We start from the raw sequence: 55,718 nt of genomic DNA, 5'->3' as shown, positions 1-55,718 counted from the left end.
GGCGCTTTACGGCATCGACTTCCAGATCGGCCAGGGCGAGGCCGTGGCGCTGATCGGCGCCAACGGCGCGGGGAAATCCACCTTCCTGCGCGCGGTGATGGGGCTGTTGCCGGTCGCGCCGGAAATGGTGCGCATGGGCGGCCAGCCCGTCGGCGGCACCCCCGCCGACCGCATGGTGCAAAAGGGCGTGGCCATCGTCCCGGAAGGGCGGCGGCTATTTTCCGGCATGTCGGTCCAGGACAACCTGCGCGTGGCGGTGGATCAGGCCGACCGGCTGGGCCGCAAGGGCGGCTGGTCGCTGGCCCGGCTGCACCAGCTGTTCCCGATCCTGAAGGAAAAGGCCCGCACCCCGGTGCAAAGCCTGTCGGGCGGGCAGCAGCAGATGGTGTCCATCGGGCGGGCGCTGCTGTGCCAGCCCCGGGTTCTTCTGTGCGACGAGATCAGCCTGGGCCTGGCGCCCCGGGTGATCCGCGAAATCTATGCGGCCCTGCCCGAGGTGCGGGCGCAGGGCACCTCGGTCGTGCTTGTGGAACAGGACGTGGGCCTGGCGCAGTCGGCATCCGACCGGCTTTACTGCATGCTGGAGGGGCGGGTGACGCTGACCGGCCCATCAGGCGCGGTCACGCGCGACGCCATCGCCAAGGCCTATTTCGGAGGATCCCATGCAGTGGTTTGACGCGCTGATCCAGGGCATTCTGCTGGGCGGCATGTATGCGCAATACGCCCTGGGCATGGCGCTGATGTTCGGTGTGATGAAGATCGTGAATGTCAGCCATGGCGATCTGGTGATCCTGCTGTCGCTGGTGGGGATCTCGCTGGCCTCGACCCTTGGCCTGGGGCCGTTCACGGTCATGGCGGCGCTGGTGCCGCTGGCGGCGGTCCTGGGCTGGCTGCTGCAAAAGGCCGTCCTGAACCGGGTCGTGGGCGAGGATCCGCTGCCGTCGCTGATCGCCACCTTCGGCCTGTCGCTGGCCTTGCAGAACCTGATGCTGCAGATCTGGTCGGCCAACAGCCGGTCGCTGCCCGGCGGCGGGATCGAAAGCCGGTCGATCCAGATCGGCGGCATCCATATCGGCCTTTTGCCGGTGATCGTGCTGGTCTTCGCGGTCGCGCTGACCTGGGGGCTGGACCTGATGCTGAAGCGCACGCGGTTCGGGCGGGCCTTGCGGGCGGCGGCCTCGGATGTCGAGGCGGCGTCGATGACCGGCATCAACCCGCGCGCGGTCTATGCTGCGGCCACGGCGATCGCGGTCGGCATCCTGGGCTTTGCGGCCGTGTTCCAGTCGCTGCGCTCCACCGTGGCCCCGGCCGATGGCGGCGCGCAACTGATCTATGCTTTCGAGGCCGTCATCATCGGCGGCATGGGATCGGTCTGGGGGGCCTTCCTGGGCGCGATGGTGCTGGGCGTGGCGCAAGCCATCGGCTTCCGCATCGACCCCGGCTTCGGCGTGCTGGCCGGGCATATCGTCTTTCTGCTCGTGCTGGCGACGCGCCCGCAGGGCCTGTTCGGAAGGGCCTGACATGACGATGGTTTCCATGATGCCCCCGCAGGTACGGATCCGGCGGCAGACCGCCTCGGGGCGGATCGCGCTGGCGTTGTTCGTGCTGGCGCTGATCGGGCTGGCGGCGATGCCCTGGTGGGCCAGGACCGGCACCATCCGCATGGTGCTGGAACTGTGCTGCTATATCGCCGTCGCGCAGATGTGGAACATGCTGGCGGGCTATGCGGGCCTTGTGTCGGTGGGCCAGCAGGCCTTCATGGGGGCGGCGGGCTATGCGCTGTTCGTGCTGGCCCAGACCTTCGGGGTGAACCCGTTCCTGGCGGTGTTCCTGTCGCTGCTGGTGCCGCTGGTGCTGGCCGTGCCCTGCTATCTGCTGCTGCACCGGCTGGACGGGCCGTATTTCGCCATCGGCACCTGGGTCGTGGCCGAGGTGTTCCGCCTGGTCGCCTCGAACCTGCCGCTGGTGAACGCGGGGGCGGGCATGTCGCTGTCGGTGATGAAGGACTATTCCGCCTTTCAGCGCAACATCGCCATGTCGCTGTTCTGCGCGCTGCTGGTCCTGGTCAGCATCGGCGGCAGCTACTGGTTCCTGCGGTCCCGCTTCGGGCTGGCGCTGATCGCCATGCGCGACAATCCGGTTGCGGCGGCCAGCCAGGGCGTGAACGTGCGGCGCCTGCGCTTCATGATCTATGTCGCGGCGGCGGTGGGATGCGGGCTGGTGGGCGCGGTCTATTTTATGGCGCAGCTGCGCATCAACCCGCCCTCGGCCTTTGATCCGATGTGGTCGAACATCGCCATCTTCATCGTCATGGTGGGCGGCATCGCCTCGATCGAGGGGGTGCTGATCGGCACGCTGATCTATTTCATCGCGGACAGGTATTTCGGCGAATACGGCGCCAGCTATTTCGTCGTCCTGGGGGTGATGACGGTTCTGGTGGCGCTTTACGCCCGCACGGGGATCTGGGGCATGATCTCGAAACGCTGGGACGCGCCCTGGTTCCCGATCCGCCGCCATCTGGTTCTGGAAAGGGACAAGCCATGAAGGCCGTCATCTTCGACGCGGTGGGCCAGCCGCTGCGCACCGATAACCGCCCCGATCCCACGCCCGCCCCCGACGAGGTCGTGCTGCGCGTGGCCGGTTGCGGCATCTGCGGCAGCGACCTGCACATCACCGAGGATCCCGCGCCCTTCGGCATCGGACCGGGCTTCGTGCTGGGCCACGAAATCGCGGGCGAGGTGGTGGCTGCGGGCGCCGCCGTGCAGGATCTGCGCCCCGGCGACCGGGTGGCGGTGGTGCCGATGCGCGGCTGCGGCCATTGCCCGCGCTGTCTGGGCGGCGATCCGGCGCGCTGTCCCGACATGGTGCTGATCGGCGGCGGCTATGCCGAGCATGTCACCGTCGCCGCGCGCCAGTGCCAGCGCCTGCCCGACGGCGTGGCGCTGTCTGATGCCGCGCTGGCCGAGCCGCTGGCGGTGGCGCTGCATTGCATCACCCGGTCCGGCATGAAGCCCGGGGACCGCGTGGCGGTGCTGGGCGCCGGTCCCATCGGGCTGCTGGTCGCCTTCTGGGCGCGGCGGATGGGGGCCAGCCATGTGGCGATGGCCGACCTGCACGACCATCAGCGGGACCGGGCGCTGGCCCTGGGGGCCACGGGCTTCGCGCTGTCCGGTCCCGGCCTGGCCGAGAACCTGGCCGATCTGTGCGGCGGCGCCCCCGACATCGTGTTTGAATGCGTGGGCAAGCCGGGCCTGCTGCAAGCGGCAACCCAGGCCGTGCGGCTGCAAGGCAAGGTGATCGGCGTGGGCCTGTGCATCGGCGGCGACGAATGGGATCCCTTTGTCGCGCTGTCCAAGGAAATCGACCTGATCTTCAGCGTCTTCTTCCATCAGCGGAACGAATTCGGCGTGGCGCTGGACGCGCTGGCCGCCGGTCCCTTCGCGCCGCAGGCCATCATCACCGACCGCATCGGCCTGCCGCAGGTGCCGCAGGTCTTTGAATCCCTGCGCCGCCGCACCACGCAATGCAAGGTGCTGATCCAGCCCGAACTGTCCTGAGGAGACGCAAGACATGGCCGCAAGTTTTGAAACGCTGGAATACGACATCGGCGGCGTGCGGACGGTGGTGAAGGCCATCGGTTCCGGCAAGCCGGTCCTGTTCCTGCACGGCGCTGCCACGCTGGAGGGGTTCGATTCCGCCGCAGGGCTTGCCGACCGCTTCCGCGTGCTGCTGCCCAGCCATCCGGGCATGGGCTTTTCCGGCCCCGCGCCGCATGTGGCCGACATCTCGGACATGCTGCTGCATTACCTGAACCTGCTGGATGCGCTGGATCTTGGGGAAAGGCCGCATCTGATGGGCTTTTCCATGGGCGGCTGGATGGCCACCGAACTGGCCGCCATCGCCCGCGAACGCTTCGACAAGGTGGTGCTGATCGCGCCCGCCGGGCTGAACGATCCGGCCCATCCGGCCACGCCGTTGAACACCATCGCGCCGCAGGATTTCCCCGGCTACCTGACCCATGACCCGGCGGTCGCGGCGCGCTTTTTCCCCGACGGCAGCGATGCCGCCTTTGCCGAACGCTTCGGTGCCGACCGCGCGCGGGAAGGCGATCTGGTCGGGCGGCTCTGCGCGCCCTTCGGCATGGGCCATCCGAACCTTCGCCGCTTCATGGCGCGGATCACCAACCCGACCCTGCTGGTCTGGGGCGAACGGGACCGGCTGCTGCCCGCCTCGCAGGCCCCGATCTGGCTGGAGAACCTGCCCCATGCGCAGTTCCTGTCCGTTCCCGAAACCGGCCACCTCGTGGCGCAGGAACGTCCCGAAACCCTGAAAACCATCGGCGATTTCCTCGCCGCCTGAACCTTGTCCTTGAGGAGGAGCAAGATGAACAAGCCCATGAACCACAGCTATTGGGGCAAGTCCGTCGATTACCGCGAGATGCTGGATCAGATCGCCGCCATCGGCCCGCAGCTTGAAGCCAACGCCCCGGCGGACGAGGAAGCGGGCGAATTGACGCCCCAAACCTTCGCCCTGCTGAAGCCGCTGCGTTTCTCGCATCTTCTGGCGACCGAGGAACTGGGCGGCGCGCAGATGCGCCCGACCGAGGTGCTGCAACTTTTGGAAGCCGTCAGCTATCATTCCGGCTCGGCCGGCTGGGTGTCGATGGTGCATTGCTGCATCGGCGCGATGTCGGCGGCCTTCCTGCCCGACAGCGCGGTGGAACGCCTGTTCGCGCCCGGCACCGACAACCGCTTTTCCGGGCAGGGCGCGCCCTTGGGGATGCTGAAAAAGGTCGAGGGCGGCTATACCCTGACCGGCAAGTGGAGCTATGGCTCGGGCTTTTCGCACGCCACCTGGTCCCATTCGGCCTGCTTCGTGGACGACGGCACCGGCAAGCCCGCCAAGGACGAGGCCGGCAATGTCATCGTCATGTGCGCCCATGCCCCCATCCCGGAACACAACCAGCTTGGCAACTGGGACGTGCTGGGGCTGAAGGGCACCGGCTCCATCGACTATTCCGCCGAGGATGTGTTCATCGCCGAGGATCTGGTGTTTCCCATCCTGACCGCGCCCCCGCAGCGCCTGAAAGAGCTGTTCAGCCTGGGGATTGTCGGCCTTGCCGCCATCGGCCATACCGGCTGGGCCATGGGCGCCGGGCGGCGGATGCTGGACGAGATCGCGACCTTTGCGCGATCCAAATCCGGCCGCGCCGGGCTTTTGGGGGAAAGCGAGAAGTTCTGGCACGACTATGGCCGCGCCGAGGCCAGCTATCGCGCCGCCCGCGCCCTGGTGATGGAGGTCTGGGGCGAGATCGAGCGTCTGGCCGAAAGCGGCCAGATGATGTCCACCCGCCAGATCAGCCTTGTCCATCTGGCCAAGGCCCAGATCCACGAGGTGGGCGTCGATGTGTGCAACTTCGCCTATCGCGCCTCGGGCGGGGCTGGCTTGCGCGCGGGCGTGATCCAGCGCACCTTCCGCGACATGATGGTGGCGGCGAACCATTTCACCATCGCGCCCTCCATCGTCACCGCGGCGGGCCGTGAACTGGGCGGGCTGTGGTCCGACCGGGTCTGGCAGTTCTATGATCTGATCGAGAAGAAGTAAGCATCCGCCGGGACGGGGACACCCTGTCCCGGCAGCATTCGGAGCGCGCATATGACCGACCAGCCCCTTTCGCAGGCCTTCCGCGAGGCCTTCCGCTGCCATCCCGCCGGGGTGGCGGTGATCACCGCCGATCCGGGGGACCGGCCGGTGGCGATGACGGTATCCTCGCTGATCTCGGTCAGCGCGGAACCGCCCACGGTGGGTTTTTCGCTGTCGTCGCGGTCAAGCTCGACGGCGGCGGTGCTGGCGGCGGGCGGGATCGTGGTCCATCTGCTGCGCTATGACGACCTGGCGCTGGCGCAGCTTGGCGCGACTCCGGGGGCGGACCGCTTTGGCCCCGGTATCGCCTGGCACCGCCTGCCCACGGGCGAGCCGCGCTATGAAGGCGTGGCGACCTGGTTCCGCGCGCGGATCGTCGGATCGCTGCCGGTGGAAGGCGCGACCCTGGTGGTGGCGGAACTGCTGGAAGGCGAGGCGGGCCATGCCCCCGACGCGCCGGAACTGGAATCGCTGATCTATCTGGACCGGCGCTGGCATCGGCTGCGCGAGGCGGCGGACGGCCGCGCCAGCCTGACCCTGATGGTCGAGGACAGCCGCGACGTGTTCCGCTGACAATCCGGCGCCTTCATAACGCAAGGCGATATTGCCGCCGGATCATCCGATCCAATCCGCGCCAGCCCGTCTCTAGGGTGGCATCAGGCAGACCGGCCAGAAAGGGAGAGGGCCATGGCGATCCTGTCGCTGCGGGACGTGTCGAAACGCTTTGGCGCGCTGACCGTGGCCGAGGCTGTCAGCTTCGATCTGGCCCCCGGCGAGGCCCTGGGCATCATCGGCCCGAACGGCGCCGGGAAATCGACGCTGTTCAACCTGATCACCGGCAACCTGCGCCCCGACCGGGGCGCCATCTGCCTGGACGGGCGCGACATCACCGCCGAAACGCCGATGCAGCGTTGCGCCAGCGGCATCGGCCGATCCTTCCAGATCCCGCAGCCCTTCGATCACCTGTCGGTTTATGAAAACCTGCTGGTGGCCGCGCGGTTCGGCGGCGGGATCAGCGCGGCCGAGGCGCCCGGCCACTGCATGGACATCCTGCGCCGCACCGGGCTGGCGGCCCTTGCCGACCGCAGGGCAGGGGGCTTGCCGCTTCTGAACCGCAAGCGGCTGGAACTGGCCCGCGCGATGGCGACGCGGCCGCGCGTGATCCTGCTGGACGAGATCGCGGGCGGGCTGACCGATGCCGAATGCGGCGAGCTGGTCGCCACCATCCGCGCCATCCATGCCGAAGGCACCGCGATCCTGTGGATCGAGCATGTGCTGCACGCGCTGACGGCCGTCGTGACGCGGCTGATGGTGCTGAACTTCGGCCGGGTGCTGATGATCGGCGCGCCCGATCAGGTCATGGCCGCCCCCGAGGTGCGCGAGATCTATCTGGGGATCGAGGCATGAGCGCGCTTTTGCAACTGACCGCGCTGACGGCCCATTACGGCGATTTCCAGGCCCTGTTCGGGGTGGATTTGACGCTGGATGCAGGCCAGACGCTTGCCATCATCGGCGCGAACGGGGCGGGCAAGACCACGCTGATGCGGGCGATCACCGGCATCGCGCGGGTCACGGGCGGGTCGGTGGTGCTGGACGGCCAGCGGCTGGACCGCATGGCCGCGTCCGACATCCTGCGCGCGGGCGTGGCCATGGTGCCCGAAGGCCGGCGGCTGTTCCCCAGCCTGACGGTCGAGGAAAACCTGCGCATCGGCGCCTATGCCCGCCAAGGCGGCGGCTTCTGGACCCTGCCGCGGATTTACGACCTGTTCCCGGTGCTGCGCGACCGCAGGAACCATCCCGGCACCGCGCTGTCGGGCGGCCAGCAGCAGATGGTCGCCATCGGTCGGGCGCTGATGTCGAACCCGCGCGTGCTGCTGTGCGACGAGCTGTCCCTGGGCCTCGCCCCGGTGGTGATCCGCGAAATCTATGCCGCCTTTCCGGCCATCCGCGCCAGCGGCACCGCCATTGTCGTGGTCGAACAGGATATCGGCCAGGCCTTGAAGGTGGCCGATCAGGTGCATTGCATGATGGAGGGGCGGATCACCCTGTCGGGCGCCCCGGCAAGCCTGGGGCGCGCGGCGATCCATGATGCCTATTTCGGGGTAAGACAGGCATGATCTGGCTGGACACGCTGATCCAGGGGCTGATGCTGGGCGGGCTTTACGCCCTGTTCGCGGCGGGGCTGTCGCTGGTCTTCGGGATCATGCGGCTGGTCAACCTGGCCCATGGCGACCTGATCGTGCTGGGCGCCTATCTGATCCTGGGGATCGGGACGGCGACCGGGCTGAACCCCTTCCTGGCCGCGGCCCTTGCCCTGCCGCCGATGTTCGCCCTGGGCTGGCTGTTGCAGACGGCGCTTCTGAACCGTGTCCTGGGCGAGGATATCCTGCCGCCGCTTCTGGTGACATTCGGCCTGTCGGTGGTGATCCAGAACGCGCTGCTGATGGGGTTTTCCGCCGACAGCCGCAAGCTGCCCGTGGGCCCGGTCGAGGCGCAGTCGCTGCCCCTGGGGCCGGTCAACCTGGGGGTGATGCCGCTTGTGACCTTCGTTTCTGCCGTGGCGGTGATCTTCGGGCTGAACCAGTTGTTCTACCGCACCGCGCTTGGCCGGGCGTTCCGGGCCACCTCGGACGATCCGGTGACGGCGCAACTGATGGGCATCAGGCCGGATCGCGTCTTTGCGGTGGCGACCAGCATCGCCCTGGTGGTGGCGACGATCGCCGCGCTTTACCTGGGCGCGCGGGCGAATTTCGATCCCGCGACCGGCCCGGCGCGGCTGCTTTACGCCTTCGAGGCGGTGATCATCGGCGGCCTGGGCAGCCTGTGGGGCACGCTGGCCGGGGGGCTGGTGATCGGCCTGGCGCAGGCCTTCGGCGCGGCGCTGAATCCCGAATGGCAGATCCTGGCCGGACACCTGGCCTTTGTCGCCGTGCTGCTTGTGCGTCCGCGCGGGCTGTTTCCGCGCGCCAATGACTGAAGGGCAGGCCATGCGAAAGGTGCTTCTTCCCCTGGTCCTGTTTCTGGCGGTCGTCCTGCTGGCAGCGCTGCCGGTGATCGGCAGCCGCGCGCTGGTGCAGGATCTGTTCATGGTCCTGTGCCTGCTGGTGCTGGCGCTGAACTGGAACATGCTGGCGGGCTTTGCGGGGCTGGTGTCCGTGGGGCAGCAGGCCTTTGTCGGCGTCGGGGCCTACGGCATGTTCGCCTGTGTCATCCTGTGGGGAATGGACCCGCTGGCCGGGCTGCTGGTCGGCGGACTGGTCGCCATGGCGCTGTCGGTGCCGGTGGCCTTTTTCACCTTTCGCCTGAACGGCGCCTATTTCGCCATCGGCACCTGGGCGGTGGCCGACATCGCCCGGCTGGGCATCAGTCAGTGGAAGGCCTTGGGCGGCGGCACCGGCACCGCGCTGCCGAAAGGCGCCGTGCAGGACATGCCCGGAATCCAGGCCATCCGCGCCCTGATCGGCGGATCGAAGGCGGCGGCGGTCGATGCGCTGACCTATTGGCTGGCGCTGGCGCTGGTGCTGGCGATGCTGGTGGCAAGCTGGCTGTTTCTGCGGTCGCGCATGGGATTGGGCTTGCAGGCGGTGCGCGACAATCCGGTCGCGGCGCGGTCGGTCGGCGTGGATCCCGTGCGGCTGAAGGCGCTGGTCTTTTTGCTGACGGCCTTCGGCACCGGGCTCTGCGGCGGGCTTCTGTTCATCCAGATCGGGCGGATTTCCCCGGATGCGGCGTTTTCCCTGCTGGACTGGACCGCCTTTGTCATCTTCATCACCGTGATCGGCGGCATCGGCACGCTGCCCGGCCCCGTCATCGGCGTGCTGGTCTTCTATGGCCTGCAACGCCTGCTGGCCGATTACGGCACCGTCTACCTGATCGTCCTGGGGCTGATCGGCATCGCGATCATGCTGTTCGCGCGTCGCGGCCTGTGGGGCGGCTTTACCCAACGCACCGGCCTGGATCCGCTGCCGCTGTCCCATGCGGCGCCCCGGCCCGTCACGCCCACCGATCCATAGGGAGGAAGACCCATGAGCTATTTCACCGAAGCCAATTCAACCGCCACCGTGAACGGGCGCATGGGCGCGCAGACCGATGCGCGGCTGGCGACCGTCATGGAAAGCCTGGTCCGGCACCTGCATGATTTCGTCAAGGATGTCGGCCTGACGCAAGAGGAATGGGAATACGGCATCGGCTTCCTGACCCGCACCGGCCAGATCTGTTCAGGCGAACGGCAGGAATTCATCCTGCTGTCCGACGTTCTGGGCGTGTCCATGCTGGTCGACGCGATCAACAACCGCCGCCCCGAAGGCGCGACCGAAAACACCGTCTTCGGCCCTTTCCATGTCGAGGGCGCACCGATCCGGGCCATGGGCGACACCATCAGCCTGGACGGCAAGGGCGAAAGCTGCCTGTTCGAGGGGCGGGTGCTGGATCTGGACGGCAACCCGGTCGAGGGCGCCACGGTGGATGTCTGGTCCGACAATGCCGACGGCTTCTATGACGTGCAGCAGCCGGGCATCCAGCCGAAATGGAACAACCGCGGCCGCTTCGTCACCGGACCGGACGGGCGATACAGCTTTGTCGGCATCAAGCCGGTCAGCTATCCGATCCCCGACGACGGGCCGGTGGGGCAGATGCTGGGCCATCTGGGCCGCCACCCTTACCGGCCCGCGCACATGCACTATCTGGTCACGGCGCCCGGCTTTCAGCGGCTGGTCACGCATACCTTCGTGGGCGGCGACGAATACCTGGCCTCGGACGCGGTGTTCGGCGTCAAGGACACCCTTGTCGCCCCCTACGAGCGCCTGGAAGGCGGCGACACGCTGTGGCGCTCGCCCTTCGATTTCGTCCTTGTTCCGGTCTGAGGCCGCCATGCCCAACGTGAAAATCTATATCGACGAAGCCTGTTACGCGTCGGTGCGCCCGGCGGTGTCCGATCTGCTGCCCAACCTGCGCGCGATGCTGTGCAGGCTGCTGGAGGTTCCGCCCGCCGCCTGTCAGGTCGCGGTGCTGCCGGTTCTGGCGCTGCCCGACCAACCCGGCATCAATGTGGAACTGCACCTGATGCCGCGTCCCCGCGACCGGCTGGAACAGGTCGCCGCCGGACTGCGCGACAGCCTGTCACGGGTCAGCGGGTTGACGGTGGCCGTCAGGATCGCGCAGCTTGATGCTGAAACCTATGTGGCGCTGAAATGATCAGCCGCGCCGACGGGTGATCTGCTGGTCATGGTCCATCCGCGCCTGAAGCCGCTGGCATTCGGTCAGCAGGAAACCCGTCAACTGCCGCACGGCGGGCGGCAACTGGCGGTCCGACACGCGCAGGATGCCCAGCTGGCGTTCGGCATGGTCGATCTTCAGCGGCAGGGCTTCCAGCGGGATGGTGCGGCGCGACAGGAACACCACCGAATAGGGCAGCACCGTCAGCGCGTCCGAGCCGGTCAGCACCGACTGGATCGAGGCCAGCGTCCCGCCCGAGAAGTTCACCCGGAAATCCTCTTGCCCGATGGATTTCAGCGACCGTTGCAGGTCGCGATACAGCGGGCTGTCCGCAGGCGGCGCGATCCAGGCATAGGGCGCGATATGGTTCAGCGTGATGCCGCGCGTGCGCGTCAGCGGATGGCCCGCGCGGCAGGCGATGACGTTGTTGCCCCCCAGAAGCGGCGTGAATTCCAGATCCGGGGGCACCTGTCCCGGGTGCAGCGGCAGGATCGCCACGTCCAGGCCGCCATTCCTCAGCCCGGCTTCAAGCTGGTTCAGATAGCCATAGGACTGGTCGATCTGCACATCGGCATGGCGCGACTGGAATTCCGCGATCATCGAGGCCACCACCCCATCCATGAAGATCGGCGAGCCGCCGACCCGCAGCCGCCCGGCCAGCCCCTGGCGATAGCGTTGCACCAGCAGGCTTGCCTCCTTGTTGGCGCGGTGGATGCGGCTGCCAAGGCGCGCCAGGCTGGCGCCCAGTTCGGTCGGGCGCAGCGGGCGGCGGCCCGGCTCGAACAAGGGCAGGCCGATGCGCGCCTCCAACAGCGCCATCGAGCGCGAGACCGAGGGCTGCGACTTGCCCAGGGCCTCGGCCCCTTCGGTCAAGCCGCCCTGTTCGACGATGGCCGCCAGGATTTCAAGATGTTCACTGTCCAGTTTCATAGCGCAAAGCGATATTACAACGCACACATCCGATCAATATTTCTGTTTCCACCCCCTAGATTTGTCCGAAGGAACAGGAGGAGCCATGTCCTTTTACCGCGATGAGTTCACCGCGCGCAGCGCCGCGGTGCGCGTGCATTTCGGCGCCGGCATCCGCAAGGCGGTGGCCGAGGAGATCGAGGCGCTTGGCGCCAGCCGGGCGCTGATCCTGACCACGCCGCAGCAGGCCGCCCTGGCCGACGACTTCGCGGCGCTGTGCGGCGGGGCGGCGGTGGGCCGCTTCACGGGCGCGGCGATGCACACCCCGGTCGATATTTCGGAACAGGCCACGGCCCTGGCGCGCGACCTGGGCGCGGATGTGCTGGTCGCGGTCGGGGGCGGATCGACCACGGGCCTCGGCAAGGCCATCGCGCTGCGCACCGACCTGCCGCAGATCGTGGTGCCGACCACCTATGCCGGATCCGAGGCGACGGAGATCCTGGGGCAGACCGAACACGGCGTCAAGACCACGCTGACCAGCCCCAGGGTCCAGCCCGAGGTGATCCTTTACGACGCCGAACTGGTGACCAGCCTGCCGGTCGGGATGACCGTGACCAGTGCCCTGAACGCCATGGCCCATGCGGCCGAGGGGCTTTACGCGCGCGACCGTTCCCCCCTGTCGTCCCTGATGGCGGTCGAGGGGCTGCGCGCCTTTCGCGACAGCCTGCCCGGTGTCATGGCCCGGCCCGGCGACGTGGCGGCGCGGGGGCAGACCCTTTACGGCGCCTGGCTGTGCGGCACGGTCCTGGGACAGGTCGGTATGGCGCTGCATCACAAGCTTTGCCACACGCTGGGCGGCAGCTTCGATCTGCCCCATGCCGAAACCCATGCGGTGATCCTGCCCCATGCGCTGGCCTTCAACGCCAAGGCGGTGCCCGACCTGCTGGCGCCGGTGACGGACCTTTTCGGCCATGGCGACCCTGGCCTGGGCCTGTGGCATTTCGCGCGTGACGCGGGTGCGCCCCTGGCGCTGCGCGACCTTGGCCTGAAGGAAGGCGATCTGGACCGGGCCGCGGATCTGGCTTCGGCCAATCCCTACTGGAACCCGCGCCCCGTGACGCGCGACGGCATCCGCGCCCTGCTGGGGGCCGCATGGGCGGGGGACCAGCCCGCCATCTGATCCTGAACGGGGACCGGGCAAGGAGGCCCACCCCGACTGCATATCCTTGGGAGGACATCCATGGCAGACATGAGCACCGATGTGCTGATCATCGGCACGGGCCCCGCAGGCTCGGCCACGGCGGCGCTGCTGTCGGGCTACGGCATCGCCAACATCGCGGTGAACCGCTATCGCTGGCTGGCCAACACGCCGCGCGCCCATATCACCAACCAGCGCACGATGGAGGTGTTGCGCGACCTGGGCCGCGAGGTCGAGAACGAGGCCTACATGTTCGCCACCCACCAGGATCTGATGGGCGAGAACATCTTCTGCGAAAGCCTTGCGGGCGAAGAAATCGGCCGGATGAAGGCCTGGGGCAACCACCCGCTGTCCAGGGCCGAACACCTGATGTCCTCGCCCACCAGGATGAACGACCTGCCGCAGACCTACATGGAGCCGCTGCTGTTCAAGACCGCCTGTTCACGGGGCACGCAGGCACGCATGTCCACGGAATACCTGCGGCACGAACAGGATGCGACCGGGGTGACGACGACCTGCCTGGACCGGCTGACCGGCAGGGAATTCACCATCCGCTCGAAATACCTGGTCGGCGCGGATGGCGGCAAATCGCTGGTCGCCGAACATGCGGGCCTGCCCTTCGAGGGGAAAATGGCCGTGGGCGGCAGCATGAACATCCTGTTCCGCGCCGATCTGTCGCGCTATGTCGCGCACCGGCCCTCGGTCCTTTACTGGGTCATGCAGCCCGGTGCGGATGTCGGCGGCATCGGCATGGGGCTGGTGCGGATGGTGCGGCCCTGGAACGAATGGCTGATCGTCTGGGGCTATGACATCAACGGACCCGAACCCGAGGTCACGCCGGACTTCGCCACCGGCGTCGCGCGCCAGCTGATCGGCGACCCGGACCTGGAAATCGAGCTTCTGTCCGCGAACACCTGGACCGTGAACAATTACTACGCGACCCGGATCAGCCAGGGCCGGGTGTTCTGCATGGGCGACGCGATCCACCGCCATCCGCCGTCGAACGGACTGGGCTCGAACACCTCGATCCAGGATGCCTTCAACCTGGCCTGGAAGCTGGCGATGGTGGTCAAGGGACAGGCGGGCGAAGGCCTGCTGGACAGCTATGACGCCGAACGGGCGCCGATCGCCAGGCAGATCGTCACCCGCGCCAACCAGTCCATCGCCGAAACCGGCTCCATCTTCGCCGCGCTCGGCATGGCCGAAGGCGTCAGCCCCGAGCAGATGCAAAGGAACCTGCAAGCCCGCACCCAAGGCACCCCCCAGGCCGAGGAACAGCGCGAGGCGATCCGCAAGGCCATTGCCTTCAAGAAATACGAGTTCGACGCCCATGGCGTCGAGATGAACCAGCGTTACCATTCGGACGCGGTCGTGACGGATGGCCAGATCGAGCCCGCCTTTTCGCTGGATGCCGACCTGCATTACCAGCCGACCACATGGCCCGGGGCGCGGCTGCCCCATGCCTGGCTTTACCGGCACGACACCGGGGCCGAAGTCTCGACGCTGGATCTGTGCGGGCACGGCCGCTTCACCCTGCTGACCGGCCTGGGCGGCGAGCCCTGGGTCCAGGCGGCCGAGGCGCTGGCGGCGGAACTGGGGATCGAGATCGCCACCCATGTCATCGGCCCGCGCCAGACCCATGTCGATCACAGCGGTGACTGGGCGCGCCTGTCCGAAATCCGCGACGACGGCTGCCTGCTGGTCCGCCCGGATCATCATGTCGCCTGGCGATCCATCGCGAAAAGCGCCACGGCCAGGGCGGACCTGACCCGGGTGCTGAAGGCTGTCCTGGCGCGTTGAAGGCTGTCTTGCCGCAGATGCCGGGCTGGCTGTTCCGGTCGCGCAGGATCATGGCAATGCCGGAAGGTTGATCCCCCTTGTCTCGGTTCCGGGGGGACCGCCACCTTTTCGATCAGACCGGGCAGCTCCACCCTCTCTGCCGCAGGCTCCGCGCGTCACATGGGGGATTGACCCTGCCGCCGGGGCGGGGACTCTGGCGGCAACCGTTTGCTGCCAAAGGTGCCCGATGACCCCACCCCGTCCCATCGCGCTGTCCGACGACCATGTCGCCCGCATCGAGTCGGCGGACGGACCCCTGTACGATCCCCGCTGGCGGATGCTGGAGGACGCCGATCTGGACCTGCTGGCGGACCGGCTGACGCGGGGCAGGCCCCGGCCGATCCCGATCTTTGCCTATGGCTCGCTGATCTGGAACCCCGGCTTTGCCGTGCAGGGGCGCCGCCGTGCGACGGCGGTGGGGTGGCACCGCAGTTTCTCGATCTCGCTCGACCATTTCCGCGGCTCGCCGGACCGGCCCGGACTGATGCTGGCGCTGGCGCGGGGCGGTCGGTGCGAGGGGCTGGTTCTCGACATTGCCGAGGGCACGGAAACGCAGTCCATGCGGGCCATCCTGTCGCGCGAGCTGGTCGCCCACGAACTGGCCGACAACGCCTGCTGGATCGAGGTCGAGACGGATCGCGGCCGCGAGCAGGCGCTGACCTTCTATGCCGATCCCGTGGGCACCCAGACGGCGCGCCTGACCGTCGCGGAACAGGCCCGGCGCCTGGCCCGCGCGGCGGGGGCGGCCGGGTCGGGGGCGGAATACCTGTTGCGCACGGTGCGCGGCCTGGCCGAGCATGGCATCCACGACGATTACATCTGGACGCTCCAGCAGCAGGTCGCCGACGAGATCGAGGCCGCGACCGGGGTGTCGCGGGAATGACCCGCACGGCCCTGCACGGATCCCGCCCTGTTCCCCGACCAAAGGACACATCATGCCGAAACCGAAGCTGTTCGAGCCCATCGCCATCGGCGCCCTGACGCTGGAAAACCGCATCGTCATCGCGCCCATGTGCCAGTATTCGGCCGAGGATGGCCGCATGACCGACTGGCACCTGATGCACCTGGGCCACCTGTCCCATTCCGGCGCGGGCATCCTGACCATCGAGGCGACGGCCGTGGTCCCCGAGGGCCGCATCACCTATGCCGATGTGGGCCTGTGGGACGACGCCACCGAGGACGCGATGCGCCGCGTCCTGGACGGGGTGCGCCGCTGGTCGCCCATGCCGCTGGCCATCCAGCTGGCCCATGCCGGGCGCAAGGCCTCGACCGACCTGCCGTGGAAGGGCGGCGCGCAGATCGCGCCCGATCACCCCCTGGGCTGGCGGACCGTCGCGCCCTCGCCGCTGCCCTTCGGGGCGGACGAGGCCGCGCCGCTGGAACTTGACCGCGCCGGCATGGACCGCATCCGCGACGCCTTTGCCGCCGCCGCGCGCCGGGCCGCCCGCCTGGGGCTGGACGCGGTCCAGATCCATGCCGCGCACGGCTATCTGCTGCACAGCTTCCTGTCGCCGCTGTCGAACCGGCGCACGGACGCGTTCGGCGGCAGCCTGGAAAACCGGATGCGCTTTCCGCTGGAGGTGTTCGACGCCGTGCGCGCGGCCTTCCCGGCGGATCGCCCCGTCACGGTGCGCGTCTCGGGGACGGATTGGGTCGAGGGTGGCTGGGACATCGACCAGACCATCGCCCTTGCCCGCGCGCTGGAGGCGCGGGGTTGCGCGGCGATCCATGTGTCCAGCGGCGGGCTGGATGCGGGGCAAAGGATCCCGGTGGGCCCCAGCTATCAGGTGCCGCTGGCGCGGGCAGTCAAGGGGGCGGTGGGGATCCCGGTGATCGCCGTGGGCCTGATCACCGAGCCCCAGCAGGCCGAGGCCATCGTCGCCACCGGCGATGCCGACATGGTGGGCCTTGCGCGCACCATCACCTGGGACAGCCGCTGGCCCTGGCACGCGGCGGCCGCGCTGCAGGCCTCGGTCAGGGTGCCGCCGCAATATCTGCGCAGCCAGCCGTCCCATCTGCGCGACCTGTTCAGGAAGGACTAGCCGCCGTGCCGCGGGGGACGCGCCAGGCCGGGATCATGCGCCGGGGCACCGCCCACCGGCAGGGCCGGGGCCGATGATCGTCCGTCCCCGCCCGGGCCTGCTGACGCTGTTCTTCGTGCTCAAGGGCTCGATCATCCTGCGGACCTGGCCGCAGCTTGCCGCCGTGGGCGTGCTGTCGCTGATCGTGGTGGCCGCCCATCGCCACGCGCCCCAGATGGTGCCGGGGATCAACCCCGCCCCCCTGACGCTGATCGGCATCGCGTTGTCCGTGTTCCTCAGCTTTCGCAACAACGCCTGCTATGACCGCTGGTGGGAAGCCCGCAAGCTGTGGGGCCAGATGATCCAGTCCGCCCGCGACATCGCCCGCCAGACCGTCGTGCTGGAGGAGGGGGCGGACAGCCCGTCCCCCGAACGGCGCGGGATCCTCATGGCGGTGATCGCCTTCGCCCATGCCGCCGTGGGGCAGTTGCGGGGCGCGCCGGTCCCCGGGGCCGGGCCCGCCGACGCGATCCTGCACGGGGCGGCGGCCCTGGTCGGCCGGTTGCTGCGCCAGGGCCGCCTGGCCCCGGTCGAGGCGCTGGCCCTGAACGAAAGCCTTGGCCACCTGACGCAGGCCCTGGTCGGCTGCGAGCGCCTGGCCAACACGCCCTTGCCCTTTGCCTATACGCTGCTTCTGCATCGGACGGCCTATCTGTTCTGCTTCCTGCTGCCCTTCGGGCTGGCCGACATGCTGGGCTGGTCCGCCCCGCTTGCCGCCATGCTGGTCGCCTATACCTTCTTCGGCCTGGACGCCCTGGGCGAGGAGCTTGAGGAGCCCTTCGGCCTGATGCCCAACAACCTGCCAATCGCGGCCTATGCCACCCTGATCGAGATCCACCTGCGTTCCGCCATGGGAGAGACCGACCTGCCCCCCATGCCCGTCCCCCGGGACTTTGTCCTGACCTGAAGGGGCGGTTCGTCGCCGCGCGGACAGGGGCGTCGGCTTGCGGCGCGGCCCCGGTTCTTGCTAAGCATCACGCAACAACAAGAAGGGCAGGGGCAGGCGATGAGGATGATCCCAGGGTTTCGGGCAGGGCTGTCCCTTGCGGCGGTTCTGGTGCTGGCGGGCTGCGGCTTCGGGCACCGCATGTCCGAACAGGAATGCATGGAACGGGCGATGTATTTCGAATCGAACCGCTCCAGCCGCGACGGCATGATCGCGGTGGGCAGCGTGGTGATGAACCGCGTGCAATCGGGCCAGTATCCCCGGTCGGTCTGCGGCGTCGTCGGGCAGAAGAACCAGTTCGCGCCGGGCATCATGCGGCGCAAGATGAACCTGAAGACCGCGCCCAAGGTGCGCGAGGCCGCCCGGTCGGTCCTGCGCGGCGAACGCCATCCGCTGGTCGGGAACGCGATGTTCTTCCACACGGCGGGACACCGCTTTCCCTATGACAACATGCATTACGTCCTGGTGACGGGCGGCAACGCCTTCTACGAAAAGCGCCGCAACTATCTGGTGACGCGCCCGGTCCCGCCCCACCCCGTCGAGGGGATCACTGGCCGCTGACCAGCGTGCCGTCGGGGTTCAGGTCCACCCATTCCCCGCGTTCGGCCGAGAGATAGACCGCCTCCAGCAGGTGCATGTCGCGCAGGCCCATCTCGGCCGGGGTCAGGATCGGGATGCCGTCGCGCACGGCCTTGCTGAAATGGTCGATCTCTCCGGTGAACTGCTGTTCGCTGGGGCCCGGGGGCCTTGGCGTTTCCTGCCCTTCGGCGGTGGTGACCGTCAGCCGGTTGCCGCTGTATTCGGTGGCCGGATCCAGCACCGCGACCGCCTGCGACCCCCACAGGTCGATCCGCTTCTTGCTGGCGACATAGCCCGACGAGATGCTGGCCCGCCGCCCCGAGGGGAAGACCAGCTGCACCTGGGCGATGGCCTCGACCTCGCCGAAGCGGCCGTCGGGGGTTTCGGGGGAAAAGGTGGTGGCGATCAGGCGGCTTGGCGCCTCGTCCAGCAGCCAGATGAGGCCGTTCAGCGAATAGATGCCGATGTCCATCATCGACCCGCCGCCCGCCAGATCGCGCACCATCCGCCACTGGTCGCGTTCGACCGACGGATCCAGGGGCCGGTGGTGGTCGGATGTCGCATACCAGATCTCGCCAAGTTCGCCCTTGTCCACCATCTTCTTCAGCGCGGTGTTGTTCGGCTCGAAATGGGCGCGATAGGCGATCATGATCTTGCGGTCGGCGGCGCGGGCGGCGTCGATCATGCGCTGCGCGGCGGCCGAGTTGTGGGCGAAGGGCTTTTCGCAGAACACGTGCTTGCCTGCCTCCAGCGCGGCGATGACGTTTTCCTCGTGGATGGCATTGGGGGTGATCACATAAACGATGTCGATGGCGTCGTTGTCGGCCAGCCCCTGCATCGTGTAATCGAAGATCGCGTCCTCGGGCACGCCCCAGGCGGCGCCCACGGCCAGCGCCTTGTCACGGTTGCCGGAAACCAGGCCGGTCAGCCTGGACTCGGACGCCTGGCCCAAGGCAGGGATCGCATAGTTCTGCGCGAAATGCCCCAGGCCGCAGACCGCCCAGCCAAGGCGGTTTCCCGGCGGGGTCGGGCGCGGGGCGGCATCCAGGTCCGGTTCCGGGCGGCCTGCCGCGCTGCGCTCCAGCGGGTCGGCGGGCGGGGTCTGGCCGGTGCCGATGGCGCGCCCGGCGGTCTGGGCCAGGACCGGCGTGGCCCCCAGGCCAAGCGCCAGGGTGCCCACCCCGGCCCCCATGGCCGATGTGCGCAGGAAGCCGCGTCGGGAAACGGTGTTCATCAGGGATCCTCCGTAAGGGGCGGACAGGGCGGGATCGGGCTCAGACCGACGAGGGCTGGAAGCGTTGCAGCGTCAGTTCGACCCCTCCGTCGTCCCCAGGCTGGGTGTTTTTCACCATGACCTTTTCGGTCTTGCCGTCGATCTCGATCCGGCCCTTGTGCAGGCGGTCCAGCGCGTCGGCGCCGATGCCATCGGTCTGGAAACGGATGTAATCGCCCCCGGCTTCGGCCGTCCCCTCCAGCGGGGCCATGCCGTCCAGCGTCAATGTGGCCTTGGTCATGCGCTTTTCCTTTCGGATGCCTTGCCCCGGTCAACACCGCAGCGGGCCGGGCGTTCCCGTGAAAAGCCGGGCCTACCAAGGGATCGGGGCGCCGAAGCGGTCCAGGAAGCTGCCGCTGTGTTCGGGCGCCAGCCGGTCGATGCTGTCCAGCAGGGCGGATGCGGCCTCGGCCGGCTGCTGGACCTGCAAGCCGGTCTTGGCGAATTTCTGCGACAGCCCGGTCGCGACCGTGCCGGGATGGAAGGCCGCGCAGACGGCCTGGGGATGGGTGCGGCGCAGTTCCACCGCCCCCGTGCGGATGATCTGGTTCAGCGCCGCCTTGGAGGCGCGATAGGAATACCAGCCGCCCAGCCGGTTGTCACCGATGCTGCCCACCTTGGCCGACAGCGCGGCGAACACCGCCCGCCGGTCTCGGGGCAGCAGCGGCAGGAAATGCTTCATCACCAAGGCCGGGCCGATGGCATTGACGGCAAAAGCGCGGGCCATGGCGTCCGGGTCCAGGGCGCGGATGGTCTTTTCCGGCTCGACCCCCGGGCCGTGCAGCAACCCGGTGGCGACGATCACCAGCGCGGGCGTGCCGCTGGCCGCCACGCGTGCGGCGGCCTGCGCGATGCTGTCGGGGTCGGTCAGGTCCAGGTCGGGGCGCGACAGGCCGACCACCGCGCGGCCCCGCGCCTGCAACTCGCTGACCAAAGCCGACCCGACCCCGCCCGAGGCGCCAACCACCACCGCCACGTCGCCTTCGGTCATCGCTGCCCCCTGCATAGTTTTTCTAATGCACCGTCCCAGAATATTGTCGTTTGCGGGGAAAGCCATGCCCGGCGTAGCAGTTGGCGCAACACGCTGCTGGACAGAGGAGGCCCGCATGACCCCCCGGATGGTGCTGGAAGGCATCTATACCCCGCTGATCACGCCCTTCTACGCCGACGGGTCGTTCGACCTGGACGCCTTGGCCGAGCTGATCGAGCGCCTGATCGGCGCGGGCGTCCACGGCCTGATCTCGGGCGGGTCCACGGGCGAGAACTATGCCGAGACGGTGGACGAACGGCTGGACCTGGCGCGCTTCATCACGGAACGCACGGCGGGCCGGGTGCCGGTGATCGTCGGCACCGGGGCGATGCGCACGCCCGACAGCATCGCGCTGGCGCAGGGTGCGCGGGACATGGGCGCGGATGCGATCCTGCTGGGCACGCCGCCCTATTCGGTGCCGACCGATCAGGAAAACGCGCTGAACGCGCTGGCCATCGACCGGGCCTGCGGGTTGCCGATCATCCTTTACAACTATCCCGGCCGGATGGGGGTCGAGATGGGGCGCGACTTCCTGGACCGCGTGGGCCGGTCGAAAAACGTGATCGGCATCAAGGAAAGCTCGGGCGACATCAACCGGGTGCATCTGCTGGCGCGCGATTATCCGCATGTCCAGATGTCCTGCGGCATGGACGACCAGGCGCTGGAATTCTTTGCCTGGGGCGCGCGCAGCTGGATCTGCGCAGGGTCCAATTTCCTGCCCGGGGAACATATCGCGCTGTATCGGGCGTGCGCGGTGGAAGGCGACTTCGACAAGGGCCGCCGCATCATGTCGGCGATGCTGCCCTTGATGCGGGTGCTGGAACAGGGCGGCAAGTTCATCCAGTGCGTCAAGCACGGGGTCGAGGTCACCGGCCTGCGCGCCGGTCCGATGCGCCCCCCGCTGAAGGGTCTGAACAAGGATGAAAAGCGCGCGCTGGAACAGGTGATCCGCACGCTGAAAACCACCGTCAAGGCGATCACGGAAGGCAACGAAAGATGAGCGATCTTCTGACCACTCAGGAATACAAGGCCATCGCCGCATCGCTGGTGCTGCCGCAGAACGCCTTCATCGACGGCACCTTCCGCCCCGCGATCGGCGGCAAGACCTTCACCACCACCAACCCCGCCACCGGCGAGGCGCTGACCGAGGTCGCCGCCTGCGGTGCCGCAGACGTGGAGCTGGCCGTGGAAAAGGCCCGCGAGGCCTTCGAAGATGGCCGCTGGTCGCGCATCCACCCGGCCGAGCGCAAGGAAGTCCTCATAAAGCTCGCCAGGCTGATGGAGCGGAACGCGCGTGAACTTGCGGTGCTGGAAAGCCTCGACGCGGGCAAGACCATCTATGACTGCGAAACCGTGGACGTGCCGGAAACGATCCATGTGATCCGGTGGCACGCCGAACTGATCGACAAGATCTATGACCAGGTGGCGCCTGCGTCGGACAACCACATCGCCATGATCGTCCGCGAACCCGTGGGCGTCGTGGGCTTGGTGCTGCCCTGGAACTTTCCCCTTCTGATGCTGGCCTGGAAGATCGGCCCGGCTTTGGCCGCCGGGTGTTCCGTGGTGGTCAAGCCCGCCGCCGAAACGTCGCTGACCGCGTTGCGTGTGGCCGAACTGGCCGCCGAGGCCGGGCTGCCGCGCGGCGTGCTGAACGTCGTGACCGGATCGGGGGCGGACGTGGGCGAGCCGCTGGGCCGCCATCCCGACGTGGACATGGTCAGCTTCACCGGGTCCACCGTGACGGGCCGCCGCTTCCTGCATTATTCGGCGGACAGCAACCTCAAGGAGGTCGTGCTGGAACTGGGCGGCAAGAACCCCTGCATCGTGCTGGACGATGCCGAGGATCTGGACGCGGTCGCCGCCCATGTCGTGAACGGCGCCTTCTGGAACATGGGGCAGAACTGTTCCGCCGGATCGCGCCTGATCGTGCATCGCGACATCCAGGATGCGCTGATGGAACGGATCACCGCGCACGCCCACGAATGGATCCTGGGCGATCCGCTGGATCCGCAGGTGCGCGTCGGCGCCCTGGTCAGCCCCGCGCATTTCGACAAGGTTTCCAGCTACTTGGAAGCGGCGCAGGGCGAAAAGATCCTGCTGGGCGGCAAGTCCCCCGCCAAGGGTTTCATCGAACCGACCATCGTCCAGACCGCGCGCGATTCCAAGCTGGCGGTCGAGGAAATCTTCGGCCCCATCCTGGCCGTGATCCCCGTGAACAGCTTCGAGGAAGCCATTGCGGTCGCCAACGACACCGAATACGGGCTTGCCGCGTCTATCTTTACCGCCAACGGCAAGCGGGCGCTGCGCGGCGCGCGGATGCTGCGGGCGGGCACCGTCACCGTGAACAGCTTTGGCGAGGGCGACATTTCCACCCCCTTCGGCGGCTACAAGCAGTCGGGCTTTGGCGGGCGCGACAACGGGGTCCATGCCCATGACCAATATACCCAGCTGAAGACCATCTGGCTGGATCTGACCGACCATTCGGACGCAGGCGTGGACTGATGGCCCGGCACGACGCCAGCCGCACCCCGGTCTTCAACGGCCCCGCCGGGTGGGCCGCGATCCTGCCCCCCGTCCCGCCTCGCGCGCGGCTGGAAGGGCAGGCGGGCTGCGACATCGCCATCATCGGCGGCGGCTTCGCGGGCCTCTCCGCCGCGCGGCGGCTGCGCCAGATCGACCCCCGCCTGGACATCGCCATCCTGGACGCCGCGCGGATTTCCGAAGGCGGCACCGGGCGCAATTCCGGCTTCATGATCGACCTGCCGCACGAGCTGACTTCGGGCGATTACGCGGGCGCGGGGGACAGCCACGACCGGCAACTAACCCGGCTGAACCGGCAGGCCATCGACTTCGCGGACGAGGCCGTGGGGGAATACGGCATCCCCCCGGGCTATTTCCAGCGCACGGGCAAGATCAACGCCGCGGCCTCGAAGCCGGGGATCCAGGGCAACATCCACTATGCCGCCCATCTGCGCGAACTGGGCGAACCGCACGAGATGCTGGACGCGCAGCAGATGCGCGAGATCACCGGCAGCAGCTACTACAAGGGGGGCCTCTACACCCCCGGCACGGCGATGCTGCAACCGGCGGGCTATGTGCAGGGCCTTGCCGCCGGGCTGGAACGGGACGGCGTGCGGATCTACGAGAACTCTCCGGTGCTGCGCATCGAAAGCGGCAACGGCTGGAGCCTGGCGACCGAGCGGGGCGAGATCCGCGCGCCCCGGGTCATCATGGCCAACAACGGCCACCTGGAAAGCTTCGGCTTCAAGCGCGGGCGGCTGATGCATGTGATGCTGAACGCCTGCATGACCGCCGAACTGCCGCCCGAGGCCATCCGCGCCCTTGGCGGGCAGGACTGCTGGGGGGCCACGCCCGCCGACCCGATGGGCACCACCGTGCGCCGCATCGGTCCCGCGCAGGGCGGCAACCGCATCGTGATCCGGCAAGGCGGATATTACCGGCCCGCCATGCAGACCAGCGCGGGCGACCTGGCGCGCACCGTGCGGGCGATGCGCCGCAAATTCGACGCGCGCTTCCCGATGCTGAAGGGCATCCGCTTTGAACATGCCTGGTCGGGGCATTTGTGCCTGGCGCGCAACAACGTCTCGGTCATGCGCGAACTGGAACCGGGGCTTTACGCGGCCTGCGTCCAGAACGGCCTGGGCACCGCGCGGGGCACGCTGACCGGCATTGGTGCTGCGGAACTGGCGACCGGCAACACCAGCGACATCACCGCCTTCTTCACCGCCGAGGCCGAACCCGTGCGCCTGCCGCCCCATCCCTTCGACACCATCGGCGCCAACGCCTATATGCGCTGGAAAGAATGGCGATCCCGGCTAGAATGATCCCCCGTCACCAGGGGGATCCCGCCGCCATGCCGCCGATCAAGCGCCGCTACCTGCCCTCGCTTGGGTCTTTCGCGACCTTCGAGGTGGCGGCCAAGCATCTCAGCTTCACGCTGGCGGCGCGCGAGTTGAACGTGACGCAGGGCGCGATCAGCCAGCAGGTGCGGTTGCTGGAACGCGCGCTTGGCGTGGATCTGTTCATCCGCCGCCACAACGCGCTGGAACTGACGCCCGAAGGAATCAGCCTGGCCGCCGCCGTCAGCGAGGGGCTGGACACGATCAGCGCCGCCGTTTCCGTCGTGGCGGGGGATGACGGGCCGGAAACCATCACGGTTTCCGCCACCGACGGCATGGCCAGTTTCTGGCTGAAGCCGCTGATCGACAGCTTCCGCCAGACCCACCCCGAGATCGGCTTCGTCGTGCTGGCCTCCGACGCCGACGACACCCTGCGCCACTATTCCGAGGTGGACCTGTCCATCATCTGCGGCAACGAACGCTGCGAGGTGGGCGAGGAACTGCATTTCCTGTTCCCCGAGGTGGCCCATCCCGTCTGCACCCCGGCCTTCCTGGCGGAACACGGCCCCTTCGACGACGCGGACAGCCTGAACCGCGTGAACCTGCTGCACCTGCACGACCGCCACTGGTCGGCGGACGCGATCGGCTGGCAGCCCTTGGGCTGGAAGGAATGGTTCCGGGCGCAGGGGGCAAGTTGGGCCGGGGCGCCCTCCAGCCTGTCCACGAACAAGGTCAACCTGCTGATGGCCGCGACCCTTGCGGGCGAAGGCGTGATGCTGGGCTGGCAGCACATGGTCCGCGCGCCGATCCGCGAGGGCCGGCTGGTGCTGGCCCATCCCGGCCCCCTGACCATCGGGCGGGGCAATTTCCTCAACGGGCGGCAGAAATCGCTGAAGCGGCCCGGCGTGGCGGCCTTTGTCGATCACATGCTGGCCTCGCTGAAGCCGTGACCCCTGCGCTAGAATTTCTAATGCAGCGGTGCAGGATATTCTCGTTTGCCCCAGCGGCAACCGATATCGGATAACTGCGGGCAGCCGGGACCGGGAATCCCGGCCGGGGAAAGCCAAGGGGTGTCCCCGATCACCAGACAACCAGCAAACGGGCCGGATCCCGCCCGCTGCGCCTTGCGCGGCGCCGGATGGTCACGGCCCGACGACTGGACACACAGAGAGGATATCATGCGCAGGATTTTCAACGCGATCATGGCCGGGACCGTCGCCCTGGGGCTGGCCGCCCCGGCGATGGCGCAGGACGACAAGACCATCCTTATGGGCACGATGTCCTGGGAAGACCTGACCCCCATCACCGGCATCGCCAAAAAGGTCGTGGAGGACAAGGGCTTCACCGTCGAGGTGACCGAGTTTTCCGAATGGGGCATCGCCTATGCCGCGCTGGCCAAGGGCGATGTCCAGATCATGGCCTCGCAGACGGATTATGTCGCGCATGACTATTGGCAGCGCAACAAGAACCGGCTGGAAAAGATCGCGCCGGTGTCGCACGGCCTTTACCAGGGCATCGCGGTGCCGAAATATGTTCCCATCGATTCCATCGAGCAGCTGAACGAGAACGCCGACAGGTTCGGCGGCAAGATCGTGGGCATCGAGCCGGGATCGGGCCTGATGCGCGACACCGCGAATGCCCTGTCCGAATACGGGCTGGATCTGCACCTGGTCGAGGGCAGCACCGCCGCCATGACCGCCGCGCTGAAGGCCGCGACCGACCGCCAGGAATGGATCGCCGTCACCATCTGGGATCCGTCCTGGATGTCGCAGAAATTCGACATCAAGTATCTGGCCGATCCCAAGGGCGTCTTCCCGCCCCCGCAAAGCTATTACTGGATCGGGCAGGACGGCTTTTCCGCCGCCAACCCCGAGGCGCGGGAAATCCTGGCCAGCGTCTATGTCCCCCTGGCCGACATCACCGCGATCAACGCCGCCGTGAACGACGGCAAGACCATGGACGAGGCGATCGCCGACTGGATCGCCGCCCATGCCGACCTGGTCGAACGCTGGAGCAACATCAAGGCTTATTGACACCGGCCGGGCGGACCCAATGCCGCCCGGTTTTTCGCCAACAAGAACAACAGGGTGGATATGGAAAGCAACGAGGTTCTGATCGACTGCCAGTCGGTCTGGAAGGTCTTCGGCGAACGCTCGCGCGAGGCGATCCGGTCTATCGCCGAACGCGGCCTGACCAAGCGGGACATCTTGGGGGAATACAACTGCGTGGTCGGCGTGTCCGACGCGACGCTTCAGGTCCGCCGGGGCGAGATCTTCTGCATCATGGGCTTGTCGGGCAGCGGCAAATCGACCCTGATCCGGCTGCTCAATCGCCTGATCGAACCCAGCCTCGGCCGGGTGCTTGTCAAGGGCCGCGATCTTTCCACGCTGAACGCGGGCGCCCTGCGCGAAACCCGCGCCCGCCATATCGGCATGGTGTTCCAGTCGGTCGCCCTTCTGCCGCAGCGCACGGTGCTGGAAAACGCGGCCTTCGGGTTGGAAGTCCAGGGCGTGGGGCGCGACGAACGCAACCGCGCGGCGGAAGCCTCGCTGGCCAAGGTGGGCCTGTCCGACTGGAAGAACCGCTATCCGCGCGAGCTCTCGGGCGGGATGCAGCAGCGGGTGGGCCTGGCCCGCGCGCTGACCTCGGACCCCGAGATCATCCTGATGGACGAACCCTTTTCTGCGCTGGACCCGCTGATCCGGCGGCAGTTGCAGGACGAATTCCGCCAGCTGACCAAGGATCTGGGCAAGTCCGCCGTCTTCATCACCCACGACCTGGACGAGGCGATCCGCATCGGCGACCGCATCGCCATCATGAAGGACGGCGTCATCATCCAGGAAGGCACCGCCGAACAGATCGTGATGAACCCCGCCGACCAGTATGTCGCGGATTTCGTCGCGGGCATTTCCCGCCTGCACCTGGTCAAGGCCCATTCGGTGATGATCCCGGTCGATCAATGGCGCCTGCAATCGCATGGCGCCTCGCCTGACGGGCTGCCCCATTGCTCGCCCGAGGCGGACATAGACGCGCTGATCGGCACCATCACCGGCACCGGCAGCGACGCCATCGCCATTGCCGATGGCGGCAGCATCGTCGGCGTCGTCACCACGCGCAGCCTGCTGCTGGGCGTCCGGGGCGAGCCTGAAATCCGCGCGGCGGCGTAAGGGGGCGGGATGGAAAGTTTCGTCACCACCTTCGACAGCGTGGTCGATGACGCGCTGTTCTGGCTGTCCGACCACGCCGCCTTTGTCTTCGACGCCGTCCGCCTGGTGCTGGAAGGGTTGTATGACGGCGTCTTGTGGCTGCTGATGCTGCCGCCCTTCTGGGCCGTGGCGGTCATCGCCGGGCTGATCGGCTGGCGCGCGCTGTCCTGGGGCTTCGGCATCGGCGGCGCGGTGGCCCTGGCCGCCTGCGCCGCCATGGGCCTGTGGGGGGAAACCATGCAGACCCTGGCCCTGGTCGTCGCGGCCAGCGTGATCGCGCTGGCGATCAGCCTGCCCCTGGGGGTGCTGGCCGGGCTGATGCCGCGGCTCGACCGTGCGCTGACACCGGCGCTGGACCTGGTCCAGACCCTGCCGCCCTATATCTATTTGCTGCCCGCCATCGCGCTGCTGGGCTTTGGCCCGGCCACCGCCCTGGTCGCCACCGTGATCGTGGCCGTGCCGCCCGCCATCCGCCTGACCAGCTTGGGCATCCGCCAGACCCCTGGCGAGTTCCTGGAACTGGGCCAAGCCGTCGGCGCCAGCCGCGCGCAGATGTTCTGGAAGATCCGGCTGCCCTTTGCCGTGCCCTCGATCATGGCGGGCATCAACCAGAGCCTGATGATGGCCTTCGGCATGGTGGTCATCGCGGGCATTGTCGGATCGGGCGGCCTGGGCGAGACGATCTATGGCGCGATCCGCACGCTGGACATCGCGACCTCGATCAACGCCTCCACCGCCATCGTGGTGCTGACCATGCTTCTGGACCGCCTGACCCAGGCCGCAGCAAGGAGATCGTGATGGAGTTCAATCCCGGCGCAGTCCTCGCCCCCGTGATCGACTGGCTGAACGCGAATTTCCACGGCGTCTTTGCCCTGATCACCCGCGTGATCGAAGGGGTTCTGGGCGGCTTGGAGGCCGCCCTGCTGGTCCTGCCCGCCTTTGCCGTGATCGCCATCGTGGTCATGGCGGCCTTCTTCGCGGCAGGGTTGCGGGTCGCGGCCCTCGCCGCGCCATGCCTCGGCTTCTGCTGGATCGCCGGGCTGTGGGAGGCCTCCATGCAGACCATTGCCCTGGTTGTCGTGGCCGTAGCCATTGCGGTGGCGGTGGCCTTTCCGCTGGGGATCCTCGCTGCCCGCCGCGCCTCGGTCGAACGGGCGTTGCGTCCGGTCCTCGACGTGATGCAGACGGTGCCGCCCTGGGTTTACCTGATCCCGGCGGTGATGATCTTCAGCCTGGGCCGCGTGCCCGCGATCATCGCCACCATCGTTTACGGCATCCCGCCAATGCTGCGCCTGACCACGCTGGCCTTCCGCGGGGTTCCGAACGACCTGAAGGAACTGGGCCAAGCCATTGGCGCGAAACCCCGAACGATCCTGTGGAAGATCGAACTGCCCGCCGCCAAGCCCACGCTGCTGGTCGGGTTGAACCAGTGCATCCTGCTGTCGCTGGCGATGGTCGTGCTGGCGGGCCTGGTCGGCGCCGGGGGCCTCGGGGCCGAGGTCACGCGCGGGTTGACCCGGATGGAGATGGGCCTTGGCCTGCGCGCGGGCCTTGCCATCGTGGCGGTCGCGATCCTGGTGGACCGGCTGACGCGCGGGGCGCTGGAACGCAAGCCGCACGTGGGGTGAGGGTTGCCACCAGAGACGGTGCAGCCCCATGACCACGAAAGGTCCGGCGGTTCAGGTGGATAGGGCGCGACGTGGCAAAGGCGATGGCCTTCGCCAAGGCAATCAAAGCGGCCCCTATCCCGCGCGGTGGCAATAAAGCGGGCCGCCGCTGAAACGGGCCAAAGCCCCCTGGTCCATTCCGCATCCGGCGAAGGCCCGCAGGTCGATGCCTTCCGCGCGGCCCTGGCCCGCAGCGGCATGGACCCTGCCACCGCCAACCGCCGCATCGGGGAATCGCTGGGCCGCATCCTGGACAGGACGCTGCGGGCCACGGGCGTCCGGCGGGCGGTGATCTCGGGCGGGGACACATCGGGGCACGGGATGCGGCAGCTTGGGCTGTCGGCGCTGGTGGCGAAGGCCCCCACCATTCCCGGCGCGGCCTTGTGCCAGGCTTTTGGAACCGGCCCGCATGACGGCTTGGACATTGCGCTGAAAGGGGGCCAGATGGGGTCCGAGGATTACTTCGGCTGGATCCGCGACGGCGGCGGGCCACAGAAATCGGGGAAGGGGACAGCATGACCGACCGCATCCGCGTCATCTATCGCATCGAAACCCCCGGGAGCGTCGAGGCGGTGGCCCAAAAGGTCGCCGCCGACCAGTCCACCGGCACCTTCACCGACCTGCCCGGGGAAACCGAGGCGCTGAAGGCCCGCTACGCCGCCCGCGTCGAACGCATCGTCCCGCTGCCCGACACGGACAGCCCCGGTTTCCTGACGGACGCCCCCGGCCCCTTCCACCGCGCCGATGTGACGATTGCCTGGCCGCTGGACGCCATCGGCACCGACATCGCCGCGCTGATGACGATCACCGTGGGCGGCGTTTATGCCATCCGCGGGCTGACCGGCGTGCGGGTCATGGATTTCGACCTGCCGCCCGCCTTCGCCTGCCATCCCGGACCGCAATTCGGCATCAGCGGGTCGCGCCGCCTGATGGGGGTGGCGGAAGGTCCGATGATCGCGTCCATCATCAAGCCATCCTTGGGCCTGTCGCCCGAGGAGACCGCGCAGGTCGTCCAGACCCTGTGCGAGGCGGGCGTCGATTTCATCAAGGACGACGAAAAGCTGATGTCGCCCGGCTATTCGTCGCTGGCCGCGCGGGTCGATGCGATCATGCCGGTGATCCAGCGCCATGCCGACCGGACGGGGAAAAAGGTGATGTATGCCTTTGGCATCTCGTCCGCCGACCCCGACCAGATGATGCGCAACCATGACCATGTGGTGTCCTGGGGCGGCAATGCGGCGGTGGTCAACATCAACTCCATCGGTCCCGGCGGCATGGCATTCCTGCGCAAGCGGTCGCAGCTTTGCCTGCACGCGCACCGCAACGGCTGGGACATCCTGACCCGCCACCCCGCCCTGGGGATGGAGTTCCGGGCCTATCAGAAGATCTGGCGCCTGCTGGGCGTGGACCAGTTCCAGATCAACGGCATAAGGGCCAAATACTGGGAACCCGACGACAGCTTTGTCCAGTCTTTCCATGACGTGATGACGCCGATCTTTTCCGACGCGGACCGGCCCCTGCCGGTGGTCTGTTCGGGCCAATGGGGCGGGCAGGCGGTGGAAACCTTTCAGCGCACCGGCCGCACGCTGGACCTGATGTATCTGGGCGGCGGCGGCATCCACGGCCATCCGAACGGTCCCGCGGCAGGGGTCCGCGCCATCCGCCGGGCATGGCAAGCGGCGGCGGCGGGCGAGACGTTGCAGGATGCCGCGAAGGATCACCCCGATCTGGCGGCCTCGCTGGCGGCATGGGGACCGAAAACTGACAAAGATCAATGAAACTCTTTGCGGGGCCTGACGGTTATCCAGTGCCCTTTTTACTGGATGGCCCCATATGCCCGGTTGGATCGTTGCGATTTCCGATTTCTGCTCGCAGATCCCGCCCAGCATTCCGCAATCCCCCGCCGACCCCGGCTTCTGGACCGCAAGCACGCCGCCCACGGCCCGCAGGCGGCCCGACAGGGTCGATGTGATCGGCGGCTATCTGGAACGCCTGCCCCTGTCCGCCGTCGCCGCGGGCCTGGTCGATCACGCCGAGATCTGGAGCTTTGCGGGCCGCGACGGCGACAGCGACCGCGACAGGGGCCGCCCGGACGGCACGCCCGATCCCCTGAACCCCGCCCTGACCCGGCGCGTGTTCCGGGCCGACGGTCCCGCACCCCATGCCTCGGCCGAGGCGGTGGAGTTCATCCGCACCGTCGGCGCGCCGGATATCCTGTGTGTCTGGGGGCTTGGCGTCGATGCGGCGCTGCTGGATGCCTGCGCCACGTCGCTGAAGATCTACAATTCCATCGACGCGCCCGCCCTGCGGATCCCCGATGATCTGGCCGCGCGCTTCGACCTGTTCCTGACCGGGGCCGACTGGCAGTCGCAGGAAATCGAGGCCCGCCTGCCCGGCGCCCGCACGCTGGTGCTGCCCATCGGTCCCGCCTTCGCCTCGGGCGAGACGTTCTTTCCCACGGGCGCGGACAAGGACCGCGACGTGGTTTATGTGGCCTGCGCGCAGCCTTACAAGCGCCACGACATCCTGTTCGACGCCATGGCCCGCCGCCCCGGCACGCGCGGGCTGCTGGTGGTGGGCTATGGCCACCAGGCGGACGAGTTCCGTGACCGCGCCGCCCGCGACGGGCTGGACCTGGAGATCGTGGGCCCGCCCGGCGTTCCCTTTGACGAGGTGAACCGCCAGATCAACCGCGCCCGCGTGGGCGTGGTCTGCGGCGTCGATGATGGGGCGCCCGCGATCCTGACCGAATACCAGCTGGCGGGCCTGCCGGTGCTGGCCAATGCGCGGCTGTCCTGCGGCTTGCAGTTCGTCACGCCGGACACCGGCGTCGTTGCCCATGAGGGGGCCGAGTTTGCCGAGGCCCTGGACATGCTGCTGCGCGATTACGCCCGCTATGCGCCGCGCGATGCCGCGCTGGCCCGCTGGGGCTGGCAGCCCAGCATGGCCGTGCTAAGCCGGGAACTGACCGAAATCCGCAATGCAAGGATGGTGCCATGAACGACGTGAACCCCCTGTCCCCCCTTGCACTTGCGATCCGCCCCGCGCTGATCTGCTTTTCGCACCTGCGTTGGGATTTCGTGCTGCAACGCCCCCAGCACCTGATGCAGCGTTTCGCCGCCGATTACCGCCTGTTCTTCTGGGAGGAGGCGATCCCCACCGACCACCACCTGCCCTATCTGGAATTCCACGCCTTCGAGGGCACGACCGTCCAGGCGATCCGCCCCCGCGTCCCCGCCCGCTGGTCGCCCGAGGACCAGGCGCGCGCCTTGTCGGGCTTGCTGGACCAGATGATGGGGCTGGCGGGCATCCACCGCCCGGTCCTGTGGTTCTATACGCCGATGATGTGGCCCATCGCCGCCCATGTGGACGCGGCGGCCGTGGTCTATGACTGCATGGACGAGCTGTCGGCCTTCCGCTTTGCGCCCCCGGACCTGGCCGCGAATGAAACCGCGCTGATGGCCGCGGCGGATGTGGTCTTCACCGGCGGCCATTCGATCTACGAGGCGAAAGCCGACCGGCACGCCAACATTCATCCCTTTCCGTCGGCGGTCGATACGGCGCATTTCGCCCGCGCGCGCGCCGGGCTGGCGGAACCGGGCGACCAGGCGGGCCTGCCCCGTCCGCGCTTGGGCTATTACGGGGTGATTGACGAACGGCTGGACCTGGGCCTGATCGCGGCGCTGGCCCGCGCCCATCCCGACTGGTCGGTCGTGATGATCGGCCCCCTGGCCAAGATCGCCCCCGAGGATCTGCCCCGCGCGCCCAACATCCACTGGCTGGGCCAGCGCGGCTATGACCAGTTGCCCGCCTATCTGTCGGGATGGGACGTGGCGCTGATGCCATTCGCCATGAACGAGGCCACGCGCTTCATTTCCCCCACCAAGACGCCGGAATACCTGGCGGGCGGCGTGCAGGTGGTGTCCACCCCCGTACGCGACGTGGTGCGCCAGTATGGCGGCCTGTCCGCCGTGCGGATCGCGGCGGATGCCGACGCTTTCATCCGCGCCTGCGAGGATGCCTTGGCCGCGCGCCACCGGACGCAATGGCACGACGATGCCGACCGGATGCTGGCCGATCTCAGCTGGGACAGCACGTTTCAGCGGATGCAGGTGCATCTGGACCGGGTCTTGGGCAAGCATCCGCCCTCGGCCTCGGTCGTGAAGCTGCCGGTGCCGCCGGTGCTGCGCGGCGCGAAACGGCACGACGTGACGATCTGCGGCGCGGGCTTCGCGGGATCGGTGCTAGCGCGCCAGTTCGCGGAAGCGTCGGGCAAGCGCGTGCTGGTGGTGGACAAGCGCCCCCATGTCGCGGGCAATGCCTTCGACTGCCTGGACGAGGCGGGCGTCCTGATCCACCGCTACGGCCCGCATATCTTCCACACCAACAGCGACGACGTGTTCGCCTGGCTGAGCCGCTTCACCGAATGGCGCCCTTATGAACACCGCGTGCTGGCGCGGGTGGGCGACAAGTCGGTGCCCATGCCCATCAACCGCACGACGCTGAACGCGCTTTACGGCCTGGACATGCAGTCCGAGGCCGAGGCCGAGGCGTTCCTTGCCCGCCAGGCGCAGCCGGTCAAGGACATCCGCACCTCCCGCGACGTGGTGATAAATGCCGTCGGGACAGAGCTTTACGAGACCTTCTTCCAGGGCTACACCCGCAAGCAATGGGGGCTTGACCCCTCGCAGCTGGACAAGTCCGTGACGGCGCGCGTGCCGACACGAACCAACACCGACGACCGCTATTTCACGGACAAGCATCAGGCCATGCCCCGAGAGGGTTACACCCGCATGTTCGAGCGGATTCTGGACCATCCGGGGATCGAGCTTGCGCTTGGCACCGATTTCCACGACCTGGACGCCGCCGACAGGGGCAGGCTGGTCGTCTATACCGGACCCATCGACGCCTATTTCGGCCACCGCTTCGGCACGCTGCCCTATCGCAGCCTGCGCTTCCGGCACGAAACGCTGGACCAGCCGCAGTTCCAGCCCGTGGGCGTCGTCAACTATCCGGCCGAGGACGTGCCCCACACCCGCATCACCGAATACAAGCACCTGACCGGGCAGGTCCACGCCAAGACCTCGATCAGCTATGAATATCCGTCGGCCGAGGGGGATCCCTATTACCCGATCCCGCGCCCGGAAAACCAGGCGCTGTTCCGCCGCTATGACGCGCTGGCGGCGGCAGAACCGGGCGTGATCTTCGCGGGACGGCTGGGCAGCTATCGGTACTACAACATGGACCAGGTGGTGGGTCAGGCGCTGGCGATCCACCGGCGGCTGACGGCGCGCCAGCCTGCGGCGGACGCGGCGGTTCCCCTGGCATGATGGCGTGATGCGCTGCCTTCTGGTGACAGACAGCCCCGAGCCGTCGGGGGTGGGCGAACACATGCTGACCCTGGCCCGCGCCCTGCCGCCCGGCATGGCGTCCCTGGGCTTTCCCGACCACGCGGCGGGCCGCGCGCTGGTCCGGCGCGCCCGGGCCATGGGCCTGCCCGCGCAGGTCTTTGCCCTGGCCGATGCCCAACGCTTCGTGGCCGCCAGCCCCGCGCGCCTTGTCCATGTCCATGCGGGCATCGGCTGGGAAGGCCACGGCCTTGTGGCCGCAGCCCTGCGCGCGGGCCGGGCGGTGGTGCGCACCGAACACCTGCCCTGGCTTTTGACCGATGCGGGGCAGGTGGCCGATTATGCCCGGGCCAGCCGGGGCCTGGATGCGGTGATCGCGGTTTCGGACGCGGGGGCTGCGGGCTGGCGCGCGGCGCTTGCGGGCATGGGGCGCAGGGTGCCGGTCCATGCGGTTCCGAACGGCACGGCTGCGTTGCCCGCGCGGCACCGGGGCGGGGACGGGCTGGCGATGCTCTGCGTCGGCCGCTTCGCCCCGCAAAAGCTGCACCGCACGCTGCTGGTGGCGCTGGCCCGCCTGCATCGGCGCGGGATTGCGGCGCGGCTGGATCTGGTGGGGCAGGGAACCGGCAAGGCCCGGCTGCGCCACTGGGCCGCCCGGCTGGGGCTGGCCGATGCGGTCCGCTTCCTGGGCCGGCGCGACGACGTGCCCGCGCTGATGGCCGCGTCCGACCTGCTGGTCCTGCCATCCGGTTTCGAGGGGCTGCCCCTTGTCGCGCTGGAGGCGATGTCCCTCGGCCTGCCCGTGGTCGCCACCCGCGTGACCGGATCGGCCGAGGCGCTTGGCCCCGATCACCCCTGGCTGGTGCCGCCGCGCCGGTCGCGGCCCCTGGCCGATGCGATGGCCAGGGCGTTGACCGACGATGCCGCCCGCGCCATCGTGGCGCGCAGCGGCCAGGCCCGCTGGCGCAGGCATTTCACCGCCGACCGCATGGCGGCGGACACTTTGCAGATTTACCGCCGCGTGTTGCGGCAGCGTGGAGAGGATGGAATGCAAAAGACAAGGCTGGGCTTCATCGGCGCGGGCGGCATCGCGCACCGCCATTTCGGCGTGCTGCGCACCATGGAGGACGTGGAGATCGCCGCCCTCTGCGATCCCGACGAGGCCCGCGCCCGGCAGGCGGCCGAGGCCACCGGCGCCAAGGCCTATCCCGACCACGAGGCGATGCTGGCCGCCGAGGATCTGGACGCCGTCTTCATCTGCGTCCCGCCCTTCGCCCATGGCGCCCCCGAACGCGCCTGCCTTGCGCGCGGCCTGCCCTTCTTCGTCGAAAAGCCCCTGTCGCTGGACATCGCCCTGGCCGAGGAGATCGCAGCCGCCGTCGAGAAGGCGGGCCTTGTCACCGCCGTCGGATACCACTGGCGCTACCTGGACACGATGGACGAGGCGCGCGGGCACCTTGCCCAGAACGCCCCGCACCTGATCCAGGGCTTCTGGCTGGACCAGACCCCGCCCCCGCAATGGTGGTGGGACAGCGACCGCAGCGGCGGGCAGGTGGTGGAACAGGCCACCCATGTGATCGACGCCGCGCGTTTCCTTGCGGGCGACGTGACCGAGGTCTTCGGCATGGCCGCCCATCGCGACCGCGCGGATTTCCAGGGCCTGACCGTGCCCACCGCGACGGCGGCCACGCTGCGCTTTGCCAGCGGGGCCATCGCCAACCTGTCGGCCACCTGCCTGTTGCGCTGGAACCATCGCGTCGGCCTGCATGTCTTTGCCGACGGCATGGCGCTGGAGATCAGCGACCACGACATCATGGTGGACGTGGGCCGGGGCCGCCCTGTCCGCCACGCCCAGGGCGATCCCGTCTGGCGCGAGGACCGCGACTTCATTGAGGCCGTCCAGGGCCGGGAAAACCGCATCCGCTGCCCTTACGGCGAGGCCCTGATGACCCACCGCGTGGCCCTTGCGGTTGCGCAATCCGCCCGCGACGGCGCCCTTGTGAAGATGGAGGGGCTGCGGGCTGACCCGCAGCCCATCTTTCGTCCGTCCCCTGCGCCGGATGCCAACCATGCCGCATGAGCATCGCCACATCCGGTCCCTGGGCATCGAGCGCCCGTTTGAGCCCTATTTCTTCGGCTATGACGAAGGCCCGGCGGGCGAGGGGCAGGTGCGGCTGGACCTGATGTACACCGGCCTGTCGGCGGGGACCGAACTGACCTTCCTGAAAGGCAGCAACCCTTATCTGCACAGCCGCTGGGACGACGGGCAGGGCCTGTTCATCCCCGGAGAGCCATCGGCCCGTTTCCCCGTCAACTTCCTGGGCTACATGGAGGTGGCGCGCGTCATCGACGCCCGCGCGCCGGGGTTCCAGAACGGTGACGTGCTGGCCACCACCTTCGGCCACAAGACCGGCCACACCGCGAACCCTGCTCATGACCTGCTGCTGAAGCTGCCCTGGGGGATGGACCCGATCCTGGGCATCTTCGTCGCGCAGATGGGCCCCATCGCCGCCAACGGCATCCTGCACGCCGATGCCGACCAGTTCGGCGCGGCGGTCCCCTTCCTGGGCGCGGGGGTCGAGGGGCGCCCGGTCCTGGTCTGGGGCGGCGGCACGGTGGGCCTGTTCTGCGCGCTGTTCGCCCGCCAGGGCGGGGCGTCGGAAATCGTGGTGGTGGATCCGTCGCCCTTCCGGCAGGACATCGCCCGCCGCATGGGCTTTGTCGCCATGGGCGAGGACGAGGCCGTGCGTTACGCGAAATCCGCCTGGCACCACAAGGTCGGCGGGCGCGGCGCGGAATACGTGTTCCAGACCCGCGCGCGGTCCGACAGCCTCAACCGCTGCCTGCAGGCCCTGCGCCCGCAGGGGACGGTGATCGACCTGGCCTTCTACCAGGGCGGCATGGACGGCGCGCGGTTCGGAGAGGAGTTCCACCACAACGGCCTTGCCATCCGCTGCGCGCAGATCAACCGGATGCCCCGGCAGGTCGCCCATGCCTGGGACCAGCGGCGGCTGGCGCAGGAAACGCTGCGGCTGTTGCAGGCCGAGGGCGACGGGATCCGGCAGCACATGATCACCCATGTCGTGCCCTATGACGACGCCCCGGCCTTTCTGCGGCACCTGGTGGCCGAGCGTCCCGATTTCCTCCAGATCGTGTTCGATGCATCATGAACGCCGACGACACCCTGGCCTGGGGGATCATTCCCCCCGACGCCTTCCCGCTGCCCCACCCGGACCATGCGCTGATCCGCATCACCTTTGTCATGGCCTGGCTGGTCGTAGGTGGCGAGGAAACGGAAATCCGCCTGCTGGCGCGCAACCTGCCGCGCGACCGTTACCGCATCACCGTCATCCCCTGCTTCCGCAAGGAGGGGATGCCCCACCAGACCCATGAACAACTGGCCGACCTGGGCGTGCATGTCGATACCACCCCCTATGGCCTGGGGTTCGAGGACACCATCGACTATCTGCGCCGCAAGCTGGCGGGGGCCGATGTGGTCGTGTCCTGCCAGGACGTGGCCGACATCTATCCCGCGCTGGAACGCATGGCGCTGCGCCCGCCGCTTATCGAGCATGGCGGGCTGGTGCGCGAGGCGCTGTCGGGCCCCAAGCACTTCACCACCCGCTATGTCGGCGTCTGCGACAGCATCCGGGCGGCGGCGGCATCCAGGATGCCCGACCGGCCGGGGGACGCGCTGGAAATCCCGTCCATGGTGGACCTAGACGAGTTCCGCCCCGAACGGCGCGACGGGATGCGCGCGGCCCTGGGCATCGCGCCGGACGAGATCCTGATCGGCTGGGTGGGCCGCCTGGACCGCAAGAAGCGGGTCGAGGATTTCATCGCCGCCGCCCTGCGCATCACCGACCCCCGCACCCGCTTCGTGATCGTCGGCGGTCCCGACGCCTTCATGCCGGAATACGAACACGAACTGCGCCACATGGCCCAACCGCTGGGCCACCGCATCATCTTCACCGGCGACCGCAAGGACGTGCCCGACCTGATGGCCGCCATGGACATCTTCTGCTGGCTGTCGCGCGGCGAAGGGATGCCCCATGTCATCGCCGAGGCCGGGGCGGCGGGCCTGCCGGTCATCGCCACCGCCGACAACGGATCGATGGAACAGATCCGGGACGGCATCAGCGGGCTGTTCGTGCCCCATGAAGACCCGGCCGCCGTGGCCGCTGCGATGGAACGCCTGCTGGCCGATGCCCCCCTGCGCGCGCGGCTTGGCGGCGCCCTGCGCGCCCATGTCCATGCCAGCTATTCCGCGCAGGTCGTGGTGCCGCAATGGCGGGCGCTGATCGACCGGGTGCTGGCCGAACGCAAGCCCGCACCGCCGCCCGCCACCTTTGACAGCTTTGTCCTGGGGGGATGGGAATCCTCGACCCACCGGCTGCGCAACGGGCGGCGGCTGGACCTGATCGAGGCCGTGGGCCACCACGCCCATGCCGCGCAGGATTACCGGCAGCTTGCAGGCCTTGGCATCACCGCCTGCCGCGACGGGGTGCGCTGGCACCTGGTGGAACCCGAACCGGGCCGCTTTGATTTCTCCAGCCTGACGCCGATGATGCGGGCCGCGCGCGACACCGGCACGCAGGTCATTTGGGATCTGCTGCATTACGGCTGGCCCGACGACCTGGACATCTGGGGCGCGGCTTTCGTGGACCGCTTCGCCAAGCTGGCCCGCGCCGTGGCCCTGCACCACCGCGAGATCACGGACGCCGTCCCCTTCTGGTGCCCGGTGAACGAGATCAGCTTCTTCGCCTGGGCCGGGGGCGACGCGCAATACCTCAACCCCTTCGCCGCGCATCGGGGGTATGAACTGAAATGCCAGCTTGCCCGCGCCTCCATCGCCGCGATGCACGAATTGCGCGCCGTGGATCCGCGCGCGCGTTTCGTCCATGCCGAACCCCTGCTGGCGATTCACCACGATCCACATAACGGCAGGCCGTTGTGGGAAGCGCATGGCTATCACGACGCGCAGTTCCAGGCCTTCGAGCTGATCATGGGCCGCATGTGGCCGCAGCTTGGCGGCGATCCGTGCTTCCTGGATATCGTCGGCGTCAACTATTACTGGAACAACCAGTGGATCCACGGCGGCCCGCCCATCGACATGGACCATCCCTGGTATCGCCCCCTATCCGACCTGCTGGTCGAGGTCGCGGCGCGATACGACCGCCCCCTGATGATCGCGGAAACCGGCACCGAGGGCGCGCGCCGCGCATCCTGGTTCGCCTATATCCGGGACGAGGTCGCCCGCGCCCGGGACCGCGGCGTCCCCGTCGAGGGGATCTGCCTTTACCCCATCGCCAACCATCCCGGATGGGACGACGACCGGCTGTGCCCCAACGGGCTTCTGGGCCATGACCCGTCTGGCGGGATGCGGTCGGTGGAATGGCCCCTGGCCCAGGAAATCGCCCGCCGCCCCTGGGCGGCCGAGTAGCGGCGGGCCCCGGGAACCCGGCCCGTCCCAAGCCGTTCGTTTCAAACGGATGGCGGAGGCGGCGATGGCACCCAGGGCAAGCTGGAAGGGATTTCTGAAGGTCGGAGAGGTCAGTTGCGCGGTCGGCCTCTATACCGCCGCGTCCACATCGGAACGCATCGCCTTTCACACGCTGAACCGCAAGACCGGCAACCGCCTGCAACGCGTCTTCGTGGACAGCGAGACGGGCAAGCCGGTCGAACGCGACGACCAGGTCAAGGGATACGAGATCGGATCGGGCGACTATGTGATGCTGGACGCGGGTGAGGTCGCATCCGCCGTGCCCGACAGCGACAAGACCCTATCCATCACCGCCTTCATCGGCTGCGACGACATCGACGACCTGTATTTCGACAAGCCCTATTACATCGCCCCCGTGGACGAGGGCGCGGTCGAGGCCTTTGCCCTGATCCGCGACGGGATGCGCGCGAAAAAGGTCGCGGCGCTGGCCCAGACGGTGCTGTTCCGCCGCGTCCGCACGGTCCTGATCCGCGCGCATGAGGACGGGCTGATCGGCACCACGCTGAACTTCGACTACGAGGTGCGCAACCCCGCCGAGGTCTTCGCCGACTTGCCCGACATCCAGATCGAGGGCGAGATGCTGGATCTGGCCGAACACATCATCAAGACCAAGCGCGGCAAGTTCGACCCCCGCGATTTCGACGACCGCTACGAGGCAGCCCTGGCCGAACTGGTCAAGGCCAAGATCGAGGGCCGGACCATCCAGCCCCGCAAGGAGCCCGAGCCCGAGGTGCCCGTGGACCTGATGGCCGCCCTGCGCGAAAGCGCGGCCATGGCCAAGCCCGCGCGCCGCACGACCAAGCCGCGCGGCGGCGCCAAGCCCAAGGCGCCCACCCGCCCGTCCGCGCGCAAGAAGGCCAGCTAGGGCATGGCAAAGCGGGCAGGGGCGGGGCAGTCGGGCGCGGGGCTGGATGTCTATAACGACAAGCGCGATTTCTCGCAGACCGCCGAACCGCGCGGGCGCAAGGCGCGCGCGGCGGGCCGGTCCTTCGTGATCCAGAAGCACGCGGCGACGCGGCTGCATTACGACCTGCGGCTGGAGATGGACGGCGTGCTGAAAAGCTGGGCCGTGGCCAAGGGGCCAAGCCTTGTCGCGGGCGAAAAGCGCCTGGCTGTCCATGTCGAGGATCACCCGCTGGACTACGCCACATTCGAGGGCACCATCCCCAAGGGCAATTACGGCGCGGGCGCGGTGATCGTCTGGGACCGGGGGACATGGGTTCCCGTGGGCGGCGACTATGCCACCGGCAAGCTGGAGTTCGCGCTGAAGGGCGAAAAGCTGTCGGGCCGCTGGCATCTGGTGCGGATGCGCGGCAAGCGGGGCGAAACGCGGGAAAACTGGCTGCTGATCAAGTCCGACGACGACGCCGCCCGCCCGGACGACGCCCCCGACATCCTGACCGAACGCCCCGAATCCGTGACCACCGGCCGCACGGTCGAGGAGGTGGCCCAAGGGTCCGAGGACAAGCCGAAGCCCGCCAAGCCCAAGGCCAGGCCACGTCCCAAGGACGAAAAGGCCCCCGCCCGCCGCGCGAAGAAGACCCCGATGCCGGATTTCATCGAACCCGCGCTGGCGACCCTGAAGCCCGCCCCGCCGACGGGCGCGAAATGGCTGCACGAGGTCAAGTTCGACGGCTATCGCCTGCAAGCCCGGCTGGAAGGCCAACAGGTCCGGCTGCTGACGCGCAGCGGGCTGGACTGGACCGACCGCTTCGGGGCCGAGGTGACGGACGCCCTGCGGGCGCTGCCTGCGCAAACCTTCATCATCGACGGCGAGCTGGTGGTGGAAACCGGGGCAGGGGCCTCGGATTTCCCGGCGCTCCAGGCGGATCTGTCGGAAGGGCGCTATGACCGCTTTGTCTTCTATGTCTTCGACCTGATGTATCTGAACGGCCATGACCTGCGCGCGGTGCCGTTGATCGAACGCAAGGGGTTGCTGGAGGATCTGGTGGGTACGGACCCGGGCCGGGTGCGGTTTTCCAGCCATTTCGGGGAAAGCGGGTCGATGGTGCTGCGCCATGCCTGCCGCCTCAGCCTGGAAGGGATCATCTCCAAGGAGGCTGACGCGCCTTATGTCTCGGGGCGCGGCAAGACTTGGATCAAGTCCAAATGCTCGGCCCGGCAGGAATTCGTCGTGGCGGGCTATGTGCCCTCGACCAGTTCGGACAAGCTGGTGGGATCGCTGGTGCTGGGGGTCTTCGACGGCGGCAGGCTGGATTACGTGGGCCGCGTCGGCACCGGCTTTTCCCAAAAGGTCGCCGAAGACCTGCGTACCCGGCTGGACGCGATGCGCATCGACCGCAGCCCCTTCGCGGGCAAGCTGACGGCGGACGAGGCGCGCGGCGTCCGGTATGTCCGCCCCGAACTGGTGGCCGAGGTCGAGTTCCGCGCCTGGACCGCCGACGGGTTGCTGCGCCACGCCTCGTTCCGGGGGCTGCGCGAGGACAAGCCCGCCGCGGATGTGGTGCGCGAAAGCGGCCCGGCCCCGAAGGCGCCGAAGGCCCCCAAGCGCCGCGTGACCCTGACCCATCCCGACCGCCTTTACTGGCCCGAGGAGGGCATCACCAAGGAAGGCCTGGCCGACTATTACGCCGAGGTCTGGCCCCGGATCGCGCCCTTCATCGTGGGCCGCCCCCTGGCGCTGCTGCGCTGCCCCGGCGGCATCAACGGGCAGCGGTTCTTTCAGAAGCACGCCTGGAACGGGATGAACAAGAATATCGCCCAGGTCAAGGATCCCAAGGAAAAGGCCGAGGAAGCGATGATCGCCATCACCGACCTGGACGGGCTGATGGGCCTGGTCCAGTCGGCGGCGCTGGAGATCCATCCCTGGGGGTCCACGGTGGCGGATTGGGACCGCCCCGACACCATCACCATGGACCTCGACCCGGGCGAGGGCGTGGCCTGGGACGCGGTCATCGCCTGCGCGCTTGAGGTTCGGCAACGCCTGGCCGATGCGGGGCTTGCGGCCTTCGTCAAGACCTCGGGCGGGAAGGGGCTGCATGTCGTGGTGCCGCTCGTGCCCAAGGCTGATTGGGATGCCGTCAAGGCCTTCACCAAGGGACTGGCCGAGGCGATGGCGGCCGACAACCCCCACGCCCATGTCGCGACCATTACCAAGGCCAAGCGCAACGGGCGCATCCTGGTCGACTGGCTGCGCAACCAGCGCGGCATGACGGCGGTTGCGGCCTATTCCACCCGCGCGCGCCCCGGCGCCGCCGTCTCCATGCCGGTGGGGTGGGACGAACTGAACCAGGTCGGCCCCGCCTATTTCACGGTGGAGAACACGCCGAACCGGCTGGCCGCGCTGACCCGGGATCCCTGGGAGGATTTCCGGACTGCCGCCCGGCCGCTGGAGGGGAAGGGACGACGCCGCAAACCGTAGGGTGCGTGCTTGCACGCACCGATGCGTCCCGGGATGGTGCGTGCAAGCACGCACCCTACGTTTGAACGGCCCTGCTCAGCCCCTGCTGCGCTGTCCCTCGGCCTGGATGCTTTTCTTCAGCGCGGTCATGATGTCGATGACGTTGTCCGGCGTTTCCACCTTGGGCGCGCGGGGGCGGGCGGGCTTTTTCCTGCCCTTCTGCTTGGCGGCGATGATGTCCAGCAGGCGCGCCTGGACCGGGTCGTCCACCATCCGGGCGTCCCATTGGGTGCTGCGTTCGTCGATCAGCTTCCGGACAAGGGTCATCAGCCTGGCCTCGGGCTTTTCCGCCCCGAGCTTGTCGGAGTAATCGCCCGCCTCGCGCACCTCGTCGCCATAGCGCAGCGTCCAGAGCACGATCCCCTTGTCGCAGGGCTTCAGCATCACCGCCCGTTCGCGGCGATACATGACCACGCGGGAAATGCCCACGGTGCCGGTCGCCGCCATAGCGTCGCGGATCACGGCAAAGGCTTCCTGGCCCACCTCGTCCCCCGGCAAGAGGAAATGCGGCCGGTCATACCAGACCCAGCCGATGGAATGGTCGGGCACGAACATGTCGATGTCGATGGTGCGCGTGCTTTCCAGCGCGACGGCCTCGATCTCCTCGTCCTCCAGCATGATGTAGTCGTTCTCGCCGCGTTCATAGCCCTTGACCTCGTCCTCGTCGCGGACGGGCTGTTCGGTGACGGAATCGACATACTGGCTGACCACGCGGTTGCCGGTCTTGGCGTTCAGCGTGTGGAAGCGGACCTTCTCGCCCTCGGTCGTGGCGGGCATCAGGGTGACGGGGCAGGTCACCAGCGACAGTTTCAGATAGCCTTTCCAGAACGTGCGCGGTGCCATGATGCCCCATCCCTGCTGTCTGACCAAAACGGCCACGGGCGGGGGTTTGTTCCGCCCGGCAGGCCCGGGGGTCACTGGCCGGTCGTGATCTCCTCGATATGGGCCCGGTGTTCCTCCAGCACCGGCAGCGTGGCTGCGGCAAAGGCCTTGAGGTCGGCGTCGTCGCCCCCTTCGGCAAAGCCCTGGAACAGCGCCACCGCCTCGGCATGGGCACGGACCTGCATGGTCTTGTAAAGGTTGTCGAACTCGGCCCCCTCGGCGTCTTCCAGAAGCCCGATCATGTCCGCATGTTCGGCCGAGGGCTCGGCGGGGACCGGGATGTCCCCGGCTGCGGCCTTCAGATCGGTCCCGGCCTTTTCGTGATCGGCGATCATCCGGGCCGCGAAGTCCTTCAGCGCCGGATCGGTCGCCCTGTCCTGGGCCATCTGGCTGGAGCGGATTTCAAACATGTTCGAGCTGGCGGCCATCTGGACAAAGGCGGGGGGATCGACCTCGGTCCCCTGGGCCAGCGCGGCCAGCGGGGACAGGATCAGCAGGGCGGTTGCAAGGCGTTTCATGGCGGTTTCCCTAGTTGCGGTCGAAGGTGCCGGTGATGGTCCCGGCGGCCAGGACATGCCCCCGCATCGCGGCCAGCACGGCGGCACGGTCGGCGGCGGGGGGCAGGTCCAGGCTGGGCACGTCCAGCGCGAAGACCTGGAAGTGGTAATGATGCGGCCCGTCCGGGACCGGCGGCTTCGGCCCGGCATACCCCGTCGATCCCATGGAATTTGCGCCCTGCTTCAGCCCTTCGGGGGCGGGCAGCGAAGGTTCGGTCGGCAGCCCCTCGCGCAGGGCGGTCACGTCGGCGGGGATGTCATAGGCCAGCCAGTGGACAAAGGGCTTGGGTTCCCGGGCGTCCGGGTCTTCGGCGATGATGACGAAGGACCGCGTTCCCTCGGGCGCGCCGTCCCAGGACAGCGCGGGCGAGGCATTGTCGCCATCCGCCGCGTGCTTCAGGTCGATGGGGGCGTCGGGCTGGAAGGATGCGGTGACGGTCAGGGCGCCTTCGGCCTTCAGCACTTCGGTGGCCAGCGGGGAAGGGGGCGGCGGGACCAAGGCATTCGGCACGGGACCGCCTGCGAGCGGGCGGTCCTGCGGCGCGGCGTCGGATGCGATGCGATAGATCACCCCTTCGGTGTCGTCGGACACGAAGATCGCGCCGTCGCGGCCCACGGCCACGCCCACCGGACGGCCCGCATGGGTCCAGCCCTCTGCGCCTTGGGCCAGAAAGCCGGTCATCACGGGTTCGATGCCCACGGGCTTGCCGCCCTCGAAGTCGATGCGGACCAGTTCGTATCCCGAGGGCGGGCGGCGGTTCCACGACCCCCGCATGGCGACCAGCGCGTCGCCCCGCCATTCGGGGAACATCGCGCCGTCATAGAAGACCATCTGCATGGGCGCGGCGTGCGCCGTATGGCCCAGGGCCGGTTCTTCGGATATCGCGGCCCAGGTTTCCAGGCTGGTGCCCGGCGGCGGATTGTCCTGCGGGTTGAACTGGTCCATGCCATAGACATAGGGCCAGCCGTATTGCTTGCCCTGGCGGATGTTGTTCAACTCCTCGATCTGTTCGTTGTCGCCCAGCCAGTCGATGCCGTGGTCCATGCCCCACAACTGGCCGGTGCCGGGTTCCCAGTCGAAGCCGATGGTGTTGCGCAACCCGCTGGCAAAGATCGTGCGGCTGCTGCCGTCGGGTTCGGCGCGCAGGATGGTGGCGCTTTCGGGGTTCGTTTCGGCGCAGGCGTTGCAGGTGCTGCCGGCCGAGACATACAGCTTGCCGTCCGGCCCCATCGCCAGCGTCCGGTTGGGGTGCTGGCCGCCGTCGGGCAGGTCGTTGATGATGCGGCGCAAGGGGCCGAAGGTGCCGTCCTCGGCCACATCGGCCAGGTAAACGTCGTTCACCGTGACCAGATAGACCTGGTTGCCGTCGAAGGCGATGCCGTGCATCCCCGGCCTGCTGGCGACCGTCACCGGCGCGTCCGCCACCCCGTCGCCATCGCCGTCGCGCAGCATCACCACGTCGCCCACGCTGCGCCGCGTGGCGTAAAGCGTGCCGTCGGCTGACACCGCCAGGATGCGCGGGTTGACCAGATCGCGGGCAAAGACGCTGACCGTCGCGCCCGGGGGCAGCTGGAAGCCGGACAGGTCCGCGTCAGGCCTGCGGGGCCGCGGTTCCAGGATCGCGCCGGTGACGGTGACATCGGAATACTGCCCGACCTTGCCTTCCGGCTGGGCCAGGGCGCATGGCGCGGCCAGGGCCGCCGCCGAGATCGTCAACACGAGGATGCGGGGCATGGCTGTTCCCGTTCGCCAGGATTTCCCGTTCAACCCCGCGCAAGGCCGGGCGGTTCCGCCCCCGGGAAGCGCGACAAAACATCGCCCGGCGCGACAAGGGGGGAACCGGGGGCGGGCACGGCTGTTGACACCGGACCATCACCCTTTGCAAAGGATGCCGTCTATGAGCGTTGCCCTTGTCACCGGCGCATCGTCGGGGATCGGCCTTGAGCTGGCCCGGCTTTGCGTGGCCGACGGCCACGACACCATCATCGTCGCCAACGAACCCGAAATCCACGCCGCCGCCAGCGAGTTGGGCGCCCGGGCGGTCGAGGCCGACCTGGCCACGCGCGAAGGCGCGCAGGCCGTGGTGGCGGCCCTGGGCGGGCAGGACGTGGACCTGTTGTTCCTGAACGCGGGCACCGGCCTTGGCCATACCTTCCTGGAACAGGATCTGGACGGGATCGAGCGCACGGTCAAGACGAACATCCTGGGCGTGCTGCGGCTGGCCCATCCCCTGGGTCGCCGGATGGTCGCGCGCGGCCAGGGTCGGATCCTGATCACCGGCTCCATCGCGGGCTTCATGCCGGGGCCCTACCAGGCGACCTACAACGCCTCGAAGGCGTTCCTGGACAACTTCTCGGTCGGGCTGGCCGAGGAGCTGAAGGACACGGGCGTCACCGTCACCTGCCTGATGCCGGGGCCGACGGACACCAAGTTCTTTGAACGCGCCGGGATGCTGGACACGCCCATCGGGCAGGGGCCAAAGGACGATCCGGCCATGGTCGCGGCCTTCGGCTATGGCGCGATGATGAAGGGCACGGCCCAGGCCACGCCCACCTTCAAGAACAAGGCGCAGGCCGCCATCGCGGAACTTCTGCCCGCCGAACTGGTGGCCAAGCTGCATACCCGGATGGCCAAGCCCAAGGACGAATGACGGAGGAAGCGATGGCACAGCAGACCAGGCGCGGACGCGCCCAGGACCGGCGGATGGTCGCGAGCGGCCAGGACCACGAGGTCCGTTACGAGGCCGAGAAGATGGGCGTGTCCCGCAAGGAGGTCCGCGAGGCGGTCAAGTCCGAGGGCAACAGCCGCACCAAGGTGGAAGACAAGCTGAAGGACGGCTGACCGGCCCGCGTCCCGGGGGCCGGGATTCGGCAGAAAGGGGGGCAGGGGTGCCGGGCGGGACAGGGAAACACGTGTTTCCCCCGCCCCCTGACCGGCGGTGCCACCAGGGACGGTGCAGGCAAAGACCACGCGAGGCCCGGCGGCGCGAAGGCGATGGCCTTCGCCAGAGCAAGGGCGGCAATGCTGCCCCCTTAGCGTTCCTTCGGGATGATGCTGATGCCGCCGCTGACTTCCAGCACGGCGGCGTCGATCTCGTCCAGCGTCTTCAGCCCATGCTGGGACCGCGCGGCTTCCAGCAGGTCGCCCACGCCGACGCGCGCGCGGCCCATCGCCTCCTCGTCGACGCGGCCCTGGCTGATCAGGACGGTGGGGTTGCCGTCCAGGATGGACGCCGCCCGGTCCGACCGCGCCTTGACGAAGGCCAGAGCCACGTCGGTTGCGAACAGCGTGACGATCAGGATCGCCGCGTTGGTGATGGAAAAGTCGTCGCCCAGCAGGGCCTGCTGCGTCGTTTCGGCGATGATCAGCAGCAGGACGAAATCGAAGGGCGTCATCTTCGCCAGGGTGCGGCGGCCCGACAGGCGCGTGGCGGCCAGCAGGACGGCATAGATGGCGACGCCGCGAATGACGGAATCCATGGTGTCCTCAGGGCAGAACGATCAGGGTGATGGGGCGGGTTTCGCCGTTGACGGTCATCTCGAAGCGGGTCCAACCGAAATGCATGGCCCGCAGGTCCAGCTTGACCTGATGGGGCGCGGGGCCGGTGGCCGGAAAGGTCATCACCTGCGCGCCTTCCGCCAGGCTGGCCCGGTCCGGTTCGGGCTGGATCCGCTCGACCTGGAAGCGCTCGAAGAAGGGTTGCGAGATGCGGACCTCGTGGCTGGGGGCGGGATTGTCGAAGGTGATCGCCACCTCGTCCGAGCCTTCCCAGCGGGACACGCGCGGCACCTCGGCCCGGGCATCGGCGAAGTGGACGGTCTGCCTGGAAAAGACGCCGCCGCTGCCGGTCAGGCCCAGGACGGCCAGCAGCATCATCCCGCCAAAGCACCACCAGGCGACGCGCTGGACGCGCCAATAGCGGCGCTGGCGGGCGCGCGGCTCGTCCAGTTGCAGCCCGTCGGGGCGTATCTTTGGGATGGTCAGTCTTGTCCCCTGGCGCATGGCCGGTCTCCGGCAAGGTCTTGCTTCATAAAGCAAGGCCCCGGAAATGGCTTGCGGTTCCGTGACCGGATCAGGGCTGGCCGGCCCCGATCTCGGGCGGGGTGTCGTGGACTTCGGTCGCGTGCCACAGGTTGCGGCCCACGAACAGGACCAGCACGACGGCGGCCAGGATGGCCACCACCGCCACGCCCGCGCGGCCAAGGCGGCGGGGCCCGGGCGCGCGGTGTGTCACGACAGCGCCCAGATGGCGCCGACGATCACCAGCAGGACCATGCCAAGGGGCCAGACCAGCACCTGCCAGGCCAGCCGGTTGCGCACGGGCGCGGTGGCGCGGACATAATCCGTGTCCGTGGGTTCCCCCGCCGCCCCGGCCGATCGGTCGAGCGGACCGGGTTCGGGTGTCTTGTCGCCGTCTTCGGTGGTGCTGGGCATGATCTTCAAGTCCCCTTTGTGCCGGGCGTCAGGACCACCTTGGTCCATTCGTCCTGCTTGCCGTGGAAGTTCCTGTAGCCGGTGGGCGCATCCTCCAAGGACAGGCGGTGCGAGATCAGGAAGGTGGTGTCGATCTCTCCCTCCAGGATGCGTTGCAGCAACTGGCGCGTGTATTTCTGCACATGGGTCTGGCCGGTGCGGATCTGCAGGCCCTTTTCCATCAGCGCGCCCAGCGGGAACTTGTCGGCCATCCCGCCATAGACGCCGGGGATCGACACGCGCCCGCCCTTCCTGACCGCCATCAGCGCCATGCGCAGCGCGTGCGCCCGGTCCGCGCCGATCCCCACCTTCTGCTTCAGCGCGTCCATCAGGTTGTCGGGCGAAAAGCCGTGGCTTTCCATGCCCACGGCGTCGATCACCGCGTCGGGGCCGATGCCGCCGGTCATTTCCATCAGCGCCTCCAGCACATGGGTCTGCTTGAAGTCGATGATCTTCGCGCCCAGGGACCGCGCCAGCGCCAGCCGGTGGGGGTAATGGTCGATGGCGATGACCTGGCCCGCGCCCATCAGCAGCGCCGACTGGATCGCGAACAGCCCCACCGGCCCGCAGCCCCAGACGGCCACGCTGTCGCCGGGCTGGATGTCGCAGTTTTCCGCGGCCATCCAGCCGGTGGGCAGGATGTCGGACAAAAACAGCACCTGTTCATCCGGCACGCCCTCGGGGATCACGATGGGGCCCACATCGGAAAACGGCACCCGCACGTATTCCGCCTGACCGCCCGGATAGCCGCCCGTCATGTGCGAATAGCCGAAAAGCCCGCTCATCGCGTGGCCGTAAAGCAGCTCGGACGCTTCCTGCTTTTCCACCGGGTTCGAGTTGTCGCAGGCCGAGAACTGCTGCTGCTGGCAGAAGAAGCAGGCCCCGCACGAGATGGTGAAGGGCACCACCACCCGGTCGCCCTTCTTCAGCGTCGATTTCGGGCCCGTGTCCACCACGCGGCCCATGAATTCATGGCCCAGGATGTCGCCCGGCACCAGGCCGGGGATCACCGCGTCGTAAAGATGCAGGTCGGATCCGCAGATGGCGGTCGCCGTCACCTCGATGATGGCGTCGCGGGGGTTGACGATCTGGGGATCGGGAACGGTATCGACGCGAACGTCGTGCTTGCCATGCCAGGTCAGTGCGCGCATCAGCCTGCCTTCCGGTTGTTGGCGGTCGCGATCTCGCCGGTCTCGACCAGCATCTTCAACCGCTTGAGTTCCTGCTTGCCGCGCACCTTCGGATCGGTGCCGCGCAGCCGGGCCGCCCATTGCCCGACCGTGCCCATCTGCGGGCGCCAGGCGATATGGGCCTCGACCTCGGTCCCGCGTCCGGCGGGGGCGTCGCGCAGCTGGACCTTGGCCTCGATCTCGATTTCGGCGCCGTCCACGGACCGCCAGGCGAGGGCCTCGTTCTCGCGGTCCTCGACCAGGCGGGTTTCCACGGCAAGATGGCCGTCGGGCGTGTCGATGACCCAGGTCACCTCGTCGCCGCTGACCTGGACGGCGGCCAGGCCTTCCATGAAGTCGGGCAGGTGATCGGGGTTGCGCCACATCTGGTAAAGGCGGCTGCGCGGCGCGTTGATGGTGACGGTGCGGCCCGCGACCTGGTAGCCGCCGAAATGGGACCGGCGCGCGGTGCGGCCCGGCGCGCTGTCGGGCGGACGCCGGGGCGGGGATTTCAGCATCGCCCCCGCGGCAAGGCCCGCGCCCACGGTCAGGGCAAGCACGGCGGCGGCAAGGGGCAGATCAGACTGGCGGCGCGGCATCGGAAACCTCGTGGAACGGGGCGGCCGCCCTGGGACGGCCGCCGTCGCGCGTTCAGCGCGACTTCTGGTAAAGCTTGGACGCGATCTCGAACATCTCCTCGGGGGCGTAATCCGGGGTGAAGGCCGAGGGCACGCCGGTCAGGTCATGGATCTTGCCGCCGTCGGGCAGGCCGTCCACCACCTCCAGCTCGCCCGGGGGATCGTCGGGCAGGGCGGTTTCCCCGCCGCCACCCCAGATGCCGCGCATCTCCTCGTAGTCCGAGGGGCTGAAGGTATAAAGGCGGCGGTGCGATCCTTCGGCCAGATATTTCTGGCATTCCGGGATGTTGCCCAGGGGGATGTTCGGCGTGGGCAGGAACTTGTCCAGGTCCACCCCGGTGATCTTCTTCAGCGCCAGGGCATAGGCGTGGGCATGGACCGACCCGCGCACCAGCAGGTATCCGCAAACCTCGCGCCCGGTGACATTGGCGTCGGTCAGCGATTCATAGACCCGCAGCTTGTGCAGCCGCGCGCCGCATTCCAGGTGGAAGTTGTGCAAAAGATCCACGATCACGTTGCCGGTCGTGGTCACCATGTCCACGTTCCACGACATCGAGTTCGAGTTGACCGGAACCGCGCCCCCCGCATGGCTATAGAACGAGGCGGCGGACCGGATGTCCTTCATCCCCTCGAACGGCGCGTTCGAGATGTCGCCGCCGAACTTTTCGTCCCCGCCCGGCACGTCCGGGCCGTTGTTCAGCATCGCCACCCCGTTCGAGACCAGCTCGACATGGCCCAGCTCCTCGGCGGTGATGGCCGCGACCAGACTGTAGAAGGGGCGCAGCTTCGACTTGCTGCGGAAGTTGAAGCTTTGGAACATGTAGTTCCCCAGCGTGGACATCTCGCCATATTTGCCACCCAGCAATTCCTGCAGGGCGGCACCGGCGTTCGGGTCTTGTCGCTTGGGGGCAGGCAATTCGACTTGCAGCTTGTCAACGCGCAGGAACATGGCTGTTCTCTCCCTGTTTTGGATGCCTGGGGAAAACACCAAGGTGTGGGAACTGTTCCGTTCCTTGGGGCGAACAAACGTTAATCGGCGGCTGTGAACTCACGCCGAAGCGCAAATCCTTGTTTTTCTTCTACTCCAGCCTGTTTCTGATGGCCATCAGGTTGCTTTCGAAGATCTCCGCGGGTGTCCGGTAGCCGAGACACTTCCGGGGCGTGGAATTGAGGCTCTGACAGATCGACCTCAGGTATCGATTTGTCAGAGTTGTTGGATCGGTCGAGCGGGGCAGGTGCTTTCTGAGCCTGCCATTCGTGTTCTCGACCGTTCCCTTTTGCCAGGGCGCCTGTGGATCGCAGAACCAGGTGGCGGCACCGATCCCGTCCTTCAACCGTCGCCAGGCCGAGAACTCGGTGCCGCGATCAAAGGTGATCAACTGGCGTGCCTCGGCGGGCAGGGGCGCCAGCCCCGCGATCAGCGCTTCCATGATCGGCTCGGAGTGGCGATCCTCATTGCGCATGGCAACGGTAAATCGGCTGACCCGCTCGACCAGGGAGGTGACCTTCACCTTGCGGAACATCATCAGATCGCATTCCCAATGGCCGAACTCCTGACGCTCGGCAACAACCGCAGGCCGGTGACACAAGCTCTGGCTGTCCTGGATGCGACTACGCTGATGTCGTCGGTGGTTTCGCGGCCTGCGGCGTCTGCGATGCTCAGGCAGGTGGCGATAGAAGGCTTCCGCGAGGCCAAGCTTTGAATAGGCGAAGCGGTAGATCGTTTCATGGCTGACGCAGATGCGGTGCTGCTCAAGCCGCATCCGGCCGGCGACCTGTTCCGGAGACCAGCCCGCCTTGAGCGCATCCTCGACCGCTGCCTTCACCTCCGGATGGGCGACCAGCTTTCGGTGAACCACGCGGCGGCGCTCGTACTTCTCCTGGGCCGTCACCGCATGGTAGCCGCTGTACTGCGGAAGCTCGACGTCCTGATACGTGTTCCGCTTCAGCTCCCGATAGATCGTCGAGGGTGAGCGCGAAAGCCGGTCTGCGATTTCCGGCACCGGCATCTTGCCCTCGCGCCATTTGGCAATCTTTCGACGTTCTTCAAAACTCAGGTGCTGGTAATGGGAAGCCATTCGTAAACCTCATGTAAATACCTGTATTAGTTTGGCATTTGCACTTCGTTTGTGAATCCACCTGGACGCGCTAGCCCAGATGCGACTTCGGTTGCTGGGAAAGTTTCGCCTTTCTGTAGCCGCGGCCGAGCAGGTTGGCCTTGAAGACCTCGGCGGGAGTGCGAAAGCCCAGGCACTTGCGCGGCGTGGCATTGAGGCCGGCACAGAGGATGCGTAGTTCTTCCTGCGACAGGCTGTTCGGATCGGTGTCGCGGCAGAGCCAGCGCCGCAGTCGCTTGTTGGCATTCTCCACAGCACCTTTCTGCCAAGGGGACTGCGCCTCGCAAAACAGAGGATGCGTAGTTCTTCCTGCGACAGGCTGTTCGGATCGGTGTCGCGGCAGAGCCAGCGCCGCAGTCGCTTGTTGGCATTCTCCACAGCACCTTTCTGCCAAGGGGACTGCGCCTCGCAAAACATGGGGTAATCGCGCGTCGCGCTTCTCGGGCTCTGTGTCGTGGAACCGAGCCGCCGCTCGATATGGTGGGGACGCCGGGCCGATGAACGGCCCGGTCGCGCCATCGGATGGAGAATGACCATGGACCAGTATGTTGGACTTGATGTTTCTCTGAAGGACACAACGATCTCGATCCGCCAGGGCGGGCGGCGGATCTGGCGAGGGAAATGCCCCTCTGACCCCAAGGCCGTTGCCCAGACCATTCGCAAGCACGCGGCTCAGCCCCAAAGGGTCATCTTCGAGAGCGGCCCGCTGGCGACCTGGTTCTTTCACGCCTTGACGGAGAAAGGGCTGCCCGCGATCTGCATCGAGGCGCGCCATGCTCAGAAGATACTCAGCGAGACCCTCAACAAGACCGATGCAAACGACGCGGATGGTTTGGCGCAGTTGGCTGAGGCTGGCTTTTACAAGGCCGTGCGGGTCAAGTCATTCGGCGCCATGCGGATCCGCACGCTTATTGCGGCGCGTGCTCAGTTGCTGGACATGACAACCCAGCTGACAAACCAGATCCGCGGCTTCATGAAGACCTTTGGGCTCATCGTCCCGAAGGGCACCGGGCGCGTCTTCGATTTCCATGTCCGAAAGCTCGTGGCAGACGACAGCCTGCTGGCGCAGATCATCTTGCCACTGCTGGAGGTCTGGCTCGAATTGCGCAAACGTGCCGCCCATCTGAGTCAGCACCTGCTTGCCATGGCACGGCAAAGCGCGGCCACGAAGCTTCTCATGACAATACCCGGCATCGGCGCCATCACAGCGATCTCCTATGTTGCCGCGATTGAGCATCCGGACAACTTCCGGAACTCCCGTGCCGTCGGTTCGTGGCTCGGCCTGACCACCCGCCGCTATCAGTCCGGTGAGGTTGATTATGACGGTCATATCTCCCGTCGAGGTGACCGCCGACTGCGTGGCTTGCTCTATGAGGCTGCAACAGCGCTACTCACCAGAACCACCGCTGAAGCCGAAAACCGGCTCAAGGCCTGGGGTCTGCATCTGCGACAGCGGCTCGGCTTCAAGCGCGCCGCCGTGGCCGTGGCACGCAAGCTGGCGGTGATCATGCACACCATGCTGAAGACGGGCGAGCGCTTCAACCCAATGGCTGGAAGTCCGGAATAAGACTTCCAGCCCACCAAGCTCAGCGTGTCAGAACCCCTGATGCGAGGAGGCGTCCCTGTCTCGGACGAACGTCAGGCCATTCTGAAAGACCTGGCTGCAGCCGCTATGGACTGCGTGCAAAACATAAGAAGGCTTCACCTGCGGAGACCGAAATGCGGCAGCTACATGTTGACCGCGGAGACAACCACGCTCCGGACATACGCGCATACTCCAAAATGCTGACAAAGCTGGGCCTGGCTTGTGATGCTGCACCGACACCTTGGCGGGCCTGAATGGCGCGACTTGTATCGCATGTGCAGAAGGGCTTGACCGATGCGATGCGATTAGACAACCAGGTTTGCGTGCCCACCTCCGCCTGTAGATGCGGCCAGTCGACGAATTCGGATCCGCGGTCAAAGGTGATCGATCGGCAGGCATGCCGGGGCAGGGGCGTCAGAGCCTGGGCGATCTGCGCCATGATCGGCTTGGTGCGCTTTTCCTCGTTCTTCAATGCGACTAGGAAGCGGCTCGTGCGTTCGATCATCGTGGTGACATTGGCCGGCCCATACTTCTGCCGGAACAGCACCAGGTCGTTCGACAGGCTTACGCCGCGCCATC

53 protein-coding genes and 3 pseudogenes (1 of these 56 running past the window's edge) are annotated in these 55,718 nt (G+C 67.8%); 39 read left to right on the top strand and 17 right to left on the bottom strand.

The genetic code is table 11. The annotated features are described in order from the left end of the window. The 13 genes from JX613_RS12220 to JX613_RS12160 all read left to right on the top strand — a co-directional run. Positions 1 to 676, top strand: the 3' portion of a protein-coding gene (locus tag JX613_RS12220) for an ABC transporter ATP-binding protein (RefSeq protein ID WP_207101739.1). The gene continues 56 nt to the left of window position 1, outside the view; only the last 676 of its 732 coding nucleotides appear in the window; its start codon lies beyond the left edge, outside the window; the stop codon is at positions 674 to 676. Beyond that, positions 663 to 1,520, top strand: a complete 858-nt coding sequence (locus JX613_RS12215) for a branched-chain amino acid ABC transporter permease (protein WP_207101738.1) — start codon at positions 663 to 665, stop codon at positions 1,518 to 1,520. Before JX613_RS12220 ends, JX613_RS12215 begins: the two co-directional genes overlap by 14 nt. Before the next feature lies 1 nt (position 1,521). Next, complete coding sequence (locus tag JX613_RS12210; protein WP_237168536.1) at positions 1,522 to 2,544, top strand: branched-chain amino acid ABC transporter permease; 1,023 nt, start codon at positions 1,522 to 1,524, stop codon at positions 2,542 to 2,544. Continuing rightward, complete coding sequence (locus JX613_RS12205) at positions 2,541 to 3,557, top strand: zinc-dependent alcohol dehydrogenase (RefSeq protein WP_207101737.1); 1,017 nt, start codon at positions 2,541 to 2,543, stop codon at positions 3,555 to 3,557. The genes JX613_RS12210 and JX613_RS12205 overlap by 4 nt, the downstream gene beginning before the upstream one ends. Before the next feature lie 13 nt (positions 3,558 to 3,570). Then, positions 3,571 to 4,359 (top strand): alpha/beta fold hydrolase, encoded by a 789-nt coding sequence (locus tag JX613_RS12200; RefSeq protein WP_207101736.1) that lies wholly within the window; start codon positions 3,571 to 3,573, stop codon positions 4,357 to 4,359. Between the two features lie 24 nt (positions 4,360 to 4,383). Continuing rightward, the gene (locus tag JX613_RS12195; protein WP_207101735.1) at positions 4,384 to 5,604 is read left to right on the top strand and encodes an acyl-CoA dehydrogenase family protein; all 1,221 of its coding nucleotides are present in this window, start codon (positions 4,384 to 4,386) and stop codon (positions 5,602 to 5,604) included. Positions 5,605 to 5,655: 51 nt separating this feature from the next. Then, the gene (locus JX613_RS12190) at positions 5,656 to 6,216 is read left to right on the top strand and encodes a flavin reductase family protein (protein WP_207101734.1); all 561 of its coding nucleotides are present in this window, start codon (positions 5,656 to 5,658) and stop codon (positions 6,214 to 6,216) included. A gap of 114 nt (positions 6,217 to 6,330) precedes the next feature. Continuing rightward, positions 6,331 to 7,050: an ABC transporter ATP-binding protein gene (locus JX613_RS12185; protein WP_207101733.1), complete on the top strand. Its 720-nt coding sequence runs from the start codon at positions 6,331 to 6,333 to the stop codon at positions 7,048 to 7,050. Beyond that, positions 7,047 to 7,760: an ABC transporter ATP-binding protein gene (locus tag JX613_RS12180; RefSeq protein WP_207101732.1), complete on the top strand. Its 714-nt coding sequence runs from the start codon at positions 7,047 to 7,049 to the stop codon at positions 7,758 to 7,760. The genes JX613_RS12185 and JX613_RS12180 overlap by 4 nt, the downstream gene beginning before the upstream one ends. Beyond that, positions 7,757 to 8,620: a branched-chain amino acid ABC transporter permease gene (locus JX613_RS12175; RefSeq protein WP_207101731.1), complete on the top strand. Its 864-nt coding sequence runs from the start codon at positions 7,757 to 7,759 to the stop codon at positions 8,618 to 8,620. Before JX613_RS12180 ends, JX613_RS12175 begins: the two co-directional genes overlap by 4 nt. Positions 8,621 to 8,630: 10 nt before the next feature. Continuing rightward, a complete protein-coding gene (locus JX613_RS12170; RefSeq protein WP_207101730.1) occupies positions 8,631 to 9,656 on the top strand; it encodes a branched-chain amino acid ABC transporter permease in 1,026 nt (341 codons plus the stop codon). Between the two features lie 12 nt (positions 9,657 to 9,668). Continuing rightward, positions 9,669 to 10,505: an intradiol ring-cleavage dioxygenase gene (locus JX613_RS12165; protein ID WP_207101729.1), complete on the top strand. Its 837-nt coding sequence runs from the start codon at positions 9,669 to 9,671 to the stop codon at positions 10,503 to 10,505. A gap of 7 nt (positions 10,506 to 10,512) precedes the next feature. Then, positions 10,513 to 10,836 carry a hypothetical protein gene (locus JX613_RS12160; RefSeq protein WP_207101728.1) on the top strand — a complete coding sequence of 108 codons (324 nt, stop codon included), beginning with the start codon at positions 10,513 to 10,515 and terminating at the stop codon, positions 10,834 to 10,836. On the opposite strand, the gene JX613_RS12155 is transcribed toward JX613_RS12160, so the two are convergent. Next, positions 10,837 to 11,787, bottom strand: coding sequence for a LysR family transcriptional regulator (locus JX613_RS12155; protein ID WP_207101727.1), 951 nt, complete (start codon positions 11,785 to 11,787; stop codon positions 10,837 to 10,839). Between the two features lie 85 nt (positions 11,788 to 11,872). On the opposite strand from JX613_RS12155, the gene JX613_RS12150 reads away from it, so the two are divergent. The 6 genes from JX613_RS12150 to JX613_RS12125 all read left to right on the top strand — a co-directional run bounded on the left by JX613_RS12150 (position 11,873) and on the right by JX613_RS12125 (position 18,391). Next, positions 11,873 to 12,946, top strand: a complete 1,074-nt coding sequence (locus JX613_RS12150; RefSeq protein ID WP_207101726.1) for a maleylacetate reductase — start codon at positions 11,873 to 11,875, stop codon at positions 12,944 to 12,946. Between the two features lie 60 nt (positions 12,947 to 13,006). After that, on the top strand, positions 13,007 to 14,764 hold the full coding sequence (locus JX613_RS12145; protein WP_207101725.1) for an FAD-dependent oxidoreductase: 1,758 nt from the start codon (positions 13,007 to 13,009) through the stop codon (positions 14,762 to 14,764). A 226-nt stretch (positions 14,765 to 14,990) separates the two neighbouring features. Next, positions 14,991 to 15,686: a gamma-glutamylcyclotransferase gene (locus JX613_RS12140; RefSeq protein ID WP_207101724.1), complete on the top strand. Its 696-nt coding sequence runs from the start codon at positions 14,991 to 14,993 to the stop codon at positions 15,684 to 15,686. A 52-nt stretch (positions 15,687 to 15,738) separates the two neighbouring features. Beyond that, positions 15,739 to 16,845 carry an NADH:flavin oxidoreductase/NADH oxidase gene (locus JX613_RS12135; RefSeq protein ID WP_207101723.1) on the top strand — a complete coding sequence of 369 codons (1,107 nt, stop codon included), beginning with the start codon at positions 15,739 to 15,741 and terminating at the stop codon, positions 16,843 to 16,845. A gap of 73 nt (positions 16,846 to 16,918) precedes the next feature. Then, positions 16,919 to 17,791, top strand: a complete 873-nt coding sequence (locus tag JX613_RS12130; RefSeq protein ID WP_207101722.1) for a bestrophin family protein — start codon at positions 16,919 to 16,921, stop codon at positions 17,789 to 17,791. A gap of 105 nt (positions 17,792 to 17,896) precedes the next feature. Next, a complete protein-coding gene (locus tag JX613_RS12125; RefSeq protein WP_419538832.1) occupies positions 17,897 to 18,391 on the top strand; it encodes a cell wall hydrolase in 495 nt (164 codons plus the stop codon). Here the strand turns inward: JX613_RS12125 and JX613_RS12120 are convergent. The 3 genes from JX613_RS12120 to JX613_RS12110 form a co-directional block, all read right to left on the bottom strand. Beyond that, complete coding sequence (locus JX613_RS12120) at positions 18,378 to 19,643, bottom strand: Gfo/Idh/MocA family protein (RefSeq protein WP_207101720.1); 1,266 nt, start codon at positions 19,641 to 19,643, stop codon at positions 18,378 to 18,380. The two genes, JX613_RS12125 and JX613_RS12120, sit on opposite strands and share 14 nt — an antisense overlap. A gap of 40 nt (positions 19,644 to 19,683) precedes the next feature. Then, a complete protein-coding gene (locus tag JX613_RS12115) occupies positions 19,684 to 19,923 on the bottom strand; it encodes a hypothetical protein (RefSeq protein WP_207101719.1) in 240 nt (79 codons plus the stop codon). A 72-nt stretch (positions 19,924 to 19,995) separates the two neighbouring features. Next, the gene (locus tag JX613_RS12110; RefSeq protein WP_207101718.1) at positions 19,996 to 20,673 is read right to left on the bottom strand and encodes an SDR family NAD(P)-dependent oxidoreductase; all 678 of its coding nucleotides are present in this window, start codon (positions 20,671 to 20,673) and stop codon (positions 19,996 to 19,998) included. A 115-nt stretch (positions 20,674 to 20,788) separates the two neighbouring features. Between JX613_RS12110 and JX613_RS12105 the strand changes: the two genes are divergently transcribed. The 17 genes and pseudogenes from JX613_RS12105 to ligD all read left to right on the top strand — a co-directional run bounded on the left by JX613_RS12105 (position 20,789) and on the right by ligD (position 43,678). Continuing rightward, entirely contained in the window at positions 20,789 to 21,712 is a 924-nt protein-coding gene (locus tag JX613_RS12105; RefSeq protein WP_419538831.1) for a dihydrodipicolinate synthase family protein, read from the top strand. After that, a complete protein-coding gene (locus tag JX613_RS12100) occupies positions 21,709 to 23,214 on the top strand; it encodes an aldehyde dehydrogenase (protein WP_207101717.1) in 1,506 nt (501 codons plus the stop codon). Before JX613_RS12105 ends, JX613_RS12100 begins: the two co-directional genes overlap by 4 nt. Then, a complete protein-coding gene (locus JX613_RS12095; RefSeq protein WP_207101716.1) occupies positions 23,214 to 24,557 on the top strand; it encodes an NAD(P)/FAD-dependent oxidoreductase in 1,344 nt (447 codons plus the stop codon). The genes JX613_RS12100 and JX613_RS12095 overlap by 1 nt, the downstream gene beginning before the upstream one ends. Continuing rightward, complete coding sequence (locus JX613_RS12090; protein WP_237168535.1) at positions 24,554 to 25,522, top strand: LysR substrate-binding domain-containing protein; 969 nt, start codon at positions 24,554 to 24,556, stop codon at positions 25,520 to 25,522. The genes JX613_RS12095 and JX613_RS12090 overlap by 4 nt, the downstream gene beginning before the upstream one ends. 228 nt (positions 25,523 to 25,750) lie before the next feature. Then, positions 25,751 to 26,605 (top strand): glycine betaine ABC transporter substrate-binding protein, encoded by an 855-nt coding sequence (locus JX613_RS12085; protein ID WP_207101715.1) that lies wholly within the window; start codon positions 25,751 to 25,753, stop codon positions 26,603 to 26,605. 60 nt (positions 26,606 to 26,665) lie between these two features. Continuing rightward, positions 26,666 to 27,739 (top strand): quaternary amine ABC transporter ATP-binding protein, encoded by a 1,074-nt coding sequence (locus JX613_RS12080; RefSeq protein WP_207101752.1) that lies wholly within the window; start codon positions 26,666 to 26,668, stop codon positions 27,737 to 27,739. 9 nt (positions 27,740 to 27,748) lie between these two features. Further along, a complete protein-coding gene (locus JX613_RS12075) occupies positions 27,749 to 28,576 on the top strand; it encodes an ABC transporter permease (RefSeq protein WP_207101714.1) in 828 nt (275 codons plus the stop codon). Next, entirely contained in the window at positions 28,576 to 29,406 is an 831-nt protein-coding gene (locus JX613_RS12070) for an ABC transporter permease (RefSeq protein WP_207101713.1), read from the top strand. Before JX613_RS12075 ends, JX613_RS12070 begins: the two co-directional genes overlap by 1 nt. Positions 29,407 to 29,526: 120 nt before the next feature. Beyond that, positions 29,527 to 29,964, top strand: a pseudogene (locus JX613_RS12065) (nucleotide-binding domain containing protein); the annotation flags it as partial. After that, positions 29,961 to 31,223 carry a 3-oxo-isoapionate-4-phosphate decarboxylase OiaX gene (oiaX, locus tag JX613_RS12060; protein ID WP_207101711.1) on the top strand — a complete coding sequence of 421 codons (1,263 nt, stop codon included), beginning with the start codon at positions 29,961 to 29,963 and terminating at the stop codon, positions 31,221 to 31,223. The pseudogene JX613_RS12065 and the gene oiaX, both read left to right, overlap by 4 nt. 55 nt (positions 31,224 to 31,278) lie before the next feature. After that, positions 31,279 to 32,445 carry a glycosyltransferase gene (locus tag JX613_RS12055; protein ID WP_207101710.1) on the top strand — a complete coding sequence of 389 codons (1,167 nt, stop codon included), beginning with the start codon at positions 31,279 to 31,281 and terminating at the stop codon, positions 32,443 to 32,445. Beyond that, positions 32,442 to 34,775: a UDP-galactopyranose mutase gene (gene glf, locus JX613_RS12050; protein ID WP_207101709.1), complete on the top strand. Its 2,334-nt coding sequence runs from the start codon at positions 32,442 to 32,444 to the stop codon at positions 34,773 to 34,775. The genes JX613_RS12055 and glf overlap by 4 nt, the downstream gene beginning before the upstream one ends. A 7-nt stretch (positions 34,776 to 34,782) precedes the next feature. Then, positions 34,783 to 36,873: a glycosyltransferase gene (locus tag JX613_RS20185; RefSeq protein ID WP_207101708.1), complete on the top strand. Its 2,091-nt coding sequence runs from the start codon at positions 34,783 to 34,785 to the stop codon at positions 36,871 to 36,873. After that, entirely contained in the window at positions 36,863 to 37,963 is a 1,101-nt protein-coding gene (locus JX613_RS12040) for a zinc-dependent alcohol dehydrogenase (RefSeq protein ID WP_207101707.1), read from the top strand. The genes JX613_RS20185 and JX613_RS12040 overlap by 11 nt, the downstream gene beginning before the upstream one ends. Continuing rightward, positions 37,960 to 40,236, top strand: coding sequence for a glycosyltransferase family 4 protein (locus tag JX613_RS12035; protein ID WP_207101706.1), 2,277 nt, complete (start codon positions 37,960 to 37,962; stop codon positions 40,234 to 40,236). The genes JX613_RS12040 and JX613_RS12035 overlap by 4 nt, the downstream gene beginning before the upstream one ends. Before the next feature lie 64 nt (positions 40,237 to 40,300). Next, positions 40,301 to 41,161: a non-homologous end joining protein Ku gene (gene ku / locus JX613_RS12030; protein WP_207101705.1), complete on the top strand. Its 861-nt coding sequence runs from the start codon at positions 40,301 to 40,303 to the stop codon at positions 41,159 to 41,161. A 3-nt stretch (positions 41,162 to 41,164) separates the two neighbouring features. Further along, positions 41,165 to 43,678 (top strand): DNA ligase D, encoded by a 2,514-nt coding sequence (gene ligD, locus JX613_RS12025; protein WP_207101704.1) that lies wholly within the window; start codon positions 41,165 to 41,167, stop codon positions 43,676 to 43,678. Between the two features lie 75 nt (positions 43,679 to 43,753). On the opposite strand, the gene ku (JX613_RS12020) is transcribed toward ligD, so the two are convergent. From ku (JX613_RS12020) to JX613_RS12010, 3 genes are all read right to left on the bottom strand, one after another. Then, positions 43,754 to 44,560, bottom strand: a complete 807-nt coding sequence (gene ku, locus JX613_RS12020) for a non-homologous end joining protein Ku (protein ID WP_207101703.1) — start codon at positions 44,558 to 44,560, stop codon at positions 43,754 to 43,756. Between the two features lie 71 nt (positions 44,561 to 44,631). After that, complete coding sequence (locus JX613_RS12015) at positions 44,632 to 45,117, bottom strand: DUF4142 domain-containing protein (RefSeq protein WP_207101702.1); 486 nt, start codon at positions 45,115 to 45,117, stop codon at positions 44,632 to 44,634. Between the two features lie 10 nt (positions 45,118 to 45,127). Beyond that, positions 45,128 to 46,891 (bottom strand): YbhB/YbcL family Raf kinase inhibitor-like protein, encoded by a 1,764-nt coding sequence (locus JX613_RS12010; RefSeq protein ID WP_207101701.1) that lies wholly within the window; start codon positions 46,889 to 46,891, stop codon positions 45,128 to 45,130. A 163-nt stretch (positions 46,892 to 47,054) separates the two neighbouring features. Between JX613_RS12010 and JX613_RS12005 the strand changes: the two genes are divergently transcribed. Then, entirely contained in the window at positions 47,055 to 47,807 is a 753-nt protein-coding gene (locus tag JX613_RS12005) for an SDR family NAD(P)-dependent oxidoreductase (protein WP_207101700.1), read from the top strand. A gap of 11 nt (positions 47,808 to 47,818) precedes the next feature. Beyond that, positions 47,819 to 47,998: a DUF3606 domain-containing protein gene (locus tag JX613_RS12000; RefSeq protein WP_207101699.1), complete on the top strand. Its 180-nt coding sequence runs from the start codon at positions 47,819 to 47,821 to the stop codon at positions 47,996 to 47,998. Positions 47,999 to 48,189: 191 nt separating this feature from the next. Here the strand turns inward: JX613_RS12000 and JX613_RS11995 are convergent, their stop codons facing one another. From JX613_RS11995 to JX613_RS11955, 9 genes and pseudogenes are all read right to left on the bottom strand, one after another. After that, the gene (locus JX613_RS11995; protein ID WP_207101698.1) at positions 48,190 to 48,636 is read right to left on the bottom strand and encodes a DUF421 domain-containing protein; all 447 of its coding nucleotides are present in this window, start codon (positions 48,634 to 48,636) and stop codon (positions 48,190 to 48,192) included. 7 nt (positions 48,637 to 48,643) lie between these two features. Further along, positions 48,644 to 49,159, bottom strand: coding sequence for a hypothetical protein (locus JX613_RS11990; RefSeq protein WP_207101697.1), 516 nt, complete (start codon positions 49,157 to 49,159; stop codon positions 48,644 to 48,646). A 70-nt stretch (positions 49,160 to 49,229) separates the two neighbouring features. Continuing rightward, positions 49,230 to 49,391: a hypothetical protein gene (locus JX613_RS11985; protein ID WP_207101696.1), complete on the bottom strand. Its 162-nt coding sequence runs from the start codon at positions 49,389 to 49,391 to the stop codon at positions 49,230 to 49,232. Next, a complete protein-coding gene (locus JX613_RS11980; RefSeq protein WP_207101695.1) occupies positions 49,388 to 49,591 on the bottom strand; it encodes a hypothetical protein in 204 nt (67 codons plus the stop codon). The genes JX613_RS11985 and JX613_RS11980 overlap by 4 nt, the downstream gene beginning before the upstream one ends. A gap of 5 nt (positions 49,592 to 49,596) precedes the next feature. Continuing rightward, positions 49,597 to 50,781 (bottom strand): zinc-dependent alcohol dehydrogenase, encoded by a 1,185-nt coding sequence (locus JX613_RS11975; RefSeq protein WP_207101694.1) that lies wholly within the window; start codon positions 50,779 to 50,781, stop codon positions 49,597 to 49,599. Further along, positions 50,781 to 51,398 carry an SRPBCC family protein gene (locus JX613_RS11970; protein ID WP_207101693.1) on the bottom strand — a complete coding sequence of 206 codons (618 nt, stop codon included), beginning with the start codon at positions 51,396 to 51,398 and terminating at the stop codon, positions 50,781 to 50,783. Before JX613_RS11970 ends, JX613_RS11975 begins: the two co-directional genes overlap by 1 nt. A 52-nt stretch (positions 51,399 to 51,450) precedes the next feature. Then, positions 51,451 to 52,386 (bottom strand): manganese catalase family protein, encoded by a 936-nt coding sequence (locus JX613_RS11965; RefSeq protein WP_207101692.1) that lies wholly within the window; start codon positions 52,384 to 52,386, stop codon positions 51,451 to 51,453. A gap of 130 nt (positions 52,387 to 52,516) precedes the next feature. Further along, complete coding sequence (locus tag JX613_RS11960; protein ID WP_207101691.1) at positions 52,517 to 53,515, bottom strand: IS30 family transposase; 999 nt, start codon at positions 53,513 to 53,515, stop codon at positions 52,517 to 52,519. A gap of 70 nt (positions 53,516 to 53,585) precedes the next feature. Continuing rightward, positions 53,586 to 53,843, bottom strand: a pseudogene (locus JX613_RS11955) (transposase); the annotation flags it as partial. A 246-nt stretch (positions 53,844 to 54,089) separates the two neighbouring features. On the opposite strand from JX613_RS11955, the gene JX613_RS11950 reads away from it, so the two are divergent. Next, on the top strand, positions 54,090 to 55,121 hold the full coding sequence (locus tag JX613_RS11950; protein WP_207101689.1) for an IS110 family RNA-guided transposase: 1,032 nt from the start codon (positions 54,090 to 54,092) through the stop codon (positions 55,119 to 55,121). Between the two features lie 103 nt (positions 55,122 to 55,224). Here the strand turns inward: JX613_RS11950 and JX613_RS11945 are convergent. After that, positions 55,225 to 55,718 (bottom strand): annotated as a pseudogene (locus JX613_RS11945) (hypothetical protein); the annotation flags it as partial.

The sequence above is a fragment of the Paracoccus shandongensis genome (assembly GCF_017315735.1).
Lineage (GTDB): Bacteria > Pseudomonadota > Alphaproteobacteria > Rhodobacterales > Rhodobacteraceae > Paracoccus > Paracoccus shandongensis.
This window is presented reverse-complemented; position numbering and strand designations above follow the sequence as displayed.

What these genes read in the sequence shown, in the direction of transcription:
- JX613_RS12215 (WP_207101738.1), top strand. Translation starts at nt 663, where the DNA reads ATGCAGTGGTTTGACGCGCTGATCCAGGGCATTCTGCTGGGCGGCATG.
- JX613_RS12210 (WP_237168536.1), top strand. Translation starts at nt 1,522, where the DNA reads ATGACGATGGTTTCCATGATGCCCCCGCAGGTACGGATCCGGCGGCAG.
- JX613_RS12205 (WP_207101737.1), top strand. Translation starts at nt 2,541, where the DNA reads ATGAAGGCCGTCATCTTCGACGCGGTGGGCCAGCCGCTGCGCACCGAT.
- JX613_RS12200 (WP_207101736.1), top strand. Translation starts at nt 3,571, where the DNA reads ATGGCCGCAAGTTTTGAAACGCTGGAATACGACATCGGCGGCGTGCGG.
- JX613_RS12195 (WP_207101735.1), top strand. Translation starts at nt 4,384, where the DNA reads ATGAACAAGCCCATGAACCACAGCTATTGGGGCAAGTCCGTCGATTAC.
- JX613_RS12190 (WP_207101734.1), top strand. Translation starts at nt 5,656, where the DNA reads ATGACCGACCAGCCCCTTTCGCAGGCCTTCCGCGAGGCCTTCCGCTGC.
- JX613_RS12185 (WP_207101733.1), top strand. Translation starts at nt 6,331, where the DNA reads ATGGCGATCCTGTCGCTGCGGGACGTGTCGAAACGCTTTGGCGCGCTG.
- JX613_RS12180 (WP_207101732.1), top strand. Translation starts at nt 7,047, where the DNA reads ATGAGCGCGCTTTTGCAACTGACCGCGCTGACGGCCCATTACGGCGAT.
- JX613_RS12175 (WP_207101731.1), top strand. Translation starts at nt 7,757, where the DNA reads ATGATCTGGCTGGACACGCTGATCCAGGGGCTGATGCTGGGCGGGCTT.
- JX613_RS12170 (WP_207101730.1), top strand. Translation starts at nt 8,631, where the DNA reads ATGCGAAAGGTGCTTCTTCCCCTGGTCCTGTTTCTGGCGGTCGTCCTG.
- JX613_RS12165 (WP_207101729.1), top strand. Translation starts at nt 9,669, where the DNA reads ATGAGCTATTTCACCGAAGCCAATTCAACCGCCACCGTGAACGGGCGC.
- JX613_RS12160 (WP_207101728.1), top strand. Translation starts at nt 10,513, where the DNA reads ATGCCCAACGTGAAAATCTATATCGACGAAGCCTGTTACGCGTCGGTG.
- JX613_RS12155 (WP_207101727.1), bottom strand. Translation starts at nt 11,787, where the DNA reads ATGAAACTGGACAGTGAACATCTTGAAATCCTGGCGGCCATCGTCGAA.
- JX613_RS12150 (WP_207101726.1), top strand. Translation starts at nt 11,873, where the DNA reads ATGTCCTTTTACCGCGATGAGTTCACCGCGCGCAGCGCCGCGGTGCGC.
- JX613_RS12145 (WP_207101725.1), top strand. Translation starts at nt 13,007, where the DNA reads ATGGCAGACATGAGCACCGATGTGCTGATCATCGGCACGGGCCCCGCA.
- JX613_RS12140 (WP_207101724.1), top strand. Translation starts at nt 14,991, where the DNA reads ATGACCCCACCCCGTCCCATCGCGCTGTCCGACGACCATGTCGCCCGC.
- JX613_RS12135 (WP_207101723.1), top strand. Translation starts at nt 15,739, where the DNA reads ATGCCGAAACCGAAGCTGTTCGAGCCCATCGCCATCGGCGCCCTGACG.
- JX613_RS12130 (WP_207101722.1), top strand. Translation starts at nt 16,919, where the DNA reads ATGATCGTCCGTCCCCGCCCGGGCCTGCTGACGCTGTTCTTCGTGCTC.
- JX613_RS12125 (WP_419538832.1), top strand. Translation starts at nt 17,897, where the DNA reads ATGATCCCAGGGTTTCGGGCAGGGCTGTCCCTTGCGGCGGTTCTGGTG.
- JX613_RS12120 (WP_207101720.1), bottom strand. Translation starts at nt 19,643, where the DNA reads ATGAACACCGTTTCCCGACGCGGCTTCCTGCGCACATCGGCCATGGGG.
- JX613_RS12115 (WP_207101719.1), bottom strand. Translation starts at nt 19,923, where the DNA reads ATGACCAAGGCCACATTGACGCTGGACGGCATGGCCCCGCTGGAGGGG.
- JX613_RS12110 (WP_207101718.1), bottom strand. Translation starts at nt 20,673, where the DNA reads ATGACCGAAGGCGACGTGGCGGTGGTGGTTGGCGCCTCGGGCGGGGTC.
- JX613_RS12105 (WP_419538831.1), top strand. Translation starts at nt 20,789, where the DNA reads ATGACCCCCCGGATGGTGCTGGAAGGCATCTATACCCCGCTGATCACG.
- JX613_RS12100 (WP_207101717.1), top strand. Translation starts at nt 21,709, where the DNA reads ATGAGCGATCTTCTGACCACTCAGGAATACAAGGCCATCGCCGCATCG.
- JX613_RS12095 (WP_207101716.1), top strand. Translation starts at nt 23,214, where the DNA reads ATGGCCCGGCACGACGCCAGCCGCACCCCGGTCTTCAACGGCCCCGCC.
- JX613_RS12090 (WP_237168535.1), top strand. Translation starts at nt 24,554, where the DNA reads ATGATCCCCCGTCACCAGGGGGATCCCGCCGCCATGCCGCCGATCAAG.
- JX613_RS12085 (WP_207101715.1), top strand. Translation starts at nt 25,751, where the DNA reads ATGCGCAGGATTTTCAACGCGATCATGGCCGGGACCGTCGCCCTGGGG.
- JX613_RS12080 (WP_207101752.1), top strand. Translation starts at nt 26,666, where the DNA reads ATGGAAAGCAACGAGGTTCTGATCGACTGCCAGTCGGTCTGGAAGGTC.
- JX613_RS12075 (WP_207101714.1), top strand. Translation starts at nt 27,749, where the DNA reads ATGGAAAGTTTCGTCACCACCTTCGACAGCGTGGTCGATGACGCGCTG.
- JX613_RS12070 (WP_207101713.1), top strand. Translation starts at nt 28,576, where the DNA reads ATGGAGTTCAATCCCGGCGCAGTCCTCGCCCCCGTGATCGACTGGCTG.
- oiaX (WP_207101711.1), top strand. Translation starts at nt 29,961, where the DNA reads ATGACCGACCGCATCCGCGTCATCTATCGCATCGAAACCCCCGGGAGC.
- JX613_RS12055 (WP_207101710.1), top strand. Translation starts at nt 31,279, where the DNA reads ATGCCCGGTTGGATCGTTGCGATTTCCGATTTCTGCTCGCAGATCCCG.
- glf (WP_207101709.1), top strand. Translation starts at nt 32,442, where the DNA reads ATGAACGACGTGAACCCCCTGTCCCCCCTTGCACTTGCGATCCGCCCC.
- JX613_RS20185 (WP_207101708.1), top strand. Translation starts at nt 34,783, where the DNA reads ATGCGCTGCCTTCTGGTGACAGACAGCCCCGAGCCGTCGGGGGTGGGC.
- JX613_RS12040 (WP_207101707.1), top strand. Translation starts at nt 36,863, where the DNA reads ATGCCGCATGAGCATCGCCACATCCGGTCCCTGGGCATCGAGCGCCCG.
- JX613_RS12035 (WP_207101706.1), top strand. Translation starts at nt 37,960, where the DNA reads ATGAACGCCGACGACACCCTGGCCTGGGGGATCATTCCCCCCGACGCC.
- ku (WP_207101705.1), top strand. Translation starts at nt 40,301, where the DNA reads ATGGCACCCAGGGCAAGCTGGAAGGGATTTCTGAAGGTCGGAGAGGTC.
- ligD (WP_207101704.1), top strand. Translation starts at nt 41,165, where the DNA reads ATGGCAAAGCGGGCAGGGGCGGGGCAGTCGGGCGCGGGGCTGGATGTC.
- ku (WP_207101703.1), bottom strand. Translation starts at nt 44,560, where the DNA reads ATGGCACCGCGCACGTTCTGGAAAGGCTATCTGAAACTGTCGCTGGTG.
- JX613_RS12015 (WP_207101702.1), bottom strand. Translation starts at nt 45,117, where the DNA reads ATGAAACGCCTTGCAACCGCCCTGCTGATCCTGTCCCCGCTGGCCGCG.
- JX613_RS12010 (WP_207101701.1), bottom strand. Translation starts at nt 46,891, where the DNA reads ATGCCCCGCATCCTCGTGTTGACGATCTCGGCGGCGGCCCTGGCCGCG.
- JX613_RS12005 (WP_207101700.1), top strand. Translation starts at nt 47,055, where the DNA reads ATGAGCGTTGCCCTTGTCACCGGCGCATCGTCGGGGATCGGCCTTGAG.
- JX613_RS12000 (WP_207101699.1), top strand. Translation starts at nt 47,819, where the DNA reads ATGGCACAGCAGACCAGGCGCGGACGCGCCCAGGACCGGCGGATGGTC.
- JX613_RS11995 (WP_207101698.1), bottom strand. Translation starts at nt 48,636, where the DNA reads ATGGATTCCGTCATTCGCGGCGTCGCCATCTATGCCGTCCTGCTGGCC.
- JX613_RS11990 (WP_207101697.1), bottom strand. Translation starts at nt 49,159, where the DNA reads ATGCGCCAGGGGACAAGACTGACCATCCCAAAGATACGCCCCGACGGG.
- JX613_RS11980 (WP_207101695.1), bottom strand. Translation starts at nt 49,591, where the DNA reads ATGCCCAGCACCACCGAAGACGGCGACAAGACACCCGAACCCGGTCCG.
- JX613_RS11975 (WP_207101694.1), bottom strand. Translation starts at nt 50,781, where the DNA reads ATGCGCGCACTGACCTGGCATGGCAAGCACGACGTTCGCGTCGATACC.
- JX613_RS11970 (WP_207101693.1), bottom strand. Translation starts at nt 51,398, where the DNA reads ATGCCGCGCCGCCAGTCTGATCTGCCCCTTGCCGCCGCCGTGCTTGCC.
- JX613_RS11965 (WP_207101692.1), bottom strand. Translation starts at nt 52,386, where the DNA reads ATGTTCCTGCGCGTTGACAAGCTGCAAGTCGAATTGCCTGCCCCCAAG.
- JX613_RS11960 (WP_207101691.1), bottom strand. Translation starts at nt 53,515, where the DNA reads ATGGCTTCCCATTACCAGCACCTGAGTTTTGAAGAACGTCGAAAGATT.
- JX613_RS11950 (WP_207101689.1), top strand. Translation starts at nt 54,090, where the DNA reads ATGGACCAGTATGTTGGACTTGATGTTTCTCTGAAGGACACAACGATC.